Origin of the sequence: Natronomonas aquatica (assembly GCF_024449025.1) — an archaeon.
Classification (GTDB): domain Archaea; phylum Halobacteriota; class Halobacteria; order Halobacteriales; family Haloarculaceae; genus Natronomonas; species Natronomonas aquatica.
The window spans coordinates 1-57,221 of the sequence record NZ_JAHLKM010000011.1; the positions used below are offsets into that span (position 1 = coordinate 1).

Below are 57,221 nucleotides of genomic sequence, written 5' to 3' on the forward strand. Positions count from 1 at the left end.
CTACTCGCCTTCCACGGTCTAGTGGACAGACCGGGAGTTCACCGACAAACCTCGGCGTTCACGCCGAGGTAGGTGATATCCGTTCGGTATGGTACACTCCTCCAGTAATAAACCGAAAAATCGCTCAATCATTCAGGAGCCAACCGAACGGAATTTACCCCAGCGACGCTAACTCGTCCGATATGAGCGAGGAGACGCTGTACGATCGGCTCGGGGGCCAGGAGGGGATCCGCGCCGTCGTCGACGACTTCTACGATCGGCTGTTGGCGGACGACGAGCTGGGACCGCTGTTCGAGGACGCCGACATGGAGAAACTCCGGGAGACGCAGACGGATTTCCTCTGTGAGGCCGCCGGCGGCCCCGAAACGTACGACGCCGCACCGGTCAGGGGGGCGCACCTCCACGTCCCGTTCACGCCGGAACTCATCCAGCGGGCGATCGATCTCCTCTATGAGAGCCTCGAGGCGTTCGACGTGCCCGCGTCGGACGCCGACGCGGTCGTCGAGGCGATCGCGGCCTACGAGGCGGATCTGCTCGCGACCTCCGAGGAAGAGTAATCCGGCTGGCGGGGTCCTCTTCGAGGTGTTACAAAACACCGATCAGGACGGCTACCGCGTCGGGATCGGCATACCGGACGCCGATGTACCCGAACGCCGCCTGCGTCGCGTTGAACAGCCCGTGCATGACCGCGACGACGACGAGGTTGCCGGTGTACTCGTAGGCGATGGCGAGTACGAACCCGATCAGAAAGAGCACCGAGACGCCGAGGAGGCCGCCCACGAGACTCCCGTATCCGAAGACGTGGATCACGGCGAAAAGCGCCGTCGCAAGCGGGATGCCGGCGCCGACGCCGAACGCCTCCCGGATCCGGGTCTGGATGACACCCCGGAAGAGCAACTCCTCGGTGGGGCCCACGACGAGCAACGATAGGATCCCCAAAAGCGGGAAGATGAGGGGGTCCTGCTGGGCGAGTTCGAAGATCGCCTGCGGCTCCCGCTGGACGCCGAGACGCTGGCCGACGACGAAGACGGCGATCGAACCGACCAGCCAGAGGACGATCATGCTCACGAACCCCACACCGAGAGTGATCCACCCCTCCAGCGTCGGCTTCCGGACGCCGATGTCCGCGAGTGACAGCCCGCGATACCGGAGATACCACAGCGAGACGCCGGTAAAAAAGAGCAACTGGAGCGTGAGGACCGACAGCACGAAACTCCGCCGCGGCGTGAGTTCGACCCCCGCGGCGTCCAGAACGCGGGTGAGGACGAACGCGGCGACGTTGCCGCCGCCGTAGGCGAGCGCGGCGAGTCCGAAGGCGGTAGCGACCGCGAGAACGGGGGCCGGCATCCGTGTCCGGAGGGACATGCCGGCGCCTACGGCGGGGGGTCGAATAGGCCTGTTGTTCTTCGGTCCCCGTGGGAGTCGACGGCGGCGGCCGTCGCTATCGATCGCTCTCGTGGAGGCTCTCTAAGAGCTCCGGGTCGGTCCGGAACTTGAGGACGTTCGTCATCACCGAGTTCCGGAGGTTGTCGATGACTTCGCCGTGTGCTTTGTAGAACTCGTGGATCCACTTCGATTGGGCCTCCCGGGTCGGGAACATCATCACCGATTTCCACTGGTACTCGCCGTCCGAGAGGAAGTAAAAAAGCGTGTTCGAGGACCCGCGGATGGACTCCATGGCGGGGCGCCACCCCGACTCGAAGTGCTCGGGATCGAACTTGAACTCGAACAGCGAGAAATAAAAGTACTCCTCGTTGGGGATGATCGCCTCCCGGAAAACGCCCTCCTCTCGCATCCCGCGGATCGACTCCGAGACCGTGACGTGTGAGACGTCGATCCCGTATTTCTCCTCGAGGATGTCCGCCAGATCCCGCGAGGATAGCTGTGGGTCACGCGAGAGTTCCCGGAGCACCAGCACGTCCCGCTCTTTGAACTCCCACTCCGGGGGGGAGTTTGCGGCCACTACGCCTCCCCTCCTGCGCCGTCAGTTTCCGTGAGGAACGCCCGCAGCTCCTCCCGGTAGGCCTCGGGACGGTCCTCGAGCACCCAGTGGTAGGCATCCTCGAGTTCGACGACCCGTCCGTCGAGGTCCTCGGCCAGCCGCTCGCCGTACTCGACCGGCTGGAGAACGTCGTCGCTACCCCACAGACACAGCACCTCGGCGTCGATCGCGCCGTAGTCGATCTCGGTGGTGTGGTTCGTGTTCGTCGCCACCGCGGCGCGGGCGAGGGCGCGTTTGCCGTCCGCCCGGAGCCACGGGGCTTTCATCCCGGCGACGAATTCGGGGTCGGCCTCGCCGTAGGTTCCCTCGGCGAACGCGAAATCGAGTTTCCCCTCTAGCTCCCCGTCGCCGAGCGTCTCGGTCTCGGGGAGTCCGAGCCCCGAGACGAACTCGACGGGCCAGGAATCATAACAGACGGCGTTCGAGGCGACAAGCCGATCGACCCGATCGGGCGCACTCGCGGCGAAACGGAGCGCGGCGCCGCCGCCGATGTCGTGGGCGACGAGCGTAACCCGCCGTTCGCCCAGCCCGTCGAGCAACGCACCGAGCATCTCCTCTTGGGCGCGGATCGACCGATCGAAGCTATCGCGGCGATCGGAGTTCCCGTAGCCGAGCAAGTCGGGGACGATCACGCGGTACTTCTCTTCGAACGCGGGGGCGATCCGCCGCCAGAGAAAGGACCACGTCGGGACGCCGTGCAGGAAGACGAGCGTCTCGGCGTCCGTCGGTTCGCCGTCCGGCGATCCGCTGCCGGGACCGCCCTCGTAGTACGCCACCGACAGTTCGTGGCCATCGACGGAGACCGTCGTCTCCGATTGGGCCCCACTCCAGGCTTCGTGGTCGAACGACATGGCCCCCGGTTGTCGTTCCAGTGAAAAATAGATTCCCCACTGGCTCGAACAGCGTTAACCGACTCAGCGTCCCTCGAACTCGGGGGCACGGCCTTCTTTGAAGGCTCTCGCGCCCTCCTCGTGGTCGCGGCTGGCCAGCACCGACGCCTGGGCGGCCGCCTCGTTGGCGATCGCGTCCGGGAGGGTCGTATCGAAGCCCTGATCGATGAGCTGTTTCGAGGTCCGGAGCGCGACGGTCGGCCCGTTCGCGATCGGTTCGACGAACTCCGCCGCCCGCTCCTCGAAGTTCTCCTCGAAGACCTCGTTGAACAGCCCGAGGTCCTCGGCGGCCTCGGCGTCGAGGAGTTCGCCGGTCAGTACCAGCTCTTTTGCCCTACTCGTTCCGACCTGCCGGGGGAGAAGATAGGACGTGCCGGTGTCGACAGCGAGCCCGACCTGCCGGAAGCCGAAACTGATCTTCGCGTCGGCCGAAGCGAGCGTGATGTCTGTGGCGATCGCGAGGTTGGCGCCCGCCCCGTAGGCGACGCCGTCGACCTTCGCGATCGTCGGGAGATGAAACGCCGCGACCCGTTCGATCGCCCGACTCGTCTCCAGTCGGATCTCCTCGACGGTCTCGTGAAGCGGCGTCGATCCCTCGAGCCGTTCGGCCATCCCCTCGACATCCCCGCCGGCACAGAACGTCCCCTCCGTGCCGGTCACGACCAGACAGCGGACGTCGTCGGCCGCCTCGGCCTCGGCGACGGCGTCGGCGATCGCCCCCGACATCGTCGGGTTCAGGGCGTTTCGGTTCTCCGGGCTGTTCAGCGTCACCGTCGCGACGCCGTTTTCGATATCGAGTCGTACCGGATCGCTCATGACGGTTCGATATACGGAGCCGGGGTTATATCCGTTCGGTTGCCCCCGTCCCGTTTCTGTTTTACCCCTGTGTCCGTCCCGGATACCGGTCCGGCTCCGAGCCCCGAACCTTTTATCAATCGGGTCTCATAGACGAACCGAGAGTGTCCCGAATGCGAAGTCACCGAGGGAGGCCGGGTGTTCGATGTCGGCGTCGACGCGGGTAAAACACCAGGTGGCGGTGTACGGCGCCGTCGCCGGAGCTGTGCTCGTCGTCCTCGGGATCGCGGCGATCGCGGCGGGGGGATACGTGTACACGAACCCGCCGACCGAGGAGATCCCGCCCCAGGAGACCGACGTCCAGGAGTTCTCGGCGTCGATCGATCACAGCGCCGAGGTCGTCGAGACGACGCCGCTGTACGAATCCGGAACGACGGTCGAAAACCAGCCGGTCTATTTCACCAACGCGACGCCGGATCTCCGGATCGTAGCGACGGCGAACGTGCCGGACGACCGGCCGGTGAACGTCTCCCACGAGCTGACACTCTATCGGGAGATCACCTTCCAGGAGACCGTCTTCTGGGACGAACAGGAGATGCTGGCCGCCGACCGGACGGTCGTCGAGGACGGCCAACTGCGCATCGAGGCCGAACTCGACGTTCGCTCCGTCGCGGCCCGGAACGCCGAGATCGACGGCGTCCTCGCCGACGTCGGTTCGGTGACGACCGGCATCCGGCTGCGGACGACCTACGAGACCGAAAGCACCGACGGCGAACCCTACGAGGGTGAACTGACCACCGGCAGCCAGATTCAGATCACGGACCGGGCGTACTGGTTCCAGAGCGACTTCGGTGCCAGCGCGACCGAGAGCCAGACGACGGCGGGGTCGGTCCGCGAGCAGCCGCCGAACTTCACGCTCGTCGGCGCTCTCGGGGGACTCGGAATCCTGCTCGTACTCGGCGGGATCGGTCTCGCCTACTGGAGTTCCCGGACGGCGGACGTCCGGGACCTCGAAGAGCAGGTCTACCGCGCACGGTACGACGAGTGGATCTCGGAGGGCGATTTCCCGACCGACGCCGGCAAGCAATACGTCTACATCAACTCGCTGGAGGACCTCGTCGACATCGCGATCGACACCGGCAAGCGCGTGATACACGATCCGGAACTCGAGGTCTACGGCGTCGTCGACGAGGATATCGTCTACTACCACGCGAGCGATCCGACGACGGTCGACTCGTGGGTGAACTTCAGCCGCGGGGAGTCCTAATTTCCGGCTGACGGCAGGCGTCCGGTCACCGCAGCCAGCGTCGTAGTTTGACTCGCATCGGTATCGAACGGCGGTCCTGGCTGATCCGGATCGGGTCGAACCCGACCAGGAGGACCGCGATCAAAACGAACAGCGTCCCGATCACGAGGTTGATCGCGACGAGCGGGGCGACCGGGTGGACGGCATGGAGCGTGAGGATCGTCCCGGTCGGGAGGACCGCGAGATACCGGTACTCGTGGATCGTCCGCGTGTACGCGCCGGTCTCGGGCGGCGCTTCGATCGAGATCGTGACGTTCTCGGTCGTCCCGCCGGCGACGTACCGCTCTTGGGGTGTCACCGAGATTCCCGGGCTCGTCGGTTCGATGACCGTCACGACCGGGAGCGGCCCGTTGCTCGGGACCCGGTAGGTCACGTTCTCGGTCGTCCCCTGCTGGATGACGCTCGGGCCGGCCGCGTCCGATTGGGAACTCACGAACTGGAACTGCTGGGGCCCGGCCGGGACGAGCATGCTCGCGGTGAGCAACAGCACGAGCGCGACGCCCATGACGGCGATGACGGTGATCGGGCTCAGCATTTCGATCCGCCGGCTCCGCTTTCTGGACCGGTCCCGCCGGCCCGAGTTCTCGGCGACGCTCGCCAGCAGGTAGGTGACCGTCCCGAACCCAAGGAGGATGTACGCGAGCCCCTGGGTTCCGAGCAGGGCGCGCGTCCCGAGGATCCCGGCGAGCGTCTGCTGGAGCGATCCGACGGCCGCCCCGATCCCCATCACGACCACGCCGATCCCCGGGATGACGACGATGCTGTCGCCGATCTGGAGGGCCTTCGCCCTGATCTGGCCCTCCTGAACCGGCGGCTCGCTGCCGTCCTGGTCCGTGACGGGGTTGGCGTCGCCTTTGGTGATATACCCCGACTCGGTCTCCTCGACGACCCGGTGGGTGACGAGTCCACCGTCGTTGAGATTGACCGCATCGAAGACGACGACGTCGCCCGGCTCGACGGGGCCGGCGACGACCGGCGGGACCGCGACGAACCCGTCCCCCGGCTGTAGCTGTGGCTCCATGCTCCCGGTTTCGACGAAGCTGATCCCCATCGGGACGCCCAGCAGGCCGCCGACGATCGTCACCAAAAGAAAGAACCCCACGACGGCGGCGAACAGCCGCCACACAACCGAGAGGGGTGTCGGCGCCATCGCTATCGACCACCGGCCGGCCGGGAGCGTGAGTCGGGAGCGATCGGTACCATTGACGCATATCGGACGGTCTGTTCCGCCCGTCTCCGTTCGTATCGAAGGTGATACGGAGAAAAAAGGCTGTCCCCGTGCCGATCGACCCGGAGACGTGACCGGGGTAGAGACCGACAGCGGTGATTCTCTCGGTCGATTTTACCACAAGGTTTACTACTATACCACGAGTAGTTGTCACGAAAGTGGACTCGTGAGACTGTCCCAACATGACGAACGATACACCGACCGACGACCGGGCCGGCGTTGATTCGGCGTCCTTCGAGGAGTGGCTGGAGCAGGCCGCCGAATCCAAGGGTGTTCCCAAGCAGGAACTGATGAACCAGATGCTGTCGTCGTACTGGATCCTCGATGAACTGACCGGCCTCGTCGGGGAAGCCGAGCTCCAGTCCGGCATCGACCGCCAGTCGAAGGGCCCCGCCGACCCGCAGTCCGGGTCCGAAACCGGCGTACAGGCCCGCGATACCGGCGGAAACAACCAGAACATTCCGACCCAATCGCCCGACAGCGCTCCCACGGAGGGATCCGACGGTACCTCCACCGAAGAGAGCATCCACGAGATCCAGTCGGCCATTCAGCAACTCCTCGAGGCCCAGTCGGCGGAAGAAGAATCGCCGGGAACCGCCCCGACGCTCGACGGCGGCGTCGTCAGCGTCGTCTCCGAACTCCAGCGACAGGTCGGCAGTTTCGAATCGAAGATCGACGACATAGAGGACCGCCAGAGCTCGCAGTTCGACAGGCTCTCGAACGAATTCCAGTTGCTCATCGATCGCGTCGACGAACTCGAACGGCAGCGGGACCGGTTCGTCGAGCGGACGGAACTCGAACCCCTGTCCGACGACATCCGGGATCTGAACGACCGACTCGACGACCTCCGGGCGGAGAACGAAGACCTGCGGGCGGCCAACGAAGACCTCGAATCGCGCGTCGACCGGGAGTTCGACAACATCGAGGATCTCTTCCGCCGGCTCCTGAACGCCATCGACGACCTCGATGCGGAACTGGATACGGCGACCGAGTCCGTCCGGGACGACCTCGAGCCGATCGAAAGACGGGAGGCCGAGCGAAAGCAACTCGCGGACCTCAAGACCCAGGCGCTGAGCCGCGAGATCCGGCGCGGGTCCTGTGAGAGCTGTGGCCAGCGCATCGATCTGGCGCTGCTCGAATCCCCCGAGTGTCCGAACTGTACGGCCCGCTTCGTCGGGGTCCGTGACGGCGGCTGGAACCCGTTCCGGTCGCCGACGATCGAAGCGGAACGCCCGCCGATCGACGGCTCGTAACCGGACGTCCGTACTCAGGCCCTACAGACAGCATGCATCTCCAATTGCCTTCGACTGTATTGCCCCGATATCCCAGCCTCCCACACGTTCGATCTCGTCCCGTATGACCGGCACCGACGGCGATCCGGACGAAAACACGTCGGGAACCGACGGCGGAACGCGATCGGAACGATCCTCCGGGGACGCGTCCGGGTCCCGCTTTGGGGAGTTCTTGGATCGGCTCGAGGAGCGTGAAGCCGAACGAAAGCGTTCCGAGGCTGAATCGGACTCCGACGCGGCCGACAGTACGTCCGGAGTCGACTCGTCCGAGCCCCCCGGTGGATCCGCCGAAACGGAGCCCGAAACCGACCCCGACGGCTGGATGTGGGGATCCCCGAAGGGGAACTCCGAGGGGGATCCGGACGGGGACGCGGCCTCCGAAAGCGACGCCCCATCCGACAGGGCCGAACGCATAGAGCCCGAGGAAGCCCCAGCCGGGGGCTCGGACTCCGATACCGACCGGCTCTGGAACACCGATATCGATCCGATCGACGGGGACGAGGACGGAAACGAAGACGAGGATGGGGACGGAAACGAAGACCATGGCGATGACGGTGAGGAAAGTGAAATACGGGACGATCCTTCGGTCCGCCGATCCGACGCCGAGGACTTTACCCAGGAGCCACCGTCCTCGACGGAGACAGAGACGGAGACGGAGACGGAGACGGAACCGGAACCGGAGACGGAGACGGAACCAGAACCGGAGACGGAGACGGAGACGGAACCGGAACTTGAGCGTGAGCGTGAGGAGCCGAACGCGTCGGGGAGGAGAGATGGCGATGAGGACGCCGAACCGACGGATTCAGACCGGTGGTCAGAACTCGGTGCACGTCTCGGAACCGAGGACGTCGAATCCGATCAGGACAGGCGCTCCGGCACCGACGCGTCGGTCGGATCGGCGGACGCTACGGACTCCTCGCAGGACCGCCGGAGGACCGAGGGCAGCGAGTCGTGGGATGACCGAGACACGACGGTCGAGGTCCCCGGAGTCGATCGAACGTCCTCGGGCGGGACCGGAACGCCGACCGCGGCCGGGGTCCACGAGACGGAACTCGACCGCGTGACCTCGATCCCGAGTGTCCTCGTCCTCGGCCCGACCGGAACGTCCGTTTCGGACGCTATCTGCTCGCGGTTTCTGACCGGCGAGGAGGGGAGCCGGGACGTCCTCTTTGTGACCTTCGAGGAGCCGCCGGACGACCGGATAGACGTCTGTCACCGGGCCGACGAGTGGGCGGGCGGCGAGATCGGGATCATCGAAGTCGGCCGCGGGAGACGGAACGCCGCCACTTCCGAGATTACCGGCGGGGGAACCGTCGGATCGATCACCGTCAGACACGTCTCCAACCCCGGCGACCTCTCGAAACTCGGGATCGTGATCACCCAGTTACTCTCGAAGTTCGACGGGACGCCCCGGCAGACGGTGCTTTGTTTCCACACCCTTTCGGCGCTGCACAGCCAGATCGGGACCAAGACGCTGTTTCGGTTCCTGAACACCCTCCAGGGGCGGCTCCGGTCGTCGGACGCCCTCGGACACTACCATATGGATCCGGACCTCCACGACGAGATCGTCATCGAGACGCTGCGGCCGATCTTCGATTCGGTCGTCCGGTACTCAGAGGACGGCGAACTGGAACTCGAGTGACGAACAGCCCCGTCGGCTCCGGGGCCCCATTCCGGTCAGTCGGCGGTACTCTCGGCTCTGATCTCTGGCGGCGGCCCCTCGTCGCCGAGCCGCATCCGTCCCGCTTGAATCGTCTGCAGGACGGCCGAGATACCGAAAAGCAGCGTGATCACGCCGGCGATGGCAACTGTCGGGACGCTCTCGAGGACGCCGACCTCATAATAGGCCAACGCGACGAGCAGCCCGGAAACGATACTCAGGCCGAGATAGAAGTAACTCCAGGGGACGTTCCGGCCGGCGACGACCTCCAGATAGATCTCCGCGTTCGCGATCGGGTCGGTCAACTCGACGATCCCCCGGTCGTCGTCGTAGGCGACGAGTCCTCGCTTTTCGAGCGTCGGGAGGTGTGACTGATACAGCGAAATGTAGACCCGCTTTCGTTCCTGGGAGTCCAGCTCCTCGATCGGTTTGTCGTTCTCCCAGGCGGCGACCTGCTCGGCGATCGTCGAGACGTCGACCGGTTCGCCGGTCTGTTTCAGATAGTGGATCGCGTATCGCCGTCGGCGGTTCGAGAGCACCTCGTAGACGTCTTCGGTCGAGAGATCGGCCGACGGTTCCCTCTCCGATCGTGATTCCGCGGAGGGATCGGAAGCAGTCATTTATATATTTTTATCGTATCACTCCTTGAACCGACCAGTACTATAAAATGTCGTATTTATTTTTTCCTTCCACGCTGCCGGGCGACCGCTATCGGACGAACCATAGATCGGCGCCGGGTCGGAAACGCTCCATTCATTTCGAACGTTTCGTTCTACCCTGGACCGTCTCCGCCGTGTCGACCGCCCGGAGGGGTGGAAGCCGTGTGAGTCCCCGTCTCCGGAGCAGTTCACTCGATCGTGTAGTCTTCGCAGGCCATGCCATCGATCGTGGCGCCCGACGAACAGATCAACTGGACCGAAGCCGGATCGTCGGCTTGGGCCCCGCCTTTGATCTCTGAATTGGGCCCCATCTCGAGAGTTACGTCCTTGGTCAGGCTCACATCGCCGTCTACCTTGGCTTTCTCGCCCATCGTCAGCGAACCGCCGGTCGAGAGATCGCCCTTCACCTCGGCTTCCTTGCCGAGGTCGGTGTCGCCGCCGGTGGTAAGGCCACCCTCTATCTGGGCCTTCTCACCCAACGTCGCCGATCCGCCGGCGTCGGCGTCGCCTTTGATCTGGGCCTTCTCGGCCAGCGTCAGCGAGCCGCCGGCCGAGAGATCGCCTTTCACTTCGGCTTCCTTGCCGAGTCCGACGCTGCCGCCGGAGCCGGCGTCGGCGTCGCCTTCGATCTGAGCCTTCTCGCCGATGTCGATCCCACCGCTGGCGTCGGCGTCGCCTTTGATCTGAGCCTTCTCTCCCATCGTCAGCGAGCCGCCGGTCGAGAGATCGCCCTTCAGTTGAGCCTCGGCACCTAGATCGATGTCCCCACCAGCGTCGGCGTCGCCTTCGATCTGAGCTTTCTTTCCCATCTCGATCCCGCCGGCGGCGTTGGCGTCGCCTTTGATCTGGGCCTTCTCGCCGGCCTTGATCCGGCTGCCAGCGTCGGTGTCGCCTTTGATTTCGCTCTCGTCGCCCATGATGACACAGCCTTCGACGTCGACGTCGCCTTTGACCTGAACTTTCGAACCGAGTTCGACGTTCTTGTCCGAATCGACGTCCCCGTCGACGTTCTCGTTGATGACGCGCGTGTCACCGCCGCACTGCCCGATCCCCGCGACGTTCGCGGTGCGCGTGAGAGTAACGCTACTGGAGCCCGACGACGCTTCAAGCTGGAATTCGACGGTGTCAGGACGCTGTAGCGGATCGACGTCAACGCTGAAGGTTTCGCTTCCACCCGCGGGGATGGTCTTCTGTGACTCCCGGAGTGACACCCCGGTATCCGTGTTCGACGTCAGCGAAACCGAGACAGTCAGTGTCCCCTCGAAGTTGTTCGAGACGGTCACCAGCCGGGAGCCCGACGTCGGCGTCACGGGGTCGGCGATATCCAGCCCGACGAGGGCGTTCTGATCGGAGGCGACGCCGACGTTCGAGGCCCGGTCCGCGTCGATGGTAGTGAACGCGCCGACGCCGGTAAACGCGGCTATCGAACCGCCGACCAGCATGACCACGGCCAGGATCTTTATCACGTTCATCTTTGGACGGCAGGCGACGCCGGAAGTGTTTGCTTACCTAATCTACGTACTGTGGGCCTTTGTACCCCTCGGAACGTTTCATTCATTTCACCGGTAGAGTACCACGAGAAAGCCCCCTAACGCTGTTTCTCGGTCACATCATCGGCGCGATCCGCCGTCAAAACGGGTGAGGGAACGGCGACAGACAGCGATCGACCCGTTTCGGGGGATCCCGAACGCTCCCGCCGAAAGCCCCGATAGAACGAGGGTTAATCCTGCCTAACCCGGTCTTCACCCGAAATTAGGCGGCCGTACCACCCGGGTAGCCCATCCTAACGCTCCGGTAGGCCGGTCTTACAAAGAGGGTAGGGGTGTATGTACCAGGTAGAAGGTCGCCCGGTGCTCCGTTGGGGTGCCGGGTGACCGAGACACACGGTAATACACAATGAGACCCAAAGGAAAACTACTCGCACTGGTGGTAATGTTCGCCGCGGTCGGGCTGATCACAGCCACGGGCGCGTTTACGACTGTTGAAGCGGAACGGACGGCGACGGTTGACGTGGCCGGTGACTCCTCCGCGTTGCTTCAGATCGAGGCAGCAAACGATATCGACGAAGGAGCCGTTAGTAATGCAGGTAACGGAGCCGCGCAGATAGACCTGAATTCAGCCGGCCTTGGTGATGCTGCTGGACTTAATACCGAGGCAAACACAACATTGACACCGCTGGTCAACATCACGAACAATGGTCAAAACTCGGTCGAGGTTACTATTAGCGCCAGTACTGATGAAGGTAATGTGAATGATGTGATAGCAGTAGACGGCAGCTCGAACGGATTCACCCCGACATCAGTTGGTCCCGGAGATAGCGTTCAATTCGGATTGATCATGGATATCGGCGCCCTAAGTGATGGGGAAAACTTCGATATAACAATCGATATCACCGCTGAGGACGATTCATAGTATAATCAGTTATTGGCGGAGTTTGTTCCCCGTTAAAATAGGAGATAAACAACCCTAAATAAAACCCCGATAGCATGAACCTCCGCACAGCCCCCACAATTCTCACCGTCGCCGTCGTCTTCGTCCTTCTCGTCCCGACGGTCGCGATCTTCGGGACGATGGGGTCGCCGACGGACGGCCTCTTCGACGGCGAGCCGTCGGTGGAGATGCAGGCCCACGACGGCCCCAACGGTGAGTACGTGGCGGCTGCGGAGGACGGCCAGCTCGAGATCGACTTTTCCGATCCCGGCTTGAACAGCGAGGCCTTCACGGGCGTCGAGCGCGTGTTCGATTTAATCAACACCGACACGACGAACGTGACGGTGTGGGTGACCCACGACGGCGACGACCAGGTGACGCTGTACGAGGACGCCACCGGAGCGCCCTTGGAGAGCGAGGATTCGGGAGTCGTTCTCTCGCCGGGGGAGACTGTCACGGTGAGCATCGACGTCGACAGCACGGACGCGGTGGCGGGCGATCAGCTGCTCTCGACGGTGACGCTACACGCCAACTACGACGCCGCGGTACCCGATTTCGGCGTCGAAATCGACGACATCCCCGAGAGCGTTTCGGAGGGCGAGACGGTGACCGCCGAAACGACCGTCACGAACGACGGCGAGGCGGGCGGCGAGACGACCGTCGAGTTCCTCGTCGACGGCGAGGTGGTCGACAGCCGGACCCTCTCGCTCGAACCGGGCGAGAGTCAGGCGGTCGAATTCGAGTATACTGCCGGCGGCGATGACGCCACCGTTTCGATCCGGACTGGCGACAGTTCGATCGAACGCACGGTATCGGTTGTCACCTCCGGCGGTGGCTCCGGTGGTGGCGGTGGCGGGAGCGGGGGCGGAACAGATGCATCCGAAACGGGGGACGGGGAAGAGGAAACGGAAGGGGAAGGGGAAGGGGAAGACACCCAGGAAGACACGGCACCGGAAGAGACCGCCACGGACGAAGACGCGGGCGTCGAAGTCGAGTTCGAAGGAGACGAAACGGAGGAGACTGAAGGAGACACCTCCGAGGACGACAGCGGGGACGATCAGCCTTCGATGACCGTCCGCGAGATGGACGCTTCGGAACTCGACTCCGAAGATACCGACCGGCCGCCACAGGCGGTCATCAATTCCGAGACGGGGGGAACGAGTGAAGGAGCGGACGCCGAGGCGTTCGATACGATGACGCTCGTCGACGAGCCGACTGAACTCTCCAGCGAGCGCTCGACGATCGGCTCGGCGGAGGCGGTGACCTCCCGCGATCGGATCTCACGGATCGTCGACATTCAGGTCCCGTCGGACCGAGCAAACCGGCCCGGGACCGTCCGGATGCGCGTCGACCGCGACCGGCTCGGCGACGTCGACGGTGAGTCGACGATGATCGGCCATCGGACCGAGGATGGAGGCTGGGAGCTACTCGAGACCCGCGTCGTCGATCAGACCGAGGAGTCCATCGTCGTCGAAGCGCGCACACCTGGCTTCTCGCCGTTCGCGGTGTTCAGTCCGCCGAGCGTCACCTACGAGTGGACGCTACCGAATGGGACGGTACTGGAAGGCCAACGGATCGACCCCACGTTCGAGGAGCCCGGTTTCTACGACGTCCAGTTGACCGTCACTGATGCTCTCGGTCGCCAGAGCACGACGACTCACCGGATATTGGCAAACGACGTTCCAGAGGCGACCGTCGAGGTCGTCGACCGCGAGGGCGATGAGGTCACGCTCGCCGCGAACGTCACCGACGAGTTCGGCGAGACGGAGGTGACCTGGACGTTCCCCGACGGAACCGAAAAGACCGGCGAGGAAATCACCCACACGCTTGAGGAGGGCGAACACGAAATCAGCCTTCACGTCGTCGACGAGTACGGCGCCGAATCCGAAAGCGAACACACCGTCGCCGTCGGCCCACCCGGCGCAGCGGCACGGATGGAGACCGATGCGGTCGCTGACGCTCTGGGGATGGACCTGGGAGTGATCGTCCAGTTGGGACTCCTCTCAACGATCGGGCTGGCGCTGGCCGTCGGCTACCGGCGGTTCCCCTGGGGGATGTTCGCACCGAACCGTCGCCGTGGACCGGAGATCACGGTCGATGGATCCCCCGACGTCGACGCCGACGCCGGGCGGATCACGCTCGAGGAGTTCGCCGTCGAGAACGCGACCGAACTCGATACCGTCCGTATCGAGATCACCGACGACAGTGACCGGAACTTGATCCGAAAGCGGCTCGATCTATCGGGAATGACAAGCTACACCACCTCTCGGGAGACGGTCACCGTCCCACCCGGTATCGATATCGATCCCGAAGAAAGCTACACGATCCGCATCAAGGCGACCGACGCCGGGGGCCACAGCGCCGAACGGGACCTGTCGGGGATCGCCGCCGATGCGGACGACGGATCCGGTGCGAACTCGGTCGAATAAAAGCCGATATAAACAATCTTTATATATATTCGCAGTAACTCACCGTTCGATATCGCCCCCGGTTTTTATATACTATGACGAATATATCCCCTGAAGATGGGGGGTATGAGATGAGTGACTCTGGGAGGTATTACCGATGGGAGTGACAACCGACCCCGCCCGCGTCCTCTACGTCGACGACGACCCGTCCTTCACGGAGATGCTCTCGACGGTCCTCGAACGCGAGACGGACTGTCTCGTTATCGAAACCGCTCGCGACGCCGAAACCGGTCTCGAGACCGTCCGCGAGGAACCGATCGACTGTGTCGTCTCCGATTACTCGATGCCGGGAACCGACGGGCTAGAGTTCTTGCATTCGGTCCGCGAGGAGGACGACGAGCTCCCGTTTCTGCTTTTGACGGGACGCGGAAACGAGGAAATCGCGAGCGAGGCGATCTCTGCGGGCGTGACGGATTACATCCAGAAACAGGGCGGGACCGATCACTACTCGCTTCTCGCCAACCGGATCACGAACGCCGTCGAGCAGTACCGGGCGGGACAGAAACTCGAACGCCGAAACGAGGAGCTCGAACGGGTGAAAAACCGGTTCCAGTCCTTTCTCAAACACTCTCCGGACGTGATCACCGCGATCGACGGGGAGGGCCGGATCCAGTACCACAGCCCGGCGATCGAACGCGTCCTCGGGTACGACCAAGAGGAGCTGGTCGGGACGAAAGTGGTCGATCACGTCCATCCCGACGACAGAGAGCGCGTGTCCGAGGGGTTTTTCAGCCTCGTCGAGGAGGGCGAGGGAACGGTAACCCAAGAGTACAGAGTCGAGCACGCCGACGGCTCGTGGGTCTGGCTCGAGTCGGTCACCAGCGCCGACGAGGAGTTCCGCGACGGCGGGTACGTGATCAACTCCCGGGAGATCACCGAACGGAAGCGCCGGGAGCGCGAGCTCGAACAGAAGACCGAGCGACTCGAGGAGTTCGCTAGCATCGTCAGCCACGACCTCCAGACGCCGATCACGGTCGCCGACGCCAGACTCGAGATGGCGATGGCCGAGTGCGACAGCGAACACCTCCCGCCGATCGGCGACGCGTTGACCCGGATGGACGAGATCATCGACGCTACCCTGACGCTCGCCCGGGAGGGGCGGGTCGTCGACGAAACGGAGCCGGTCGATCTCGACGCCGTCGCCGATCACTGCTTCCGGACAGTGACGCCCGAGCAGGCGACGGTTCGTGCCACCACGGGGCTGTCGCTCGAGGCCGACCCCGAACGGCTCCGGCACGTCCTCGAGAACCTCTTTGCCAACGCCGTCGAGCACGCCGGCGAGGACGTGACCGTCCGGGTCGAGGATCTGCCGAACGGCTTCTATGTGGCCGACGACGGCCCCGGAATCCCCGAAGACGAGCGGGAGAAGGTGTTCGAACCGGGCTACTCGAAGACCGACTCCGGGACCGGCTTCGGGCTCGCGATCGTCGAGGAGATCGTCGAGGCCCACGGCTGGACGATCGATGCGACCGAAAGCGACGCCGGCGGTGCCCGCTTCGAGATCTCCGGCGTCGAGACAGTTTGAACGACCCGCGGACCTATACCGGCTCGAAGACGACGAGCCGATCGCCGCTTTCGCTTTCTCCGATGCCGATCTCGATCGTCTGGCCGATCTCGACGTCCTCGTTGTCGACGCCACGGACCTGTCCGGTGATCCGGACGGGCCCGAAGTCCGCGACCGCGACGACGAAGGGGGCGTCCGCCGCGAAGGACGGCCCGGCGACGTGTGTGACCGTCGAGGTCAGGATTTCGCCGGTCTCCGGCAACGGCTCCTCGGTGAACTCCCGCTCGCCGGTCTCGGGGTCGATCCGCCGGGGCGGCAGCCAGCCGTTCCCGCTCGGGCTCTCGAGATAGTACGGCTCGCTCTCGGCTAGGGCGTCGAGGAAGTCGTCGTAGCCGGCGTCCCGCGTTTCCTCGCTCATTGTGTCACCTCCAGCACCGTCACGACACAGCTTGCGACCGTCCCGCCGGCGTTGTGTGCGAGCGCCGTCTCGGCGTCCTCGACCGCGTCGCTGTTGACGTGATCGCCGCGCAACAGTTTCGTGAGTTCGGAGATCTGCCCGCAACCGGTCGCGCCGACCGGGTGGCCCTTCGCCTTCAGGCCGCCCGAGAGGTTGATCGGTAGCTCGCCGTCAATTGCCGTCTCACCCTCGGTAGCGGCGTCGATCCCCTCGCCGACCTCGTAGAAGCCGAGCGCCTCGATCGCCAGTACCTCCGCGATCGTAAAGCAGTCGTGGACCTCGGCGAAATCGACGTCGTCGGGGCCGATCCCGGCGTCGGCGTAGGCAGCACTCGCGGCCCGTTCGGCGGCCGGCGCCCGCGCCATCGAGGCGCGATCCTGCAGCGCCATCCGGTCGCCGCCCTGTCCCGTGCCGACGATCGCGACCTCGGGGTCGAGCCCCCGTTCCTCCGCGAAGGACTCGCTGACGAGCAACGCGGCGCTGCCCCCGTCGCTCATCGGCGAGCAATCGTAGAGCCCGAACGGCGAGCAGACGTCGGGCGCCGTCAGGACGTCCTTGACGTCGATCGACCGCCGGAACTGCGCGAGTTCGTTCTCGACGGCGTGATCGTGGTTCTTGACGGCGATGTGGGCCAGATCCTCCCGCGTCCCGCCGTACTCCTCGAAGTAGCGGTTGGCCATGAGCGAGTACGCCCCCGGGAACGTCATCCCGGCGTTGATCTCCCATAGCGCGTCGGCGGCGGCCGCGAGCCCCGCCGTCCCGTCGGCCGTCGAGAGGTTCGTCATCCGTTCGGCGCCGCCGACCAGGACGACGTCGACGTCGCCGTTTCTGATACGGTTTACCCCGTGGCGAACCGCCGCGCCGCTGGAGGCGCAGGCGCTCTCGATGCGCGTCGCCGGTGCCGTGACGCCGGCCGCCTCCGCGGCGAGCGGGCCCGAATGGCCCTGACCTTCGGCGAGTTCGCCCATGTAATTACCGTAGAAGACCTCCTCTACGTCCTCGGGAGCGAGCCCCGAATCGTCGTAGGCCTTGCTCGCGGCCTCGGCGAAGAGGTCCCGGGACGTCCGTTCGCCCTGGGCACCGAACGCCGTCATTCCGACGCCCGCGATCGGTACCCGTGTCATTGTACCCCGTCCCTGTCGTTCGTGTCGAGTGTTCCTTTCATGTCACTCCGGATGTCGTCGTTCCGTCGCTCGGATCCCACTGTTCCGTCTGTTGACAACGTTGGACATACTCGGTGACCGATACTGATGTGTCTGTCGAATGTCGTCAGGGCCGCTCGTGGGGCCCAGTACACGCCGGGAGCGATCGACCTCCCTGACTGTGGCGCACCGAGGGATCGCCGATTCCGGTAAGACCTCCGGGAGGTCTCTGTGACGATCCGGACGGGCGTTATACCGGCAAAAACCAGTTTAGCGATCGGTTAAACGGATCGTGAGACGCGTTAGCGTGGAAATAAATATATACTTCCCGTTTCATTGCTCGATACGGAAGCTGAAACAGCCGACTCCCAGCCCGATCACCGATGTCCACACAATCTGACACGATACAATCGAACGCCCGCCGATCCCGGTCCCTGTCGCGCGGTGAGTCGGAGACGCTCGGTGAGTGGAAACGCTACAACCGCTCCATCCGTTTTTATGGGGTTGTCCTGCTTGTCGGAACGAAACTCGCCGATGTCGCCACGACCGCGGTCGGCCTCCAGTACCTCCCGGGTATCACCGAGGCCAACCCCGTCGCCGATCACCTCTTCGTCGAGTGGGGGCTGTTCACCGGGCTGACGGTGCTTGGGACCGCGTCGGTGTTTTTCGCCGTCTGTGCGGCCGAACTGTTCGGACTCGAGGTCCGCCGACGGCTCGGGCTTCCGCGGACCGCGCTGTTCGCACAGGTGTCGATCTATCTGACGCTCTCGGCGCTGTTCGGGTTGGTCGCGATACGAAACGGCCTGTTGATCGCCGATCAGACGGTCTACGTTCTCGGCGAAACGATCGGACTCGGCGGCTAGCGCGGTTCGGGAGGATCCAATGACAGACTACAACACGGGGGACGAAACGGAGCCGAACGGAACGACTATTGTCTATCCGGGTTCGACCGGGAGCGAGGAAGACGAGGCCGTACTCTCGGATATCGATCCCGTCGAGACGATCGCCGACCGCGTCGATACCGACCGGATCGCCGACGAACTCCCCGCCGGCTGGACAGTCAAGCCCGACCTCGTCGTGACCGACGAGGAACCGCTCGCCGAGACACTGCTGTTCGAGGGGTCGCCCGCCGAGCCACGCCTCGTTCTTCGGCCCGCCGACCCGTCCCGGGCGGGTGAGGATATCGAGTTTTACGAGCGACACGACCCCCGGGCGACCAGCGAACGGACGATGACCGTCGATCGACTCCGGGAGGCGATCAGGGTCGCCGTCAACCGGGTTCACCAACTCGAAGGCGAGGGGTAGCCGGTCACCGTCCCGTGTCGTACTTGTAGGTCGCCTCGTCGGGATCGATCCCGAAGTCCTCCGGCGTCTCCTCCGGTCCCGTGTCGGGTTCCTCCTCGGCGGCCCGCTTGAAGCGCTCTCTGAGCCGGTCGGGCATCTCGAAGGCGTCGGTCTCGATGACCATCGGCACGGCCTCGGGATCGAGCGATTCGCGCTTCGCCTCGAGCCGCTCTCCGAGCGGTTCGGGGAGTTCCTCGGGGGCGACCCCCTCGAAACCGAACTGGACCAGATACTCGTGGGTCCCCGTTAGCGCGTACACCCGGTCGAAGCCCTCCGCCCGCGCCCCGTCGACGAGTCGCTCGACGACGTGGGCGCCGACACCCTGCTTTCGCCACCCGTCGAGGACGCCGATGCTCGTCAGTTCACAGACCTCCTCGTCGTCGACGGTGTGGAGCCGGATCCGGCCGAACCCGGCGCGGGCGTTCGATTCCTCGTCGACCGCGATGACGTAATCGCGGGACCGAAACGCCGTCTCGTCCAGGCCCATCGCCTCGATGTGATCCAGAAGCCAGGCCTCATCGCGGTTGCGTGCGTCCCGGACGTACATGGACCCTCCTAGACTCGGCAGGGGCAAAACCGTTGTCGTTGTCGCCCCGGCCTGGCGGTTTACTCGGCGACGGGGAGCGTCACCACGAAGACCGCGCCCGTGGGGTCGTTGTCTTCGACCCGGGTGTCCCCCCCGTAGCTGTCGACCAGCGACTGCACCAGGTACAGGCCGATCCCCGTACCGGCGCTGTCGAGTCCCTTTTCGCCTTTCCCGAAGATCTCCGCTTTCTGTCCGTCGGGGACCCCGGGACCGTTGTCGGCGACCCGCACCCTGACGGACCCGTCTTCGCGCCCGACGGCGACCGCCACTTCCGGCGTGTCCTTGTCGTTGTGCTGGATCGCGTTGTTCAACAGGTTCCGGAACACCGAACCGAGCATCGAGTCGGCGGTGACCGCCGTCTCCGGGAGCGGCTCCTCGAGGCGGATCTCCGCGTTGGGGTGTTCGGCGCGGAGTTCTCGGACCTGCTGTTGCAGCGTCGATCCGAGGTCGACGGTCGTGGTCTCGCTGTCCGACTGGAGCATCACGTCGGCCAGATCCCGCGCGCTACCCGTGAGATCGATCGCGTTCTCGACGGCCTCCCGGACGGTCTCGAGGTCCCCGTAGGCCTCCTCTGTCACGGACTCTTTCAGCATGTCGGCGTAGCCTTTCACCAACTGGAGGTCGTTGCGGATGTCGTGGCGGACGACCTGGTTTAGCAGTTCGAGATCGTCGCGCTGGCTTTCGAGTCGCTTCTCGTATCGCTTCCGGTCGGTGATGTCCTGGGCCACCGCGACGAACTTCTTGACCGCGCCGTCCTCGGTCACGACCGGCGAGATCGTCTGTTCGAGGACGACCCGCTCGCCCGCCTTGGTCTCGTCTACCATCTCGTGGTTCCACTTCTCGCCGGCCAAAAGCGTCTCCCAGAGTTCCTCGTAGAGCTCTCCGTCGCATTCGCCGGATTGGAGGACAGCGGGTGTCTCGCCGACGATCTCCTCCCGACTGTAGCCGGTAATTTCCTCGAAGGTGGGGTTGACGTACTCGATCGTGCCGTCGGTGTCGGTGATATAGATCGCGTGGCCGGAGGCGTCGGCGGCCTCCCGGAACTGTCTGAGTTCGTCCGTCCGGCGTTGTAACTCCAGGGACCGATCGCGGAGTCGAAGCAGCGTCCGGATGCGCCACTCGAGTTCGGCCTGTCGGGTCGGCAGCGAGACGATCTCGTCGACCGTCGACTCGAGTACCGCTCTCTCGATCCCGTCGTGGTCGTCACCGAGGAAATCCTCTCCCTGCCCCGAGTACAACAGGAGCACGGGCAGGAGGACGGGCTTTGCATCCGATCTGGCTTCGGCGATATCCGCTCTGTGTCGCCGCAGTCCCGGCTCGTCGACGATACAGAGATCGAACTCGGCGTCGGTGACCGGTCGCTCCCCCCGATAGACGGTGTAGGCCCCGTCGTCGAGCCAGTCCTCGAGGACCCGCTCGTTGCCGACGTTCGATACGAGCGGGTAGATGACTGCCGGTTCGTCCGTCTGTGTCGAATTATGATCCATCGGTCACCCGTGTCGCTTCCACGCCGAACCCGGCTCGGAGCGGCGCGCTCGCGCGTTCGTAAACCGTGGTCGCGGTCGTGGTCGTAGGCATGTTTACGCCTCCGTCTCCGTACACCGCGGCAGCGTCAGCGTGACGTCGGTTCCCCGCGGGTCCCGTTCGGTGACCTCGATCGATCCGTTCGATCGGCTGACGATCCAGTACACCAGCCACAGCCCGAGCCCGCTCCCGTGGTACAGATCGTCGATCGCCCGACCGGTCTCGAGTACGTCGCGGTCCATCTCCGGGATCCCGGGGCCGTCGTCGATGACGTGTATCCCGACCGTCTCGTCGTTCGTTCCGATGCTGATTTCGACCGATGGCGTCTCGCGATCGTTGTGGTTGATGGCGTTTCTGACGAGCTCTTCGATCGCTTCCCTGATCTTGAGCGTCGTCGAGACGAACGCCCGATCGGGGACGTCGATGTCCAGTTGAACGTCCGATCGGGACCCGTTGATCTCCTTTGCGATCGAGCGGACGGTGGCGGTGACGTCGAGCGGTTTCAGATCGGAATCCTCGCTGAGCAGGTCCGTGATCGCTCGCGATTTCTCGCCGGTTTGCATCAGATCGTCGGTGTGTGTTACGATACGTTCGGCCGTCTTTGCCGTCGTCCCGGTGGTCTGTCTGTGGATCTGTTCTGCCAGCCCCCGGATCACCGTCAGGTCGTTGCGGAGGTTGTGCCGGAGGATGTTGTCGATCACCTGCAGTTGCCGCGTTCGCTCCTCGAGGTCGGTCACGTCCCGACAGATCGCCAGCGTCCCCGCGAGGTCGTCGTCGTCGTCGTAATAGGGGTACCGCCTCGTGCTGAAGACCGCCTCCTCGTTCGAGCGTTCGAACGTCGGGGAAACCGCGTACTGAACCGGGGACTCGGTCTCGAATACCTCCGATTTCCTTCTTTCGATCAGATCGGCCGTCGCCTCGTCCATGAACTGGTGTTCGTCCCCACCGAGAAGCTCTGCTTCGGGACACCCAGCGAAGTCGACCAGCGCCTCGTTGACCAACTCGAACGCCCCCGTCTCGTCTTGGAGCATGATCGGGTCCTCCAGCCGCTGGACGATGTCCCGGTGGCGTTTGAGGCGGTCCCGCAGTTCCTTGCGCTCCGTGATGTCAGTCTGGACGGCGACGAACGCGCTCACCTCGCCGTCGTCGGTTATCGGGGCGATCGTCTGGTAGGCCGTGTAGAGTTCGCCGTCCTTCCGTCGGTCGACGATCTCGCCCTCCCAGACCGACCCCGAGGAGATAGTCTCCCATAGCTCTTCGTAGTACTCGACGGACATCTTCCCGGAGTTCAGGATGTCGGGCGTCTCCCCCATCACCTCCGCCCGGCTGTAGCCGGTGATCTCCTCGAAGGCGGTGTTGACGTACTCGATCGTGCCGTCGGCGTCAGTGATGAAGATGGCGTGGCCCGAAGCCTCGACAGCTTCCTGGAACCGGCGGAGCTGTCGCGTCTGTGTCTGTAGATCGAGCGACTGGTCACGGAGCCGGAGCAGCGCCCCGATGCGCCACTCGAGTTCGGCCTGTCGGATCGGCAGCGAGACGATCTCGTCGACCGTCGAGACGAGCACGTTATCGGCGATCTCCCCGCGATCGGTTTCGATGATGTCCGATTGATGCTCGGACAAGAGAAGCAAAACGGGCAGCAACGCGGGCTTGGCTGCCGATTTGACCTGTTTGAGGTCGTCTTTGTACTGCTGTAACCCGTCTTTGTCGACGACACAGACGTCGAACTCGGCGTCGACAATCGGGCGGTCGTCGTTCGCGAGCAGGTACGAGTCGTGGCCGGCGATCCACTCTTTGAGAACGCGGTCGTTGCCGCTTCCCGACACGAGTGGATAGATAACAGTCGGCTCTCCGGGCTGGATCGTGCCGCTTTCGTCCCTCGCTTTCGGACTACCCGTCATCGTCGTTCCAGTCCGGGGTGCCCGTCAGGATGCCGCGAAGTTCCGACAGCGGCTCGCCGACGATCAGCCCCTCGCCGGTGATCTCGAGCGTCCGAAGGCTCCGCTCGAAGTCACTCGTTCGCATCTTGAGAACGCCGATCACCTTGCAGAGTTCGCCCCGGTACTCGACGTGTCTGAGAACGACGATGCTGTCGGCGAGATGGCTCACGTTCCGCTCGGTCGCCCGGAACTCCCCCGTGATCTGGTGGACCTCGTTCGTGACCAGCCCGGTCACGTTCATGTTTCGGAGGTACCGGGCGATCTTGACGAGCTGGTGTTCCGGATCACTGCCGGAGTTTCGGAACGCCCGTTCGTATCCGGTGACGCCATCGAGCATGACGATCTCGGCCGATTCGTCTTCGACCTCCGTTCGGACGTGGTGGGTGAACTCGTCGACGGTGAGTTCGTCCGGGCCGATCTCCTCGACCGTGAGGGTGCCGGCGTCGATCATCTCCCGGACGGGGACGTCGACGGCTTCGGCCCGCTCGAGTATGGTCCGGCGCCCCTCTTCGAAGCTATACAGCACCGACCGGCGATCGCGGCTGGCAGCCTCCTTCAGAAAGTGAAGGCCGGTCGTCGTCTTGCCGACGCCGGTAGGGCCGCTCAGGAACGTGATCGTCCCCATCGTTATCCCGCCGTCGAGGAGCGAATCGAGCTCCGGAACGCCCGACGAGAGCCGCTCCATGGCGCCGTCCCGTCCGTGCTCGCTCGGGTCGAGTTGGGGCCAGACGGCCATCCCGTCGTCGTCGATCGTCACGGTGTGGGGGCCGCGCTTTGCCGACGAGCCGCGGAACTTCGAGATCTGTAGCGTCCGCCGGTTCCGTTCGACGTCCAGGTTGACGACCGCGTCGACGAGAAACTGGAGGTCGTCGTCGGGGATCGAGGGGGCGGCCTGGGAGGTCAAGAGCACGGTTGCCCCCGCCCCTTTCAGGAACTCGATCAGACTCAGTATCTGGGTCCGGAACTGGCGTTCGTCGGGCGTGAGGTGTCTGATCTCGGTAACGGGATCGATCACGACCCGGTCCGGATCGATCGCTTCGATCTCCTCTCTGATCGCATCGACCAGCGAGGGGTTCTCTACTTCCCCGGAGCGGAAGAGATCGTACGTGTTGTCGGTCCGAAACTGATCCCCGGACGGGGAGAGATCGAGAAACGCGATGGCGTCGGTATCGAACCCGAAGCCGTCGGCGGTCCGTTCGAGATACGCCGTGGGTTCGCCGAGATTGATATACAGGTTCGTGCCGTCCCGACCGTGTTCTGTCGTGAGAAAATGGAGTCCGAAGATGGTCTTGCCGGCACCGGGGGCACCCCTCACCAGCGTCGCCGACTCCGGCAGCAGCCCGCCCTCGAGTACCTCGTCGGCTCGCGGGATTCCCGTCGGGATACGATCTGCCGGTTCGTTCGCGTCCATGCCGTCGAGTACGGGCAAAAGATACATAACTGGAGCGATCCCCTCCGGCCCCGTTCCGGACCATTTTTTATACAGGCCGCCGACAGACGGCGTATGCGAATCGCGGTCGTCTTCAGGGATCCGCCGCCGCAGTCGGAGCGCTCCGGTGCCGTTCGGCTCCGGCGGCTCGCGGCGGCGCTCGACGACCGCGGCCACGAGGTGACGATCTACTGTCTCCCCTGGTGGGAGACGGCCGGCCGGCGGCTGGAGATCAACGGCCTCGAGCACGAGGGCGTCACCTTCGAGCATCCGGCGCTGTTTTACACGCGGCTCCCCGGTCTCTTGGCCCGCCACAGTCCCGACGTCATCCTGGCGTCGGCGTCGCCGGCCGGGGCAGTCGTTTCGGCGTGGCTCGGCGCCCGCCTCGCGCGCGTCCCGCTCGTCTGTGACTGGTACGGGGACGAACCGGCTGTTCCGGCCTCGCGGTGGACCGAACAGGCTGCGAGCCTCCCGACGCGGGTGACGACGCCCTCCGAGTTCCAGCGTACCCGGGTCCGGGAGTACGGGGCGACCGAGTCGAACACGACCGTCATCCCAGAGGGGATCGATATGTCGCTCGTTTCCTCGATCGATCCGGGCGAGCACCGCGATCTCTCCTACGCGTGTCGGCTCGACGACGACTCGAACCTCGAGGATCTCCTGCTCGCGCTCGCGGAACTCCGCGACCGGGGGGACTGGACGGCGACGATCGTCGGCGACGGCCCCGAGCGGTCGGCCTACGAGCGGCAGGCGCGGGACCTCCAGCTCGCCGGCCGCGTCGAGTTCGTCGGCGATCTCCCCCGCGAGGAGCGGATCGCCGTCTACCGGAGCAGCCATACGTTCGTCCAGACCGCTCGCCGGGCGACCTTCGCCGAGGAACTGCTGTGGGCGCTGGCCTGCGGGTGTGTCGGCGTCGTCGAGATTCAGGGCGAATCCAGCGCCCACGAACTCGTCGAGCGGCGCGAGCGGGGCCTCCGCGTGACCGACATGGACGAACTGGACGAGGCGATCGAGGAATCGTGGTCGATGGGCTCTCGCGACATCGACAAGGCGTTTCAGTCGTTCGATCACACCGCGATCACGGGCCAGTACGTCGAGCTCTTCAGGGAGTGCGGCGTCGACGCTCGGTGAAGGCTCGGAGCCCGGCGGGGACTCGAAACCGCGTCGGGAACCGGTGTCGCTCCCGAACGGGCGTGTCCTCTAGGTACGCGTCACTCCGGTTGGATCCCTTCGAGCCAATCGAGGATCTCGTCCACGAGCCGGAGCCGAAGGTCGAGCAGGTCCCGTCGGTAACCGTATCGCTCGTGGTCGTCGATCGCCTCGTCGTGGCTGTGCCGTACCGTCTCGATGTGATCGCGCGCTTCGAGTGCTTCCTCCCGCAACCGGTCGACAATCCGCCCCTGATCCCCCTCGGGTAGGTGGTGAAGCGATCCCAACTTCATCATCAGCATCGGTCGCTGCATCGGGTGGAAGAGATCCTCGACCGGCTCGAGAATCAGCGATTCGAGCCGTTCCCTCCCGGCGTCGGTGATCGCGAACGTCGGCGGCTCGTTGCCCGCCGCTTCGACGTCCGATTCGATCAGCCCCTCTTCGTTGAGGCGGTCGATGGCCGACCACACGACGCTGGTGCCGGCACCCCAGTATCGGCCGAAGTTGTGCCGCAGTCTCTCCTGGAGTTCGCTCTTCGTCAATCCGGGCTCTTCGTTGAGCATACAGAGAACGCCCATATCGGCCATTTTTGACTGTTTCATACCCTCTCTTCCCGGCTCGAAGGAAAAAAACCACGGGGTCGTGACGGATTCGGCGAGTTCCGCGGTCGGCCTCGAGGGACGTCGAGGGATCCGACCGCTCGGATCAATACGATCCCGGGAGGTCATCCGGATTCGGCTATCCCCGTTCGACCCGGTCCGGCTTTTGGGTCGCCGCCGCCGTCTTCACCGCGGCGACGTTTTCGGCTACGTCGTGGACGCGGACGATGTCGGCCCCGCGTTCGGCGGCCAGCGCGCTGGCGGCGACGGTCGCGGCGAGCCGTTCCTCCGATCGGTTCTGGTCGATCAGTCCGAACATCGACTTCCGGGAGTGGCCCACGAGGATCGGACACCCGATCGAGCGGAACTCCCCGAGTCGATCCAGCAACTCGAAGCTCTCTGTCGCGGACTTCCCGAACCCGATCCCGGGATCGACGACGATCTGTGAGCGATCCAGCCCGGCCTTCTCGGCGAGCAGCACCCGCTCGGAGAGGGCGTCGATCGTCTCGCGGACCACGTCGTCGTAGGCGATCTCGGCGTCGGGGTCGACCGGCGTGTTGATCGAGTGCATCACGACGACCGGGACGTCGTGTTCGGCCGCGACGAGTCGCATCTCGGGATCCTCCAGCCCCGAGACGTCGTTGAGAATGTCCGCGCCGGCATCCAGGGCCGCCCGGGCGACCGCCGCCTTGCGTGTGTCGACGGAGACGGCGACATCGGCGTCGATCCCATCGAGCGCCTCGATGACGGGGACGACGCGGTCGATCTCCTCGTCGACAGGAACGGGATCGGCTCCCGGACGCGTCGACTCGCCGCCGACGTCGACGATGTCGGCTCCGGCGTCGATCAGGCGTTCGGCCTGTTCGACGGCGTCCGCGGTCGTCTCGTACCGACCGCCGTCGTAAAACGAATCCGGCGTCACGTTGAGGATCCCCATCACTGCGGTGCCGTCGCTCCAGGGGTACGTCGGGTCGGAAGCGCCCGTCGTCTCCCGTCCGGTATCCTCCGCGACCGCGAGCCCACGCCGGAGTTCGGACACGAGGCCCGGAAGTCCGTTGTCAGCGTCATCGAGTGCCTCGAAGAGCGCCTCGAACTGTGCGTGCGTTCCCATCAGAACGGCCTCGACGAGTTCGCGCTCGCGGACGTCGACGCCGGAGACCGCACACTCGCCGCCGAGTGCCCGGAGTTCCCGCTCGAGTACGGCCGCCTGGTCGGGCCGAACGCGGGTGGTAACGACCCGATGGACGCCCCCCGACCGTGCCCGGTCGATCTCGGGGGCGGTCACGTCGGCCCGCCGGAGGGTGTCCGCCGCCGCCTCCAGATCATCGACCCGTGTCGTGACGTGCGGACGCGTCCACCGGCGTCGGGCCTCGGCGACGGCGAAAAGCGACCCGCAGACGACGACCGCATCCTCCGGGCCGGCGGCCGTCATCGCCCGCCTGACCGCGCCGGCGACGGTACCGACCGGCTCGACCGTGTCGGCCCGGCCGTCGGCCTCGAAGGCAGCCGCGAGCGCGTCGGCCGTCTCCGCACGCTCGAGGTCCGGACGGCAGGTGTAGACGGCGTCGGCCGGGGGCAGGGCCTCGATCATCCCCGCGTGGTCCTTGTCGGCCATCGCACCGAAGACGAGACGTAGATCCTCGTACTCGAAGCTTTCCAGCGTCGCGGCCGTGCCGGCACAGCTGCCGGGGTTGTGGGCCCCATCGAGGACGACGAGCGGTGTGCGGTCGACGATCTCGAACCGCCCCGGCCAGTGGGCGTTGCGGAGACCGCGCTCGATGTCGGCCGTCGAGACGTCCCCGATCTGTCTGGTCAACACCGCGGCGACGCCGGCGTTTCGGCCCTGGTGGGCGCCCAGGAGCGGAAGCGCGGTTTCGACCCGCCAGCCGGCGCCGTCGATCGTGACCGGCTGTTCGATCGCCGTCCGGGATCCGGAAGTAACGTTCACGTCCGCTCCGTCCGTTCCGCCGATCCGGACGACGTCGCTGGCGACCTCGCGGATCACGTCGAGGGCCTCCCCCTCCGCGCCGGTGACAAGCGGCGTACCTTCGGGCGCGATGGCGGCCTTATCGCGGGCGATCTCTGCGATCGTGTCCCCGAGGATGTCGGCGTGTTCGAGCGTGACGTTCGTGACCGCCGCGGCGGCCGGCGAGAGCGCGCTCGTCGCGTCGTGTTCGCCGCCGATCCCGACCTCGATCACCGCGACGTCGACGTCCTCCGAGGCGAACGTCTCGACCGCGAGCCCCGTCATCGCTTCGAAGAACGTCGGCGAAAGGCCCTCGGCCGCCCGCGAGCGGACGTACGGTTCGATCGTTTCGACGTACGAGCCGACGGCCGCCTTCGGGACCGGTCGTCCGTTGACCCGCACCCGCTCGCGGAGGTCGTCGAGATGGGGAGACGTGTACAGCCCGACGTCGTAGCCCGCCTCCCGGAGGACTGACTCGACCATCCGGGCGGTACTGCCCTTTCCGTTCGAGCCGCCGATCTGGACGACCCGGAGGGTTTCCTCGGGCGAGCCCAGATACTCGAGCAGCCGCCGCGTCGGGATCACGCCCGTCCGAGACGGATACCGGCGGAGGTCGAACAGGAAGTTCGCCGCCTCGTGATACTCCATATCCGTGGCAGGACGGCGAGCGGTTTATCCCTTTCCGGTTGTGCTCGCCGTAGCGATCACACGAATTATGCCGGTCCGCACCGATACGGTAGCCATGGCATCCACGGACGAACGGCGGCTCATCGAGGAAACGGTCGCGGATTTCGTCGAGGCGGAGATCCGCCCCGTCGCCGCCGAGGCCGACGAGACGCAGACGTTCCCCGAGGACGTCTGGGACGGGCTCGCCGAACTCGATCTGACCGGGCTGACCGTCTCCGAGGAGTACGGCGGGTTCGACGCCGATCAGTTGACGTACAGTGTCGTCAACGAGATCCTCGCCCGGGGGGACCTGTCGGTCGCGACGGCGCTTTCGGTGCACTGTCTCGCCACCGCCTGTATCGAGGAATTCGGTACGGACTCCCACAGAGAGGAGTGGCTCCCGGCGATGGCCGACGGGCGCCCGGTCGGAGCCTTCGCCCTTTCGGAACCCGGGGCGGGCTCGAACCCGGCGGAGATGACGACCGAAGCCCGAAAGGACGGCGACGAGTACGTCATCGACGGAAAAAAGCAGTGGATCACGAACGGCGAACGCGCCGGCGTCGTCATCCTCTTTGCGAAGACCGACCGGGACGAACCCGAGTCGGTGACGCAGTTTCTGGTTCCGAAGGACACCGAGGGGCTGGAGGTCGGCAAAAAGGAGGACAAACTCGGGCTCCGGGCCAGCGACACGACGACGCTTCTGTTCGACGGCGCGCGGATCCCCGAGGCGAACCGCCTCACCGAGGTCGGCGACGGGCTGAAGGCGGCCTTCTCGATTCTGACCGGCGGCCGGATCGCGATCGCGAGCCAGGCTGTCGGCGTCGCCCATGCGGCGCTCGAGGCGGCGATCGAGTACGCCGGAGAGCGCGAACAGTTCGACAAACCGATCGCCGACCACCAGGCGATCGCCCACAAACTCGCCGACATGGCAACGGACGTCCGAGCAGCACGGCTTTTGACCCGCGACGCCGCCGAGAAGAACGAAGATGGGGTCGACCCGATGGCGGCGAGCATGGCGAAGTACTTCGCCAGCGAGACGGCCGTCGACGTCGCCAGCGAGGCCGTGCAGGTCCACGGCGGCTACGGCTACACGAAGGACTTCGACGTCGAGCGGTACTACCGGGACGCGAAGATCACGACCATCTACGAGGGCACCTCCGAGATCCAAAAGGAGATCATCGCGAGACACCTCGGGGAGTAGGCGACCCGTCGGGACGCCCGGTCAATCGTACGTGTAAAAGCCCTCGCCGGTCTTCTTGCCGAGATCCCCTGCCTCGACCTTCCGTTTGAGGAGATACGCCGGCGTGTACCGATCGCCCAGCTCCTCGTGGAGCGTTTCGGTGGCGTGCAGACAGATATCGAGCCCGATGTGGTCGGCGAGCTCCAGCGGTCCCATCGGAACGTTCGTCCCGAGTTTCATCCCCCGGTCGATGTCCTCCTTGGTCGCAACGCCCTCGTCGAGGGCCCGGATCCCCTCGTTGACCCACGGCATCAGGATTCGATTCGAGACGAACCCGGGCTTGTCGTCGGATTCCCAGGTCTCCTTGCCGAGGTCCTCGGCGAACGCGTGGGCGAACTCGACGGTTTCGGGGGCGGTCTTCTCACCGGAGACGACCTCGACGCCCTCCATGATCGGCACCGGGTTCATGAAGTGAAGCCCGACGACTGACTCCGGGCGATCGGTCGCGGCCGCGATCGTCGTGATCGAAAGCGTCGAGGTGTTCGTCGCGAGCACCGCTCTATCGGAGGCGATCCCGTCGAGTTCACCGAATATCTCGCGTTTGACGTCGATGTCTTCGAGGGCGGCCTCGACGAGGACGTCGCAGTCGGCCAGATCCGCGAGGTCGGTCGTGCCCGTGATACGCTCCAGTGTGGCCCCGGCTTGGGCCTCCGTGAGCTGTCCCCGGTCGGTCAGCCGTCCGAGGCTGTCCTCGATCGTCTCGAACCCGCTTTCGACGTACTCGCGTTCGATATCGCGCATCGAGACGTCGTAGCCCGCGACGGCGGCGACCTGTGCGATGCCGCTACCCATCGTCCCGGCACCGACGACCCCGATCCGGGTGACAGAGGAGAGATCCGGTGTCATGGGCGGGCTCACGGCCAGGCCGCGATTAAACGTTCCGGACGCATGGTTGGACGTTCTCCGGCGGTCGGCGGGGCCCTACTGTCCGAAAAAGTATACTAACGGCAACCCTTTTGCGCCGGGACGCACTCTTTGGCCTCAATGTTCGACGAGGACGATCTGGAGACGATCCGGGAGAGCCGGACGGCCTGGGAGGCCGAGACGCTCGATCCGTTCATAGAGGGCGGCGAACGGAAGGACCGCTTTGCGACCGTCTCGAACCACGAGGTCGACCGACTCTATACCCCCGAAGACATCGCGGACGTCGACTTCGAGACGGACATCGGCTTCCCCGGTGAACCGCCCTACACGCGGGGCGCCTACCCGACGATGTACCGCGGCCGGACCTGGACGATGCGGCAGTTCGCGGGCTTCGGGACCGCCGAGGAGACCAACGAGCGGTTCCACTACCTCATCGACGAGGGCCAGACGGGCCTGTCGACGGCCTTCGACATGCCGAGCCTCATGGGGCTCGACTCCGATCACCCGATGAGCGAGGGGGAGGTCGGCAAGGAGGGCGTCGCCGTCGACACGCTCCGGGACATGGAGATCCTCTTCGACGGCATCGACATCGGCGAGGTCTCGACCTCCTTTACCATCAACCCCTCGGCGCCGGTCATCTACGCGATGTACATCGCGCTGGCCGACAAGCAGGGTCTCGACCGCGAGGAGATCCGCGGGACGCTCCAAAACGACATGCTCAAGGAGTTTATCGCCCAAAAAGAGTGGGTGATCCCGCCGGAGCCGTCGCTGGATGTCGTCACCGACACCATCGAGTTCGCCGTCGAGGAGACGCCGAAGTTCCACCCGGTCTCGATCTCGGGGTATCACATCCGGGAAGCCGGCTCCACCGCCGCCCAGGAGGCCGCCTTCACGCTCGCGGACGGGTTCGCCTACGCCGAGGACTGTCTGGACCGCGGGCTCGACATCGACGAGTTCGCGCCGCTGTTCTCGTTTTTCTTTAACTCCCACAACTCCATCTTCGAGGAGGTCGCGAAGTTCCGGGCCTGCCGGCGCGTCTACGCCCGCGTAATGAAGGAGTGGTACGGCGCTGAACGCGACGAATCCAAGCGACTGAAGTTTCACACACAGACGGCGGGCCAGTCGCTGACCGCCCAACAGCCGCTGAACAACATCGTCCGGACGACGATCCAGGCGCTTGCGGGGGTGCTGGGCGGCACCCAGTCGCTGCACACGAACAGCTACGACGAGGCGCTCGCGTTGCCGAGCGAGGAGGCCGTCCGGGTCGCCCTCCGAACCCAACAGATCATCGCCGAGGAGTCCGGGGCCGCCGACATCGTCGACCCGATGGGCGGCAGTTTCGCCATCGAGAAGCTTACGAACGAGATGGAAGCAGAGATCACGGACTATCTCGAGGAGATCAAGGAGATGGGCGACGGCTCGGTTCGGGACGGCGTCCTGAAGGGGATTCCGGACGGCTACTTCCACAGGGAAATCCAGGAGGCCGCCTACGAGTACCAGAAACGCGTCGATGCCGGCGAGGAGACCGTCGTCGGCGTGAACGCCTACGAAATCGAGGAGGAGACCGACCCCGACATCCTCAAAGTCGACCCCGCGACCCGGGACCGACAGCTCGAACGGCTCGAGGAAGTCAAAGCCGAACGGGACGACGCCGCCGTCGAGGACGCCCTCGATGCCGTCTCGGCGGCGATCGAGAACGACGACAACGTCATGCCATCGATCATCGAGGCCGTGAAGGCCTACGCGACGATGGGCGAGATCATGGCGGTGTTCGAAGAGCACTACGGCTCCTATCAGGAGACGCTCGTCACTGCTTGATCGGCGCCTCTGGTGACGCCTTTTGTTTCTACCGTCAGACGAAAACAGATTCAATATTATACATCCACCTGGCAAAAAATGTTCTGAAATCCACTCTTAAGGACTATAGACCACGTATATATTCGTATGAGAGAAAAAATACAAAACGATCGTATGATAATTTGTGCTTCCCCACGTGAATCGAGACGGCATTCGACGGTGAATCCGGAAACACCATGACGAAACGCCACGTCGACGTCCCACCGGAGACCCAAGCGACGATCGACGAAACGATCGAACACATCGATACCCGGCTTACGGAGGAGGACCTCGCTTCGACCGTCGCGGAGACACTCGCCGATCTGTTCGGTGACTGGGACGCATACAAACGGTATCAGAACGGCGAGTCGGTGCCGCCGATGACCCGGATCCGGCTCCGGAGCTACGACCCGCAAAACGCGCTCATCGAGACCGAACACTGGGCCGAGCAGGAGCTATCGGCACTACAGGAGACGAAGTGTTTACGGTATCTCTGGGAAGGGTTCGATCTGTCGCCGCTGTCGAACAACCTCGCTTTCGCGCTTCCGTTCCGGCAGATGCTCGCGAACCACCTGTTCGCCGAGGCCGGTGAGGGGCTCCGTCTGTTCGGCAACATCAAGATCCAGTGTGGACACAACATCCACATGGGCGATAACGTCGTCGTCCACAACGACGTACTCCTCGACGACCGCGGGAAGCTCTCGATCGGCGATCGGGTCTCTATCGCGGACCGGACGCATGTCCACACCCACGCCCACGACACCGTCGACCAGACGGACGTCACGACGTACGAGACGATCCTCGAAGACGACGTCCGACTCGGGTACGGGTCGATGATCAGCGCCGGCTGTCGTATCGAACGAAACGCGATGGTCGGCGCGGGGGCGACGACGCTGGGCGATGCGCCAGCCCACCACATCGTGACCGGGTCACCGGCAAAGAGCGTCAAAATCAAGCCGGGATGGGAATCGGTCGCCGAGGATCTCGGTCCGCTCCCGGATAACCGTGAAAGCAGACGGCTGCCGACGGAGTTCCCCGAGTCTTTCGACGAGTTCGACGAGTTCGGACGGGACCTATCGCCGCCGGGAGACGTCTCGGGGTAGCGCGTGAGTCGGCGGATCGAACAGAGCGGATCAGCCCGACGGTTCTTTTAACGACAGCGCCGTCCGCTCGAACGAACAGACCAGCGGTTCCTCCGGATCGTTCACTTTGAACACCTCGACGCGCATCGTGACGATGCCCCGTTCGCCGTCGCTGGTCTCCCGTTTGTCCGTCACCGTCGACTGGACCCGGATCGTATCGCCGTGAAAGACGGGGTTGGGGTGTTCGACGTTGTCATACGAGAGGTTGGCGACGATGGTCCCGTCTGTCGTCTTGGGGATCGTCAGCCCGACCGCGAGGCTCATCGTATAGAGACCGTTGACGAGCCGTTCGCCGAAGTCGGTGCCGGCGGCGAACTCGGCGTCGAGGTGCAGCGGCTGTTGGTTCATCGTCATATCGCAGAAGGCCTGGTTGTCGGCCTCCGAGATCGTGCGCCGTTTGTCGTGTTCGATGGTCTCGCCGACCTCGAACTCCTCGTAGTATTTTCCGGTCATGTGTCGTCTCCGTCCCTACAGGACGGTGCCGTGTTTCTTGTCCGGTAGCTCCTTTTCGATGCCTTCGTAGAACGCAAAGCGGTTCGAAAGCTCCTCCCGTAGCGTGCTCGGCGGGACGACCTCGTCTATGACGACCTCGCTTGCCATCCGGCGGGCGTCGATGTCCTCTCGGAACTGCTCGCGGAGCTCTTTTTCCGTCTGTTTCCGTTCCGCCTCGTTGTCGATCTCGGCCAGCTTGCGGGCGTAGACGGCGTTGATCGCCGCTTCTGGCCCCATGATCGCGATCTCGCCCGAGGGCAGCGCGAGCGTCGATTCGGGGTCGTACGCCGGCCCGGACATCGCGTAGATGCCGGCGCCGTAGGCCTTCCGGACGACGACACACTGTTTCGGCACCGTCGCCGAGGAGGTCGCGTAGATCATCTTCTTGCCCTGCTCTAAGATGCCCTCCTTTTCGACCCCCGAGCCGGCCATAAATCCCGGCGTGTCCGTGAGGTACAGAAGGGGGACGTTGTAGGCGTCACACGTCCAGATGAACTCCCCCGCCTTCTCGGCGGCGTCGGGGAAGATCGCGCCGGCCCGGTGGGCGGGCTGGTTGGCGACGATCCCGATCGGCCGGCCGTCGATGCGGGCAAATCCCGTGAGGATCTCCTTGCCGTACTCCGGTCTGAGTTCGAACCACGAGCCGGTGTCGACGACCCGGTCGATGAGATCGACCATGTCGTACCCCCGGTTCGGTGCCTCCGGAATGACGCCGTCGATTTCCTCCGGGGGAGATGCCGGCGGCTTCCCCCCGGTTCGGGGCGGCTTCTCGTCGCTGTTGTCCGGGAGGTAGCCGATCAACTGGGCGACGAGTTCGCGGGCGTGTTCCTCGTCCTCCGCCACGAGATCCGCGCTGCCGGAGTGTTTCGCGTGGACGTCGGGACCGCCCAGCTCCTTTAGGCTGATCTCCTCGCCGGTGACCATCTCGACCATCCGCGGGCTGGCGATCGCCATCGAGCTCATCCCCCGGACCATGACGGTGAAATCAGCGAAGACGGGGGTGTAGGCCGCCCCGGCGATACACGGGCCGTACAGCACACAGATCTGTGGCACCCGTCCCGAGAGCATCGAGTGGTTGTAGTAGTACTTCCCGATGCCCTCCCGGTTGGCAAAAAAGCCCGTCTGCTGGTCGATCCGGCCGCCCGAGGAGTCCATCAGGTACAACACCGGCCGCCCGGTCTTCAGCGCGCGCTGTTGCATCCGGAGGAACTTCTCGACGCCCTTGGCGGCCATGCTGCCCCGCTTGACCGTGTAGTCGTTGGCCATGAAGTGAAGATCGCGGCCCTCGAACGCCGCGCCGCCGGTGATGAGCCCGTCGGCCGGCAGCACGTCCTCGGCGTCGAACTCCGCGAACTTCCCGTCCTCGAAGAGAAAGCCCTCCTCCCCGAACCACAACTCCAGGCGGTCCCGGACGAACTTCTTGCCCTGTTCGGGGAGCTGGTCTTTGTACTTCTGTTTGCCGCCGGATTCGATCTCCCCGATCTCCTCCCACAGCCGTTCTTCACGTTCGGTCGGGCCGAGATCGGGTTCCGGTTCCGGTTCGGCTCCGCCCGCGGAGTCGCCGCGGTCGCCACCGTCGTAGCTCGCCGTCCCGAGTTCCTCGTCGTCGGCCGAGACGACCGTCACGTCCTCTTCGAACCGCGCAACGAGCGCTTCGGCGAGCGCCCGGGCCGTCTCCGCCGTCATCTCGCGTTTGACACTGACCTTCATCGCTCCCTCCCGCTTAGAGCGTCCGTCCCGAGCATGCTCAGTACGCTCTCGGGAAGCCGATCTCCTGGCTGATGTGGTTGTACGCCATCTGCTGGGTGACCGGCGCCAGCCGGGTCAGATTGATTTCGCGCCACCACCGTTCGACGTCGTACTCCGTGGCGTACCCCCAGCCACCGAAGGCCTGCATCGACTGTTTGACCGTCTCGATGCCGGCCTCGACGGCCGTCGCCTTCGCGACGTTCGTCTCGTAGCCGCAGGGCTCGCCCTGCTCGTAGAGGTGTTCGGCCTTTTTTCGCATCTGGACGGCCGCTTCCATGCGGGCGTAGGGTTTCGCGATCGGGAAGGAGACCGCCTGATGGGTCCCGATCGGCGCGCCGAAGACCTCCCGGTCGTTGGCGTACTCGATCGCGGCGTCGGCGGCCAGTTTGCCGATCCCCGTGCCGGCGGCCGCAAAGCCGATCCGCTCGGGGTTGAGCATCTCGACCAGCGCCCACCACCCCTCGTCGCGCTCGCCGAGGAGGTTCGATTCGGGGACGCGGACGTCCTCGAAGAACACCTCACAGGACTTCGAGTAGTTCATCGCGTGTTTTTCGATCGGCGAGACGTCGATTCCCGGCGAGTCCATGTCGACGATAAGGAGGCTGATCCCGTCCGTCCCGCGGTCGACCTCATCGCGCGGCGTCGTCCGCGTGACGAGTATCATGTTGTCGGCCCGGTCGGCGAAGGTGATCCAGGCCTTCTGGCCGTTGAGGACGTACTCGTCGCCGTCCTTCTCGGCGCGAGTGGCGACGTTGAGGGTGTTCGTCCCCGCCTCGGGTTCGGTGATCCCGATAGAGAAGTTCCGGTCGCCGGCCGCGATGTCGGTGAGATACGTCTCTTTCTGTTCGCCGGTGCCGCGCTCTTTCAGCCCGACCGTCGCCATGCCGGCGGTCAACACCAGATACCAGGTGCCGGCCATTCCACAGCCCTCCGCACAGAGCGTCTCCATCGCGAGGCCGAGTTCGCCCATTCCCATGCCGGCCCCGCCGTATTCTTCGGGGACGAGCAGCCCGTGGAAGCCGGCCTCGCCGAGTTCGTCCCAAAAGCCCGCCGCGAACTCCCCGTTCTCCTCTTTTTCTCGCCAGTACTCGGGACCGAACTCGGTCGCGATCTCCGTCGCCGTCGCGGAGATCATCGAGTGTTCGGTACTCGTCTCGGAGGTCATTAGTTTCGCTGGGTCGCCCACCGCATTAGTTGTTTGTGTCCCCCAGAATAACGCGTCTGTCGGCGGCAAACGGGCCGGAGACGGACGGGACGACTACCGTGCCTCTTCGATCCCCTCGAGCGCTTCGGGGTTCTCGATGCTGCTCATGTCACCGAGGTCCTCGCCGGTGTAGGTGGCCTCGATCGCCCGTCGGATGATCTTCCCGGATTGTGTTTTGGGGAACTCGTCGACGAACCGCACTTCCCGGGGTCGGAACGGTTTGCCCTGTTCTTCGCCGACCAGTTCGCGGATCTCCTCGCGGAGCCCCTCGGTCTCCTCGACGCCCTCCTCGACGACGATGTACAGCACGACCGCGGTCCCGGTCGTGTCGTCGGGAACGCCGACAGCGGCGGCCTGGTTGACGTCGTCGTGTTCCATCGCCGCCCCCTCGATCTCGGCGGGGCCGACCTTCCGGCCCGCGACGTTCAACGCGTCGTCGGCCCGCCCGTGGAGGAACCAGAAGCCGTCTTCGTCCTTCTGGGCCCAGTCGCCGTGGTTCCACATCGGCGGATCCTGGAACGCCGACCAGTACTCGTGGAGGTACCGCTCGTCGCCGCCCCACAGCGATTTGGTCATCGCGGGGTTCGAATCGCGGGCGACCAGATAGCCGCGTTCGTTGTCCTCCTTGATCGACTCGCCCGTCTCGTCGACGATGTCGATGTCCATCCCCAGTCCGGGCCCGCCGAGCGTGCAGGGCTTCAGCGGCTGGGTCGGCATCGGCATCAGGAAACAGCCGACGATCTCGGTGCCACCGGAGATGTTGACGATCGGCGTCTCGCCGCCGCCGACGTGTTCGTAGAACCACAGCCACGACTCGGGATCCCACGGCTCGCCGGTCGAACCCAGCAGTCGGAGACTGGAGAGGTCGTGGCCCTCGATCCACTCGTCGCCCTGCTTGCGGAGCGCCCGGATCGCCGTCGGCGAGATGCCGAACTGGGTGATTCCGTGCCGGTCGATCAGCTTCCAGAAGCGATCCGGCTGGGGGTGGTCCGGGGCACCCTCGTACATGACGACCGTGCCGCCGAAGGTGTGGGTGCCGATGAGCGACCACGGCCCCATCATCCAGCCGATATCCGAGACCCAGAAGAACCGGTCGGCGGGCTTGAGATCGAACCCGAAGTACACCTCCTTGGCCGGCTGGAGCAGGGCGCCGGCGTGGGTGTGGACGATCCCCTTCGGCTTGCCGGTCGTCCCCGAGGAGTACAGGAGCATCGACTCTTGGTCGCTGTCGAGGGATTTCGTCTCGTACTCGTCGGACTGCGTTTCGACGGCGTCGGCCCACCACGCGTCCCGATCGTCGTTCCAGGGAATCTCGATCCCGTCGTCGTCGCTCGCGCCGAGCCGGTCGTAGACGACGGTGTGTTCGACGTGGCCCACCTCGTCGATGGCCTCGTCGGCCGCGTCTTTGAGTGTGATCTCGTCTCCCCGGCGGTAGAAGCCGTCGCCGGTGAAAAGCACCGAACACGCCGAGGCGTCGATCCGGGTGGCGGTCGCGTCGACGCCGAACCCCGAGAAGATCGGGACGGCGATGGCGCCGGCCTTGAAACAGCCATAGAGGATCGAGATGACCTCCGGGACCATCGGCATGTAGAGTCCGACCGTGTCGCCGGTCTCGATCCCGACCGACTCGAGGTAGTTCGCGACCTGGTTGGACCCCCTGTGGAGTTCGTGGTACGTGAGCTCCCGGACTTCGCCGTCCTCGCCCTCCCAGATGCAGGCGATCCTGTTTCTGGTCTCGCTGTCGAGGGCGCCGTGGCGGTCGACGGTGTTGTGGGCGACGTTCAACTCGGCGCCGGGGTACCACTCGGAGAACTGCGGACCGTCGGTGTCGTCCCGGACGGTGTCGTAGGGTTCATAGAACTCGATGCCGAGATAGTCGGGGAGTTCGTCCCAGAACCACTCGATGTCGGTCGTCGTCCGCTCTATGAGTTCGTCGTAATCCGCGATGTCGTACTCCTCCATGAACGCCGTGACGTTCGCCGATTCGACGAACGCCTCGTCGGGTTCGTGGACGATCTCGTCGCGTAGCGCCTCGATATCTTTCGTCATTGTTCGTGATTGTGCGGCGGTTTTCCTCGCGCGTTCTTTACTCTAACGGTGGGTGGCTTCCGCTCGGGTGCCGACGGGGTTTCGCGGACAGGGGTCTCCCGTCACGATCGGTAGCCCCTGTATACCTGAAAGCCTCCCCCGATATGTCCTCGGTTCGCACCGACAAACGATCGCTACCGAGGGAGACTCCCGGTTTTTACTGGCGAGCGGCCCATCTGATACCCTTCGTCGTATTTTATGATTATTTATAGAAATTTTTATAACCATAGACTCTTGACATCTGTTCGTATGCCAGATGATAGCATGAGTTTCGACAGGCGAACGTTCCTTCGGACAGGGGTTACCGGTGTCGCCGGAGTCGGCCTAGCGGGCTGTTCCGGCAACGGAGGCAACGGCGGCAACGGTGGCAACGGTGGCAACGGTGGCAACGGTGGCAACGGTGGCAACGGCGGCGGAAACGGCGACGGCAACGGTGGCGGTGACGATGGCTCCGACGGCGGATCGGGTGGAAGCGACTACCCGTCACAGGACATCGAGATGATTGTCCCGTGGGCCTCCGGCGGCGGGACCGACCGGACGGGCCGCAAGCTGGCGGAGCTCGGGAGCGAGGAGATCGACCCCTCCGTTTTCGTCTCGAACGTGACCGGCGGCACCGGGAGCGTCGGCCACCGGGAGATGGCCAACGCCGACCCCGACGGGCACGTGATCGGCACGCTGGACATCACGATCACACAGATCGAACACATGGGCATCGCGGACATCAACCACGAGGAGTTCTCGCCCATCCTCCAGTACAACACCGACCCGGCGGCGATCACGGTCAGCGAGGACGCCGAATGGGACACGATCGGCGATCTCGTCGCGGCCGCCGAGGAGAACCCCGGGGAGATCTCCATCTCCAACGCCGGGACCGGCGGCGTCTGGCACATCGCGGCGGCCGGGTTCGCCCAGGAAGCCGGCGCGGAGTTCGAACACGTACCGTACGACGGCGGGAACCCGGCCGCACAGGCGGTCCTCGGTGGCGAGGTCGATGCCACCGCGGCAAGCGCCGTCGAAGTCCGGCCGCTGCTCGATGAGGGGCTGAAACTCCTGGCGGTCATGAGCGAGGAGCCGCTCGATTGGGCGGACGCCCCGACCCTCCAGGGGGAAGGTATCGACTGGTCCTTCGGTGCCTGGCGTGGTCTCGGAGCGCCGCTCGACGTCCCGCAGGAACGGCTCGATTTCCTCGAGGAGACGTTCACCGCCGTCTACGAGAGCGAGGAGTTCCAGAGCTTCATGGAGGAGCAGGGCTTCGGGACGGTGCACCGAACCTCCGACGAGTTCGCTGACTTCATGGACGAACAGTACGAGACCATGGGCACGCTGATCGAGAACCTCGGTCTCAACGAATAATCCCCATCAGGTATCCGCACAATTTTAATAGTTTTCCCTGAAGGGGAGTAACATATCATGGCAGTCGAAATTAAACATACGGAGAAGGTCGGCGCAGTACTGTTCTTGGCACTGTCGGTCGCCGTGTTCTACATATCCGGGCAGTTTCCGGAACCGCCGACGGAAACCGGCCCCGGGTCGTACCCCCGGGTGATCGTCACGCTCATTTCGATCTTCGCTCTGATACAGATCGGACGGAGCCTCTATAGGGGCGAGACGACGACCCACGAGGTCACGATCCCGGCGGCCAAGCGGGTGGCGACCGTCTCGGCGCTGATCGTAGCGTACGTTCTCACGATGTCGTATCTCGGGTTCCTGATCGGAACGGCGCTGTTTCTCGCGGCCACGATCCGCTACTCGGGCGGAACGAACCCTATCAGGATCACGGCCGTCTCGGCGCTGGTCCCGATCGTCCTCTATTATGCGTTCGGGGCGTTCCTCCGCGTTCGTCTCCCGGAAAACCCCTTCTTTTCGGTCGCCAGGCTGCTCCCCCCGCTACCGCTCGCTGTCGGGGTGATCGGCTGAATGACCCTCGGGTTCGTCAACGGGGTCATTCAGGGTGCAGCACTCGTCTTTCAGCCGTTCGCGTTCCTGCTCATCCTCATCGGCGTCACGCTCGGTATCATCATGGGATCGATCCCCGGGATGACGGCGACGATGACCGTCGCCGTGCTCGTCTCGTTCACCTTCGGGATGCAGCCCGCCGAGGGGATGATGCTCCTTTTGGGTATCTACGGGGGAGCCCTCTATGCCGGTTCCATCCCCGCGATACTCATCCGGACGCCGGGGACGCCGAGCGCCGCCGCGACGATCTTCGATGGCTTCCCGCTCTCACAGCAGGGCCGGGCCGGCTATGCGATCGGTATCGCGACCGTGGCTTCGTTCATCGGCGGCGCCACGAGCGTCGTCATCATCACCTTCCTCGCGCCGGAGATCGCGGAGATCGCCCTGAACTTCCAGTCGCCGGAGTTCTTCGCGCTCGCGTTCTTCGGACTGACCATCATCTCGTCGGTCAGCGGCGACTCTGTGGTGAAGGGGATGATCTCCGGGCTGTTGGGGATGTTGCTCGCGACGGTCGGTCTCGACCCCATGCAGGGGTTCCCCCGGTTCGCCTTCGGGTACACACAGCTCTCGGCCGGCTTCCAGTTCATCGCGATCATGATCGGGCTGTTCGGCATCGCCGAGGGGCTCTCCCGGTACGCCAAGACGCTCCGCGACACCGAGGTGAAACAGAACTTCACGAACATCTGGCCGAGCATCGGCGACCTCCAGAAGATCCGAAACGTCACGCTCGCCTCGAGTTTCGTGGGAACGTTCATTGGGGCGCTCCCGGGTGCGGGCGGTGACATCGCCTCGTTCGTCACGTACAACGAGGCGAAACGCTGGATATCGAACGCCAAACCGCCGTTCGGCGAGGGCAACATCAACGGTGTCGCCGCCGCCGAGTCCGGGAACAACGCCAGTACCGGCGGGGCGCTCGTTCCCACGCTCACTCTCGGTATCCCGGGCGACTCCGTCACGGCCATCCTCATCGGCGCGCTCATGGTCCACGGCTTGCGTCCCGGCCCCCGGCTGTTCCGGACGGAACCGCAACTGGTGTACGCCATCTTCGTCGGGTTCTTTACGGTATACGTCGTCATCCTGCTCGCCGGACTGCTCGGCGCGCGAGCGTGGGCGCGCATCATCAGCTTCCCACAGCAGTACCTCTGGCCGGTGATCTTCGTGCTGTGTGTCCTCGGGTCGATCGCGCTCCGCGGGAACCTCTTCGACGTGTGGGCGATGGTCGCGGCGGGTATACTGGGCTTTCTGCTGCGCGAGGACGGGTACCCCCTCGCGCCGATGGTGCTCGGTATGATCCTCGGACCGATCGCCGAGGAGAACCTCCGCCGCTCGCTGGAACTGTCGAGTGGGTCCTGGTCGATCTTCATCCAGGACCCGATCGCGGCGGCGATCCTCGGGCTGGCGGCGCTGTCGCTCCTGTCGCCGCTGTTCCTCGGTGGCGTCGGAGAATCCACCGAGAGCGGATCGGAAAGCGAAGGCGAAGACGACGGTGACGCTGAAGGCGAGGACTGACCTCACCACTCCCCGCCCTCGTCCCCCGATCCGGAAGCTACTGAAACGACGGGCCGACCCGGGCGTTCACACGACCCGGGGCGCGATCGGACCCCGTCCGGAACTCAATCGGATTCCTCGACGCGAACGGAGACGACCGGACAGTCGGCTTCGAGCAGTACCGCCTGCGTGACGCTGCCGAACAGGACCTTCCCGACCGGCGAGCGTCTTCGTCCTCCGATGACGAGGTATCGGGCGTCCTGTTCGTCGGCGTACTTGAGGATCTCCTGGGCGGGGTAGCCGACGCGTCCGACGGCGGTGAACTCTTCGAGGACGTCCGCACTGAGCTTTCTGGCCTGTTCGCGTGCGTACTGTTTTGGTGTATCGGCATCGATGCTCTCGCCCGGGTTAGACTGTGATTCCCGACGGATCTCTTCGGTGGATTCGTACTGTCCCTGTACGTGGATGACGTGTAACTCCTCGTCGAAGGCCTCTGCCAGCTCCCGACCCTGCTGGAGAATCCGATGCGTTCCGGGACCGTCCTCGACCGCAGCGACGATGGTCATACCGGGGTTATTACCGTGTAGCTATATTAAACCGGGGCTGCAGCGGCGGGCCCCAGTCGCAACAGGGGCGAAACCTATTTATTCGAAGACGTGGGCAATGCTATCATGTCTCAGGACACGGGAACCGTCGTGACCGTCGAGGGGCGGATCGACCCGTCGGATCTCGGTGTGACGCTCCCCCACGAGCATACCTTCATCGACCTCACGGACGCGTGGTTCGACCAGCCCACGTCGACGGTGGACCGTCGGCTCAGCCGCGAGCCGGTCACGCTGTCGAACCTCCATCGGATCCGGCGCGAACCGCTGAACAACAGGGCCAACGGGCGGCTCGATTCCGTCGAGGAGGCCGTCGACGAACTGACCCGGTTCCGGAACGCCGGCGGCGGCGCGGTCGTCGACGTGACGCCGAAAAACACCGGCGAGGACCCAAAGCGCGTACGGCAGGTCGCCCGGGCGACCGGACTCCACTTCGTCCATGGGACCGCCTTCTACACCCGGGGCGGCCATCCGGACCGCGTCTCGGAGGCGAGCGTGGACGATCTGGCCGACGAGTTCGTCTCCGACGTCCGAAACGGCATCGGCGAGACCGACGTCCGGGCGGGTCTCGTGGGGGAAATCGGCGTTAGTAACCGGGTCGAGCCCGACGAAGAGACGGTACTGCGGGCCGGCGCCCGCGCCGCCCTCCGGACCGGAGCGCCGTTGAACGTCCACCCGCCGGGTCGGCGTCCGACCGCCCACCAGGACTATACGTACCCCTCCTCGAAGTGGGCGCTCGACGTCCTCGATATCCTCGAAGACGAGGGGCTTTCCGCCGAGCGGGTCGTCATCAGCCACATGGACCGGACGCGGTTCGAGTTCGATCCCGACTCCCTGGAGTACCAGCGGGAGGTCGCCGATCGGGGGGCCTACCTGGAGTACGACCTCTGGGGGACGGACTTCCATCAGGAGAAGTTCGACAACGGATGGCCCTCCGATCCCGAGCGCATCGACGCGGTACTCGATCTCGTAGCGGACGGCTATCTCGATCACCTCCTGTTTTCTCACGACGTCTGTATGAAGATCCAGCGGACGGCGTACGGCGGGTTCGGGTACAGCCACCTGCTGGAGAACGTCCGCCCGATGCTCGAACACCACGGGCTGAGCCGCGAGGAGTTCGAGACGATAACGGAGACCAATCCCCGACGGATGCTCACCTTCGAACGGCCCGCCTGATGGTGTGTATACGCGAGACGGCGCCGAATTTCGGAGATAAAAGCGATACAGCTGCTCTCCGGTTCGGGACTCAAGCCCCGACGGGCAGGCCGAACGTTTCGGTTTCGTCGGCAGGACCGTCCGAAGGGGGACTGCCCGGAGACGTACGTCAGTAGTAGCTTCGCTCGACGTCCCGGACGGCTTCGATCCGCTTTTCGATCGGCGGGTGCGTCGCAAAGAGCCGCTGGAGCGCCGAGCGCTCGCCGCCGAAGATACACAGTGCGGCGACGTTGTCGTCTAGTTCGGCGTTCGAGCCCTCGCTGGCGGTCGAGATCTTCCCCAGCGCGCGGGCCATCGCGTCGCCGCCGACGTGTTCGGCGGCATCGGCGTCGGCCACGTACTCGCGGTACCGCGAGATCGCCAGCACGAACACCATCGCGACCATCTGGACGGCGATACTGGCCAGATAGCCGAGGACGATGTTCCCGATCCCCCCGTCCCGCGAGAAAGCGATCGCGAAGTACGCCGCCATCCCGAGCATCGAAGCGATCGATTGGCCCATCACCATCGTCACCACGTCACGGTTGTCGATGTGGGCGAGTTCGTGGGCGAGAACGCCCTCCAACTCCTCGCGGTCGAGCAGCCGGATCAGCTCCGAGGAGACGACGACGACGCCGGCGCCGCGGCGGCCGACCGCGAAGGCGTTGGGCATCCCCATATCCGCGACCATCAGCCGGGGCTTTTCGAGGTCCATGTCGTCGGCGAACCGCTCGACCGCGCGGTGGATCTCGGGGTAGCGATCCTCGGGCATGTCCTCGGCGCCGGCGCTCCACAGCGCGATCTTCTTGCCGATGACGTACTGAAATCCTCCGAAGGCGACGGTTCCAAGCAGAACGAGCGGGATCGAGACGCCGAACGCTTCGACGGCGACTATCGCCAAGAGGGCATAGAAGGCAAACAGGATGCTCCCGACGACGGCCATCCGTACTTTGAGTCCGGTGTGGTTCATGCGTTCGAACGGGTAGGGATCTGACGATAAAATGGTTTCTGACATATACGTTATCAAAGCACACGGAAAACTCACAACACATAAGTTGGTCGACGTTGCGGTTGTAGACATGCGAGGTCACGTGCTCGCCGGGTCGAAGACGAGCCCCCCGGAGCACGTCGGCTCTTCTCCGAAAAAGGCCAAACGTCCATAGGGCGGTCTCCGGCGGGTGTGGCGTCCCGTCGGAGGTCGGAACCGACGGACGTTCGGCTCGAAACTATCGACGATATCCACCCACCATAATGACACACAACACGTTCACCGGCGTCTTCCCCGCGATGACGACGCCGTTCGACGACGACGAGAGTATCGACCACGAAACGCTCCGCGCACACGCCCAGCGACTCGAGGCCGCCGGCGTTGACGGGCTCGTCCCCGTCGGCACCACCGGCGAATCGGCCACGATGACCCACGACGAACACATCGATGTCGTCGAGACTGTCATCGACGCGGTCGACGACGTCCCCGTCATCGCCGGTTCGGGGTCGAACAACACCCGCGAGGCGCTCGATCTCTCCGAGCGAGCCGCGAATGCCGGCGCCGATGGCCTGCTTTTGATCTCGCCGTACTACAACAGGCCCGAACCCGAGGGCATGGAGCACCACTTCCGGACGATCGCCGACGCGGTCGATCTCCCCCAGATCGTCTATAACGTTCCCAGCCGGACCGGCCGGAACGTCGCCGTCGAGACGGCGGTTTCGCTGGCCGGACACGAAAACATCGTCGGGTACAAGGCCGCAAGCGGCGATCTCGGCCGGATCGGCGAGGTCATCGAGCGCACCCGAGGGGAGAACTTCGAGGTGCTTTCGGGCGACGACGCCCTCACGCTGCCGACCGTCAGCCTGGGGGGATCGGGCTGTATCAGCGTCGCGGCGAACGTCGAGCCCGAACCCACCGTCGCACTCGTCGGATCGGCGCTGGCCGGCGACTTCGATCGCGCTCGACAGCTCCAGTACGAACTCGGCGACCTCTTCCGGACGCTCTTCGTCGAGACGAACCCGATCCCGATCAACGAGGCCATGGAGATGCGCGGGATCCACCCGGCGACGATGCGCTCGCCGCTGAGCCGGCTCCGCCCCGAGCACCGCGAGCAGCTGCGTGCCGTCCTCGAGGACCTCGAACGATGAGGCTCGTCGTCGTCGGTGCCACGGGTCGGACGGGCGGCGAGATCGTCGCCGAGGCCGGCGGCCGCGGTCACGACGTCGTCGGGGTGGCTACCTCCTCGGACTCGATCGAGGACGTCCGCGTCTATCCGAACGAAAAGCTCCCCGAACTGCTCGTCGAGGCCGACGCGGTCATCGACTTCACCGTCCCCGAGGCGAGCAGAGCCCACGCCGAGGCCGTCGCCGAGGCGGGCGTCCCCTACGTCGTCGGGACGACCGGATTCGAGGAGGCCGGCCTCGACGCCCTGTGGGACGCAAGCGAGACGATTCCGGTATTGAAGGCCTCGAACTTCGCCCGCGGCGTGCAGGCGCTTTTGGAGGTCGTCGCGGCCGGCGTCGAGGCGCTCCCGGAGTACGATATCGAACTCACCGAGACCCACCACAACGGCAAGCGTGACGCCCCGAGCGGCACCGCCAACGCGATCCTCGACGCCGTCGACGAGGCCCGCGAAACGGAACTGGACCGTACCCACGGCCGCGAGGGTGACCATCCCCGCGAGGACTCCGAGATCGGGGTCCACGTCCGGCGGGCCGGGAACGTCCGTGGCGAACACGAACTGCTCTTGGCGGGTAACGACGAGGTGCTGACGCTGACCCATCGCGCCGAATCCCGGCGCGTCTTCGCCGCCGGCGCCGTCGACGCAGCCGAGTGGCTCGTCGGCAAAGCGCCCGGCTGGTACGACTTCGGGGACGCCCTGTAGCGCGGCCGGGTTTCAAATATCGTCAACCTCGTAGGCGAGGCCGGCGTCCCGGAGCGCGTCTGTCACCCGTCCCGCCAGATCCGTCGTCGCGACGACGACGACGTCGAGCCCCCGCCCGGCGGCGGCGGCGGCGACAGCGCCGGCGGCGAAGGTCGTCTCGGGGTCGACGCCAGACTCTCTGAGGGTGGCGACGGCCTCGACGCCGGCGGCCGTCACGAGGTCGGCTTCGGCGGCGGCCTCTGCGAGTCCCTCCGATCCCTCCGGCGTCCCCGACCGGATCGGCGCGATCTGAAATACCGTCACATCGCCGGGATCGAGGTCGATAATGCCGGCGAAGCCGGTGACGCCGACGACCTCTCCCCCCGCCGCGTCCGTGGTCGCGACGCCGGTCGCCGGCCCCGCCTCGCCCGGCGTGGCGTGCAACAACCCGTCCTCGATAGAAAGCGAGACCGTCTCGCCGGTCTCGATCTCGTCGGTCGCGAAAGCGGCGTCCTCCTGCATGCTCCCGAGAACGTCCTCGGTGACGTGATCGGCAAAGCGGCGGACGTCGGAGGCCTGCTGGAAGAGCCAGTCGACGCCCCGCTTTGTCACCCGGTAGCGCGAGCGGGCTTCCTTCTCGACGAGTCCCTCATCGACGAGTTCCCGGATGTATTCCGAGACGGCCTGGCTCGTCACGCCGACGGCGTCGGCGATCTCGCCCTGGTTCACCGCCGGCTGCCGTTCGGCGATCTCGACGAGCACGCGGAACTTCGTCGCGGCCCGTTTGTTGTCGAGGACGTCGACCATACCGGTCTCTGGGGGCGATCGTTTATAAACCTCGGCGACTCGGACAGCCGTGTGTTCCCGCTACCGTCCCGTCAGCGCTTTCCCGGCCGGGGCCGACCCTTCGGTATGGAGTTTCGGCCCCACGATCGGGCGGTCTATATCCCGGAGTCGGGGACGCTCGTCTGTGCGGACCTCCACGTCGGGCGCGATGCCGCCTCGGATGTCGAACTCCGGCTCGGCGAACACGAGGATCTCACCTCGCGGTTCGCGGGGCTTCTCGAGCTCTACGAGCCGTCGACGACGATCGTCGCCGGGGACCTCCTGCACTCGTTCGATCGGATCCCGACGGGCGCGGCGGACACCGTCCGGACGCTTTCGGGGCTCGCCGCCGACGCCGGCTGTCGGATGGTCGTAACACCCGGCAACCACGACACCATGCTCGAGGAACTTTGGGAGGGAGCGATCACGTCGGAGTACCGACCCGACGATCAGGGCGTCGTCGTTACCCACGGGCACGTCCCGCCGGCGGCCGACGCCGAGTGGTACGTCGTCGGCCACGACCACCCGACGATCGAGATCGAGGGGCTCCGGCGGCCCTGCTATCTGTACGGGCCCGACCAGTACGAGGGGGCGGGCCTGTTGATGCTGCCGTCTTTCAGCCGGCTGCCGGCCGGCGTCCGTGTCAACGGAATGTCGGCGGCGGCGTTTCAGTCGCCGCTCGTTACCGACGTCGGCTCGCTCAGACCGATCGTCTACGACGACGAGAGCGGGGAGACCCATACCTTCCCGCCGCTGGACGAGTTTCGGCGGCACCTGTGAGCGATCGCGCCGGTCGGTGGTTATACGCTGAGCAGGCGCAATACCACGGCCTTCAGGCCGTGGATACGTGCCGTCACGCCCTCCAAAACCCCACTGTCGCCGATCGATTCAATTTTCAAACCCCCACGTTTAATTGACAGGCAACCATACAATAAATCAGGAATCTGCTGGGAACAGAGCGATTCCCACCGCTCCTACGATGGCGGCCTGTCCGCCCCAAGCAATGAGACAATCATCGGAACCAGTCCGGTGAACGGTCGGTTCCTACAATGAACCGATGCTGTGCCCGACTGCTTGCAACCAACACGAAAGTAACTCCAAGTTCGCTGACGCCTGCTGGCGTCCCCGTGGCAAAAACAACACTTGGACGCCATACACCGGTCGAGAATAGGAGTACCGGCGGCTTGGCACCGCCAGCAGTCCCACCCAACTCAGACCGCGAACAACCCGCCAGATTCGCACTGCCTGGTTGTTCGGTGGAACTGTTAAACCTGAAACTCCCAACGCTCGGGATTCCTCCGCGTTCACGCGGAGGAGGATGTCAAGCCTCCACGTCGTCGAGCAGCGCCCGCGCCGCGTTTCGGCCGCTCTCGAGGGCCCCCTGGATCGAGGACCACTCGGTGTAATCGCCCGCAAGAAAGACGGGGCCAGTCGGGGCGTCGACAGCGGGCAGCCCCTCGCGAAAGCCCGGCGGCTGGGCGAACTGAGCGAACTCGATCCGGTCGACACCGACGACCTCCAGGCCACCGAAGTGGTTCTCGGGGAACCACGAGGAAAGCGCCCCCCTGACCGTCGCTTCCAGTTCGTCGTCGTCCTCCGAAACGTCGAGAAACGTCGCACTCAAAAGCTGTCTGTCGTCGGGAGCGTACTCCGGGGCGGCGGCGCTCATCGGCGCGACCGTGTTCGGGCGGGCGTCGGCCGCGTTCAGCACGATTTTAGAGCCCGTATCCAGCGCCTGGTGAGCCGGCAGCGAACAGTGGACCGTCGTACAGGCTTTCGGTTCGGTCGGCGTCCCGACGCCGGTCAACTCGCCCGCAGCCACGGGATCCGTCGCGACGACGACGGCGTCCGGCGACCGATCGCCGCTGTCGGTTGCGACCGCCACGCCGCCGTCGTTCGTCACGAGATCAGTGACTTCGACGCCCGTCTCGACGGTCGCACCCGCCCCGAGGGCCCGATCGTGGAGCTGTTCGGGGATCGCGCCCATCCCCTCTGCCGGCACGACTGTCTCGCCCTCCGAGAGAGCCTTGAACGTGTACTCGAAAACCGAACTCGACGTTTCCAGCGACCGATCGAGCGTGATGCCGCCGTAGAACGGCTCGGCGAACCGCTCGACGAAGGCCGTCGAAAACCCGAGCGTGGCGAGGTACTCCCGCATCGTCGGCTCGGTTTCGCCTTCGGGTACGTTAGGGTTCGAGAGGATATCGTCCGTCCCGCGTTGCCGGAGCGCACGCTGGAGTCTGAACAGTCGGAGCAGATCGGCGATCCTGACGTCGTCGTTCAGAAGCGTCGGCAGCGCCTCCAGGGGGTCCGCGAGCGGGTCCGAAAGCGTCGAGCGGTGGTTCGGCCGGGCGATCGTCGCGCCGGATGCGAACGATCGGAGATCCAGGGCGTCGTAATCGAGCTCGCGCCTCGCGGCCGGATAGGTGGTGAAAAGCACCTGAAAGCCCCGATCGAGGGTGAACCCTTCTACGGTCCGGGTCCGGACGCGACCGCCGACCCGATCGCGGCGCTCGAGCAGTTCCACTTCGAGGCCGGCCTCGGCGAGATGCCGCGCGGCGACCAGCCCGGCGAGGCCGCCACCGACGACGACGGCGTACATACTCCCCCGTTCGGGCGGGATCGACAAACCGGTTTCCGTCGGTCGGCCGGTTCTGTCGCCGCTTGCACAGTAAATTAATATGTACCACCATGACAATAATACACACTATATAATTAATATATAAATAGGTGGAGACCGAACGGGTATTCATGCCTGAAGGGCACGACGTCGAGCACGACACGGCCGAGATATCCTCCGAATACGAATGTCTGCAGTGCGGAAAGATCGTCCGAGCCGAGACGCACCCGGGCGAGTGCCCGGAGTGCGGCGGCGATTTCCAGAACCGCGCGAAATCGCTCGAATAACGGCTTTCCCGGGATCGGCGAATCCGGTCCATCGACCGCAACGGACAGGGCTTTGCCCGCGGCGGTCCAACGACCGGTATGACGTGTTTCGAGGGGTTCCGCTGCACTGACTGTGGAACGACGGTTACTGACGAGGGTGCGACCCGCTGTCCCGACTGCGGCGGGACGCTCGACGCCGAGTACGACCTCCCGGCCGACCTTTCTCGGGAAACGTTCGAGGGGCGATCCGGCGGCTGGAGGCACCGAGAACTCCTGCCGTTCGTCCCCGAAGGGATCGGCGAGGGGGCGACGCCGCTGGTCGGAGCCCCGCGTCTGGCCGACGAACTCGACGTCGGCCGCGTCCTGATAAAAAACGAGGCACAGAACCCGACCGGGACGGTCACCGACCGCGGGCTGGCGCTGGTCGCCGAGGCCGCCGTCCGTGCCGACGCCGACACGCTGGCGCTGCCGACGACCGGCGACGGCGGCCAGTCGGCGGCCGCCTACGCCGCCCGCGCCGGCCTGCTCTCGCGGTCGTTCGTCCCGAGCCGGGCGACGTTCATCAACAAGGCGATGATCAACGTCCACGGCGGCGACATGCGCGTCGTCGAGGGGCGGTTCGACGACGCGAAGGCGGCCTACGAGGAGGAACGCGAGTCGATGCCGGCCGCCGACGAGGAGACGTGGTTCCCGGCCGCGCCCTTCGGATCCCCGTTCCGCCACGAGGGGACGAAGCCGATCTACTACGAGATCGCCGAGACGCTCGACTGGAGCGCCCCCGACGCCGTCCTCGCCCCTGTCGGCCACGGCGCGACGATCGCCGGGCTCTGGAAGGGGGCCCGGGAGTTCGACGACCTCGGACTCGTCGCCGGGACCCCGCGGCTCTATGCCGCCCAGCCGGACGGGTGTGCCCCCGTCGTCGAGGCACTCGAGGCCGGCGAGGATCCTGAACCCTGGGAGATCCCCGATACGGTCGTCGGGAGCCTCGAGATCCCGGATCCGGCCGGCGGGCTTCCGGCTGTCGAGGCCGTCCGGGCCAGCGGCGGGGCGGGCGTCGCCGTCGACGATCAGGACCTGATGGACAGCGCCGCGACCGTCGCTCAACACGAGGGACTGGAGGTGTCGGTCGCCTGCGGGACCGCCGCCGCCGGAGCCTGGGAGCTGGCCGACCGCGGCGCATTCGGCGCCGACGACACCGTCGTGATCCTCAATACCGCTACCGGGAACAAGGACGCCGATATCGTCCGTAGCCGGCTAATGAGCCAGGGCATCTGACGCCGCCGGATCGGACCGCTCGCGGCGCCGAACTGTCATCCGTGCCACGGGTTCTCACCACGCCAGCCTTTTGATCTCCCCGGCAAAACTGGGCGCCGATGACGATTCTCGCGACGTTCGCCGCGGGCGTGGTCTTCGGCCTCGCGCTCGCGGCCCCGCCCGGTCCGATGAACGCGATCATCGCCGAGGAGTCCGTCCTCCGGGGGTGGGTCGCCGGGTTCAAGGCTGGCCTCGGTGCGATGACCGCCGACGCCGTGTTCTTCCTTTTGGCGCTTGCCGGCGCCGTGGCGTTCGTCCGGCGGGTCCCCCGGGTACAGGACGCGATGTTTCTCGTCGGCGGCGTGTTGATGCTGTATTTCGCCTACGGTGCGGTCCGGGACGCCAGACGACAGTTCCGGGCCGTCTCGGTCCCGGAGAGCCGGGGCTTTTCGAAGGCGTTCGTCCTCTCGTTGAGCAACCCCTACCAGATCCTCTTTTGGCTCACCGTCGGCGTCGGGCTGTTGACGCCCGGCCGCGTCGACGTGCTTGCGTACGCGAGCGAGATGCTCGAGGGGCTGGTCGTCGTCGAGACCGGACACCCGGCGCTGCTCGTCGGGCTCTTCGGTGGGATCACGTGCTGGATCGTCGGCTTTCCGGCCGCGCTCACGGCCGCCGAGTCCCGGACCGAGCGGCTGGCGCCGGTCGTCGCCTACGGGAGCGCGGTCGTCCTGGCCGGCTTCGGGGCCTACTTCCTCCTCGACGTGCTCTTACGTTGAGCCGTCCTCCGGTCCGATCGGATCCATCCCGGTGATCTCGTCCTCGAGCCATTCTTTGAACCAGCGGACGCGTTTGAGCCGCTGGTGGGCGATGCTTTTTGCCGTCTCCGAGCGGACGCGTTCGACGGCGTCCTCGCCGCGTTCGAGGACGCGGCCGACCATCTCGTTTGCGTCCATATGCGTCCGGGACTCGTACCCCATCCGCAGGAGCATGAGCGTCGTCCCGTTGGCGCCGACCTTATCGAGGAGATCGGCCTCCATGAGACACCGTGTCTCCAGTGGGACGTCGGCGAGATCGCCCCCGTAGGAGTGATCGGCGACGGCCTCACAGACCTGCTCGACGAACGACTCGGGGTAGTCGGTGCGCGATTGCATGTACTCCCGGGCGATGCGGGCGCCCGCCTCCGCGTGGACGTCCTGGTCGGCCTCCAGTTTCGCGATGTCGTGAAAGAGGGCGGCGACGCGCGTCACGTCGACGTTCGCCCCTTCCCGTCTTGCGATCTCGGCGCCGAGTTCGGCGACGTTACGGATGTGGTTGTACCGGTACTCCGCCGAGTGCCAGGGGTACCACCGCATGCGGCCGCCCTCGGTTTCGCCCTCGACGCTGGCGGCCAGATAATCGTGGACGAACCGCTTCATCGCCTCGAACTCCTCCTCGGAGACGGGCGATTCCCTTATTTCGACACCCATGTATCCACCTCCGGAACGACAGAAACGTATCCCGTAGTCATCTTGCTGGTAAAAAGGTTGGTTTGACTCTTTAGGTTTACGACACCAGTCCCCACGGTCGCCGATCGGAACGATACCGGAAACCGATACCGACGGTCGAAACCATCACGAAAAACGATAATCTACATATGCGGGCCAGACCAACCCCGGCCATCGCATGATGCGCATCGACGACCTCCTCGAGACCAGGGTCCAGAAGACGCCCCAAAAGCCCTTCGTGACGTTTCCGGATGCGAGTTTTACCTACGAGGAAACTGCCGCGACGGCAAAGCGGTACGCCAACGCCCTCGAGCGGCTGGGCGTCGAGGCCGGCGACCGTGTCGGCCTCTTTTTGCCCAACAGCCCGCCGTTTCTCTTCTGCTTTTTCGCGAACGCGTATCTCGACAGCGTGACCGCCCCCTCGAACCCCGAGTACCAGCCCGCCGAACTCGAACACTCAATCGACCTCTCGACGCCGGAGATCCTCGTGACGACGCCGGCGCTTCTCGATACCGCGACCGAGGCCGCAGAGGGAACCAGCGTCGAGCGCATCCTGCTGACCGAGGATGCCGCGGGCCAGGAGTACGAATCGCTGCCGGCGCTTGCGGCCGACCAGCCGGCGGAGATCGACCCACACGACGGCGACGCGGGGACGGTCGGCCTGCACATGTACACCTCGGGGACGACCGGGCCGCCGAAGGCCGTCGAGTGTCAACACGAAAACTGGACGATAAGCGCCATCGACTTCCAGAAACGGATGGGCTTTACTCACGAGGACACGCTCTTTACCGCTCTGCCGCTGTTTCACGCCAACGCACAGATCTACTCGACGCTCGGGGCCGCCGCCGCCGGCGCCGAGGTCGTCATTTACGATCGTTTTTCCTCCTCGCGCTGGTGGGACTGGTGCCGCGAACACGGCGTCACCGAGTTCAACGCCATGGGGAGCATGCTGAAGATGCTCGATAACCTCCCCGAGTCGGAATCGGACGCCGACAACCCCGTCGAGTTCGTCTTCTCGGCGGGCACCCCCGCCGAACTCATCGAGCCCTTCGAGGAGCGGTTCGATCTGCGCGTCGTCGAGGGCTACTCGCTCACCGAGGACCCGCTTTTGATGCTCAACCCCACGGATCCGGAGAAACGGCGCATCGGAAGCATCGGCTTCCCGCCGGCCGAAAAGCGGATCGACGTCGTCGACGACGACGGCAACCCGGTGCCGACCGGCGAGAAAGGCGAGATAATCCAGCAGTGTCCCGCGCTGATGGCGGGGTATCACGGCCAGCCCGAAAAGACCGCCGAGGCGATGGAAGACGGGTGGTTCTACACCGGCGACTACGGCAAGGTCGACGAGGACGGGTTCGTCTACTTCCTCGACCGCAAGAAGGACATCGTCCGCCGGGGCGGGGAGAACATCTCCTCGTACGAGGTCGAGGGCGTCATCAAATCGCTCGATGCGGTCGAAGAGGTCGCGGTCATCCCCAGCCCCGACGAGTTCTACACCGAGGTGGTGAAAGCGCTCGTCCGGACGAAGCACGACCGCGAGATCGGTCCCGGGGACATCGTCGAGCACTGCCGGGGGCGGTTGGCCTCGTTCAAGATCCCCCGATACGTCGAGTTCGTCGAGGAGTTCCCCTACACGCCGACCGGGAAGATCCAGAAACAGAAACTCCGCGACCGGGAGCGATCGGAGGCGCCCGATCACTGGGACAGAGAGAGCGATAGCTGATCGGTCAGGCCGCGGTAGCCGACCCCCCAAGCGCCGCCGACAGCGACTCACACCACCCGAGCAGCCACTCGTCGGCGCCGAAACGGGCGGTACACTGTAGCCCGATCGGCAGCCCGTCGTCGGTCCTTGAGGCAGGCAGCGTCACCGTCGGCAGCCCGGCGTGTGTCCACGGGAGGTTCATCACCGGATCGCCGGTCGATTCGAGCCCCTCGGGGGCCGGCCCCGGCGCGCTCGGGCTGACGATCACGTCGACGGCCGCCCCCTCTATCGCCTCGTGGACGGCCTCCCGAAGCGACGACCGTCCGGCGCGGGCGTCGGCGAGCGAGCCGACATCGAGATCACGCCCGTCGACGATCAACTCGCGGGTCTGTTCGGCGTACCGGTCGCCGTACGCCGGGAACCACTCGTCGTGAGAGAGGGCCGTCTCCGCGGCGACGAGCCGGTTGTGCCGTCGGTTGATCGTCTCGATGTTCGGGAACAGATCGAGCCGCTCGACGTCGAATCCCGCCTCCCGGAGGCGTCGAACGTGATCCTCGAAGTGATCCCGGCCGGTCTCGGAGGCCTGCTCGAGGTACGGGCCGGTCACGGCGCCGATCGTCGGCCGCGTCTCCGGGTCGAACCCGGCGCGCCACTCGTCGTAGAGCACTCCCGCAGCGAGTTCGGCATCGTGGACGTCCCGCGTGAAGTAGCCGACGTGATCGACCGAGGGGGCGACCGGCATCACGCCGCCGATCGGGATCCGGCCGTAACTCGGCTTCACGCCGACGACGCCGCAGAAGGCGGCGGGTCGGTTGACCGATCCGATCGTCTGACTACCGAGCGCCAGCGGGCAGAGCCCCGCCGCGACGGCCGCGGCCGAACCGCTCGAAGAGCCGCCGGGCGTGTGGTCGGTGTCGTGGGGGTTTCGCGTCGGCCCGGGCTCGAAGTACGCGAACTCCGTCGTGACGGTTTTCCCGAGGACGAACGCGCCCGCCTCGTTCAACGCGGTCACCGCCGCCGATTCGAGGCCCGAAAGCGCTTCCGGCGGGACGTCCGATCCGGCTTCGGTCTCGAACCCGTCGACGTGGAAGATGTCTTTGACCCCGACCGGAACGCCGAACAGCGCCGGACGACGGTCCTCCCGGAACCGCGCTTCCCGCTCCGCCGCGACCGTTTCGAGCCGCCCCCAGCGGTCCGCCTCGTCGAGAAACGCCTCGATCTCGGGTTCGGTCGCTTCGAAGCGCTCTCTGAGCGTCCCGAGGTACCCGGCGGTCGTCTCCTCGCCCGTTTCGAGTCGCCGTCGGAGGTCCGCGAGCGTTTCGTAGTC

Annotated in this window: 50 protein-coding genes (1 of these 50 running past the window's edge); 24 read left to right on the top strand and 26 right to left on the bottom strand. The window is 65.2% G+C overall.

All coding sequences use genetic code 11. The features are described from left to right. The first annotated feature begins 182 nt into the window (after positions 1-182). A complete protein-coding gene (locus KM295_RS09425) occupies positions 183-557 on the top strand; it encodes a truncated hemoglobin (protein ID WP_256029697.1) in 375 nt (124 codons plus the stop codon). Positions 558-585: 28 nt separating this feature from the next. On the opposite strand, the gene KM295_RS09430 is transcribed toward KM295_RS09425, so the two are convergent. The 4 genes from KM295_RS09430 to KM295_RS09445 all read right to left on the bottom strand — a co-directional run bounded on the left by KM295_RS09430 (position 586) and on the right by KM295_RS09445 (position 3,708). Next, a complete protein-coding gene (locus KM295_RS09430; protein WP_256029698.1) occupies positions 586-1,365 on the bottom strand; it encodes a CPBP family glutamic-type intramembrane protease in 780 nt (259 codons plus the stop codon). Between the two features lie 76 nt (positions 1,366-1,441). Continuing rightward, positions 1,442-1,963 carry a winged helix-turn-helix domain-containing protein gene (locus KM295_RS09435; protein WP_256029699.1) on the bottom strand — a complete coding sequence of 174 codons (522 nt, stop codon included), beginning with the start codon at positions 1,961-1,963 and terminating at the stop codon, positions 1,442-1,444. Beyond that, a complete protein-coding gene (locus KM295_RS09440) occupies positions 1,963-2,853 on the bottom strand; it encodes an alpha/beta fold hydrolase (RefSeq protein ID WP_256029700.1) in 891 nt (296 codons plus the stop codon). Before KM295_RS09440 ends, KM295_RS09435 begins: the two co-directional genes overlap by 1 nt. Positions 2,854-2,916: 63 nt before the next feature. Further along, entirely contained in the window at positions 2,917-3,708 is a 792-nt protein-coding gene (locus KM295_RS09445) for an enoyl-CoA hydratase/isomerase family protein (RefSeq protein ID WP_256029701.1), read from the bottom strand. A 184-nt stretch (positions 3,709-3,892) separates the two neighbouring features. On the opposite strand from KM295_RS09445, the gene KM295_RS09450 reads away from it, so the two are divergent. Then, the gene (locus tag KM295_RS09450) at positions 3,893-4,954 is read left to right on the top strand and encodes a DUF5305 family protein (RefSeq protein ID WP_256029702.1); all 1,062 of its coding nucleotides are present in this window, start codon (positions 3,893-3,895) and stop codon (positions 4,952-4,954) included. A 25-nt stretch (positions 4,955-4,979) separates the two neighbouring features. On the opposite strand, the gene KM295_RS09455 is transcribed toward KM295_RS09450, so the two are convergent. Then, positions 4,980-6,143, bottom strand: coding sequence for a signal peptidase I (locus tag KM295_RS09455; RefSeq protein WP_256029703.1), 1,164 nt, complete (start codon positions 6,141-6,143; stop codon positions 4,980-4,982). A gap of 260 nt (positions 6,144-6,403) precedes the next feature. Between KM295_RS09455 and KM295_RS09460 the strand changes: the two genes are divergently transcribed. Both KM295_RS09460 and KM295_RS09465 read left to right on the top strand, forming a co-directional pair. Further along, positions 6,404-7,474: a hypothetical protein gene (locus KM295_RS09460; protein ID WP_256029704.1), complete on the top strand. Its 1,071-nt coding sequence runs from the start codon at positions 6,404-6,406 to the stop codon at positions 7,472-7,474. A 103-nt stretch (positions 7,475-7,577) separates the two neighbouring features. Next, positions 7,578-9,155, top strand: a complete 1,578-nt coding sequence (locus KM295_RS09465) for a DUF7504 family protein (protein ID WP_256029705.1) — start codon at positions 7,578-7,580, stop codon at positions 9,153-9,155. A gap of 35 nt (positions 9,156-9,190) precedes the next feature. On the opposite strand, the gene KM295_RS09470 is transcribed toward KM295_RS09465, so the two are convergent. After that, positions 9,191-9,793 (bottom strand): DUF7344 domain-containing protein, encoded by a 603-nt coding sequence (locus tag KM295_RS09470; protein WP_256029706.1) that lies wholly within the window; start codon positions 9,791-9,793, stop codon positions 9,191-9,193. Positions 9,794-10,020: 227 nt separating this feature from the next. Next, positions 10,021-11,304 (bottom strand): polymer-forming cytoskeletal protein, encoded by a 1,284-nt coding sequence (locus KM295_RS09475; protein ID WP_256029707.1) that lies wholly within the window; start codon positions 11,302-11,304, stop codon positions 10,021-10,023. Between the two features lie 424 nt (positions 11,305-11,728). Here KM295_RS09475 and KM295_RS09480 point away from each other — a divergent pair, with 424 nt between their 5' ends. The 3 genes from KM295_RS09480 (at position 11,729) to KM295_RS09490 (ending at position 16,255) form a co-directional block, all read left to right on the top strand. Next, positions 11,729-12,244: a hypothetical protein gene (locus tag KM295_RS09480; RefSeq protein ID WP_256029708.1), complete on the top strand. Its 516-nt coding sequence runs from the start codon at positions 11,729-11,731 to the stop codon at positions 12,242-12,244. A gap of 74 nt (positions 12,245-12,318) precedes the next feature. Then, positions 12,319-14,691: a PKD domain-containing protein gene (locus KM295_RS09485; protein ID WP_256029709.1), complete on the top strand. Its 2,373-nt coding sequence runs from the start codon at positions 12,319-12,321 to the stop codon at positions 14,689-14,691. Between the two features lie 136 nt (positions 14,692-14,827). Next, positions 14,828-16,255, top strand: coding sequence for a sensor histidine kinase (locus KM295_RS09490; RefSeq protein WP_256029710.1), 1,428 nt, complete (start codon positions 14,828-14,830; stop codon positions 16,253-16,255). 13 nt (positions 16,256-16,268) lie between these two features. Here KM295_RS09490 and KM295_RS09495 read toward each other — a convergent pair whose 3' ends face one another. Together KM295_RS09495 and KM295_RS09500 are read right to left on the bottom strand one after the other, a co-directional pair. After that, the gene (locus KM295_RS09495) at positions 16,269-16,652 is read right to left on the bottom strand and encodes a Zn-ribbon domain-containing OB-fold protein (protein WP_256029711.1); all 384 of its coding nucleotides are present in this window, start codon (positions 16,650-16,652) and stop codon (positions 16,269-16,271) included. Then, on the bottom strand, positions 16,649-17,815 hold the full coding sequence (locus KM295_RS09500) for a thiolase C-terminal domain-containing protein (protein WP_256029712.1): 1,167 nt from the start codon (positions 17,813-17,815) through the stop codon (positions 16,649-16,651). Before KM295_RS09500 ends, KM295_RS09495 begins: the two co-directional genes overlap by 4 nt. A gap of 401 nt (positions 17,816-18,216) precedes the next feature. Between KM295_RS09500 and KM295_RS09505 the strand changes: the two genes are divergently transcribed. Then, positions 18,217-18,696: a DUF5658 family protein gene (locus KM295_RS09505; RefSeq protein WP_256029713.1), complete on the top strand. Its 480-nt coding sequence runs from the start codon at positions 18,217-18,219 to the stop codon at positions 18,694-18,696. A 19-nt stretch (positions 18,697-18,715) separates the two neighbouring features. After that, entirely contained in the window at positions 18,716-19,138 is a 423-nt protein-coding gene (locus KM295_RS09510) for a hypothetical protein (RefSeq protein ID WP_256029714.1), read from the top strand. Positions 19,139-19,142: 4 nt separating this feature from the next. On the opposite strand, the gene KM295_RS09515 is transcribed toward KM295_RS09510, so the two are convergent. The 4 genes from KM295_RS09515 to KM295_RS09530 form a co-directional block, all read right to left on the bottom strand. Next, positions 19,143-19,724 (bottom strand): GNAT family N-acetyltransferase, encoded by a 582-nt coding sequence (locus KM295_RS09515; RefSeq protein WP_256029715.1) that lies wholly within the window; start codon positions 19,722-19,724, stop codon positions 19,143-19,145. A gap of 59 nt (positions 19,725-19,783) precedes the next feature. Further along, positions 19,784-21,250: a two-component system sensor histidine kinase NtrB gene (locus KM295_RS09520; RefSeq protein ID WP_256029716.1), complete on the bottom strand. Its 1,467-nt coding sequence runs from the start codon at positions 21,248-21,250 to the stop codon at positions 19,784-19,786. A gap of 93 nt (positions 21,251-21,343) precedes the next feature. Further along, entirely contained in the window at positions 21,344-23,188 is a 1,845-nt protein-coding gene (locus tag KM295_RS09525) for a PAS domain S-box protein (protein ID WP_256029717.1), read from the bottom strand. Then, positions 23,178-24,638 (bottom strand): DUF7125 family protein, encoded by a 1,461-nt coding sequence (locus tag KM295_RS09530; protein WP_256029718.1) that lies wholly within the window; start codon positions 24,636-24,638, stop codon positions 23,178-23,180. Before KM295_RS09530 ends, KM295_RS09525 begins: the two co-directional genes overlap by 11 nt. A 93-nt stretch (positions 24,639-24,731) precedes the next feature. Here KM295_RS09530 and KM295_RS09535 point away from each other — a divergent pair, with 93 nt between their 5' ends. After that, entirely contained in the window at positions 24,732-25,787 is a 1,056-nt protein-coding gene (locus KM295_RS09535; protein WP_256029719.1) for a glycosyltransferase family 4 protein, read from the top strand. 80 nt (positions 25,788-25,867) lie between these two features. Here KM295_RS09535 and KM295_RS09540 read toward each other — a convergent pair whose 3' ends face one another. Both KM295_RS09540 and folP read right to left on the bottom strand, forming a co-directional pair. Further along, positions 25,868-26,407: a PadR family transcriptional regulator gene (locus tag KM295_RS09540; RefSeq protein WP_256029720.1), complete on the bottom strand. Its 540-nt coding sequence runs from the start codon at positions 26,405-26,407 to the stop codon at positions 25,868-25,870. Positions 26,408-26,543: 136 nt separating this feature from the next. Continuing rightward, on the bottom strand, positions 26,544-29,018 hold the full coding sequence (folP, locus tag KM295_RS09545) for a dihydropteroate synthase (RefSeq protein ID WP_256029721.1): 2,475 nt from the start codon (positions 29,016-29,018) through the stop codon (positions 26,544-26,546). Positions 29,019-29,112: 94 nt separating this feature from the next. Between folP and KM295_RS09550 the strand changes: the two genes are divergently transcribed. Then, positions 29,113-30,237: an acyl-CoA dehydrogenase family protein gene (locus tag KM295_RS09550; RefSeq protein ID WP_256029722.1), complete on the top strand. Its 1,125-nt coding sequence runs from the start codon at positions 29,113-29,115 to the stop codon at positions 30,235-30,237. A 21-nt stretch (positions 30,238-30,258) separates the two neighbouring features. Here the strand turns inward: KM295_RS09550 and KM295_RS09555 are convergent, their stop codons facing one another. Next, the gene (locus KM295_RS09555) at positions 30,259-31,122 is read right to left on the bottom strand and encodes a 3-hydroxyacyl-CoA dehydrogenase family protein (protein WP_256029723.1); all 864 of its coding nucleotides are present in this window, start codon (positions 31,120-31,122) and stop codon (positions 30,259-30,261) included. A gap of 138 nt (positions 31,123-31,260) precedes the next feature. Here KM295_RS09555 and KM295_RS09560 point away from each other — a divergent pair, with 138 nt between their 5' ends. Next, positions 31,261-32,958 (top strand): acyl-CoA mutase large subunit family protein, encoded by a 1,698-nt coding sequence (locus KM295_RS09560; protein ID WP_256029724.1) that lies wholly within the window; start codon positions 31,261-31,263, stop codon positions 32,956-32,958. Positions 32,959-33,173: 215 nt separating this feature from the next. Further along, positions 33,174-34,079 (top strand): acyltransferase, encoded by a 906-nt coding sequence (locus KM295_RS09565; protein ID WP_256029725.1) that lies wholly within the window; start codon positions 33,174-33,176, stop codon positions 34,077-34,079. 30 nt (positions 34,080-34,109) lie between these two features. Here the strand turns inward: KM295_RS09565 and KM295_RS09570 are convergent, their stop codons facing one another. From KM295_RS09570 to KM295_RS09585, 4 genes are all read right to left on the bottom strand, one after another. Next, entirely contained in the window at positions 34,110-34,571 is a 462-nt protein-coding gene (locus KM295_RS09570) for a MaoC family dehydratase (protein WP_256029726.1), read from the bottom strand. 15 nt (positions 34,572-34,586) lie between these two features. Further along, positions 34,587-36,320, bottom strand: a complete 1,734-nt coding sequence (locus KM295_RS09575) for an acyl-CoA carboxylase subunit beta (protein WP_256029727.1) — start codon at positions 36,318-36,320, stop codon at positions 34,587-34,589. 37 nt (positions 36,321-36,357) lie between these two features. After that, positions 36,358-37,524 (bottom strand): acyl-CoA dehydrogenase family protein, encoded by a 1,167-nt coding sequence (locus KM295_RS09580; RefSeq protein ID WP_256029728.1) that lies wholly within the window; start codon positions 37,522-37,524, stop codon positions 36,358-36,360. 93 nt (positions 37,525-37,617) lie between these two features. Next, positions 37,618-39,612, bottom strand: a complete 1,995-nt coding sequence (locus tag KM295_RS09585; protein WP_256029729.1) for an AMP-binding protein — start codon at positions 39,610-39,612, stop codon at positions 37,618-37,620. Positions 39,613-39,900: 288 nt separating this feature from the next. Here KM295_RS09585 and KM295_RS09590 point away from each other — a divergent pair, with 288 nt between their 5' ends. The 3 genes from KM295_RS09590 to KM295_RS09600 are packed head-to-tail and all read left to right on the top strand — an operon-like array spanning position 39,901 to position 43,116. Then, complete coding sequence (locus tag KM295_RS09590; protein WP_256029730.1) at positions 39,901-41,004, top strand: tripartite tricarboxylate transporter substrate binding protein; 1,104 nt, start codon at positions 39,901-39,903, stop codon at positions 41,002-41,004. Between the two features lie 57 nt (positions 41,005-41,061). Then, positions 41,062-41,568 carry a tripartite tricarboxylate transporter TctB family protein gene (locus KM295_RS09595; RefSeq protein ID WP_256029731.1) on the top strand — a complete coding sequence of 169 codons (507 nt, stop codon included), beginning with the start codon at positions 41,062-41,064 and terminating at the stop codon, positions 41,566-41,568. After that, positions 41,569-43,116: a tripartite tricarboxylate transporter permease gene (locus KM295_RS09600; RefSeq protein ID WP_256029732.1), complete on the top strand. Its 1,548-nt coding sequence runs from the start codon at positions 41,569-41,571 to the stop codon at positions 43,114-43,116. It abuts the gene before it with no gap. 104 nt (positions 43,117-43,220) lie between these two features. Here KM295_RS09600 and KM295_RS09605 read toward each other — a convergent pair whose 3' ends face one another. Beyond that, entirely contained in the window at positions 43,221-43,661 is a 441-nt protein-coding gene (locus tag KM295_RS09605) for a universal stress protein (protein WP_256029733.1), read from the bottom strand. A gap of 105 nt (positions 43,662-43,766) precedes the next feature. On the opposite strand from KM295_RS09605, the gene KM295_RS09610 reads away from it, so the two are divergent. Beyond that, positions 43,767-44,873: a phosphotriesterase family protein gene (locus tag KM295_RS09610; RefSeq protein ID WP_256029734.1), complete on the top strand. Its 1,107-nt coding sequence runs from the start codon at positions 43,767-43,769 to the stop codon at positions 44,871-44,873. A 148-nt stretch (positions 44,874-45,021) separates the two neighbouring features. Here KM295_RS09610 and KM295_RS09615 read toward each other — a convergent pair whose 3' ends face one another. Further along, entirely contained in the window at positions 45,022-45,861 is an 840-nt protein-coding gene (locus KM295_RS09615; RefSeq protein ID WP_256029735.1) for a M48 family metalloprotease, read from the bottom strand. A gap of 281 nt (positions 45,862-46,142) precedes the next feature. On the opposite strand from KM295_RS09615, the gene dapA reads away from it, so the two are divergent. Both dapA and dapB read left to right on the top strand, forming a co-directional pair. After that, a complete protein-coding gene (gene dapA / locus KM295_RS09620) occupies positions 46,143-47,027 on the top strand; it encodes a 4-hydroxy-tetrahydrodipicolinate synthase (RefSeq protein WP_256029736.1) in 885 nt (294 codons plus the stop codon). Next, positions 47,024-47,764, top strand: a complete 741-nt coding sequence (dapB, locus tag KM295_RS09625) for a 4-hydroxy-tetrahydrodipicolinate reductase (protein WP_256029737.1) — start codon at positions 47,024-47,026, stop codon at positions 47,762-47,764. Before dapA ends, dapB begins: the two co-directional genes overlap by 4 nt. A 12-nt stretch (positions 47,765-47,776) precedes the next feature. On the opposite strand, the gene KM295_RS09630 is transcribed toward dapB, so the two are convergent. Further along, the gene (locus KM295_RS09630) at positions 47,777-48,550 is read right to left on the bottom strand and encodes a DUF7839 domain-containing protein (RefSeq protein WP_256029738.1); all 774 of its coding nucleotides are present in this window, start codon (positions 48,548-48,550) and stop codon (positions 47,777-47,779) included. Positions 48,551-48,655: 105 nt separating this feature from the next. On the opposite strand from KM295_RS09630, the gene KM295_RS09635 reads away from it, so the two are divergent. Continuing rightward, positions 48,656-49,348, top strand: coding sequence for a metallophosphoesterase (locus tag KM295_RS09635; protein WP_256029739.1), 693 nt, complete (start codon positions 48,656-48,658; stop codon positions 49,346-49,348). A gap of 541 nt (positions 49,349-49,889) precedes the next feature. Here the strand turns inward: KM295_RS09635 and KM295_RS09640 are convergent. Continuing rightward, complete coding sequence (locus KM295_RS09640; RefSeq protein WP_256029740.1) at positions 49,890-51,170, bottom strand: NAD(P)/FAD-dependent oxidoreductase; 1,281 nt, start codon at positions 51,168-51,170, stop codon at positions 49,890-49,892. A gap of 149 nt (positions 51,171-51,319) precedes the next feature. Between KM295_RS09640 and KM295_RS09645 the strand changes: the two genes are divergently transcribed. The 3 genes from KM295_RS09645 (at position 51,320) to KM295_RS09655 (ending at position 53,484) form a co-directional block, all read left to right on the top strand. After that, a complete protein-coding gene (locus tag KM295_RS09645) occupies positions 51,320-51,475 on the top strand; it encodes a rubrerythrin-like domain-containing protein (protein ID WP_256029741.1) in 156 nt (51 codons plus the stop codon). Between the two features lie 78 nt (positions 51,476-51,553). Further along, the gene (locus KM295_RS09650) at positions 51,554-52,729 is read left to right on the top strand and encodes a threonine synthase (RefSeq protein ID WP_256029742.1); all 1,176 of its coding nucleotides are present in this window, start codon (positions 51,554-51,556) and stop codon (positions 52,727-52,729) included. Between the two features lie 98 nt (positions 52,730-52,827). Continuing rightward, on the top strand, positions 52,828-53,484 hold the full coding sequence (locus tag KM295_RS09655) for a LysE family translocator (RefSeq protein WP_256029743.1): 657 nt from the start codon (positions 52,828-52,830) through the stop codon (positions 53,482-53,484). On the opposite strand, the gene KM295_RS09660 is transcribed toward KM295_RS09655, so the two are convergent. After that, entirely contained in the window at positions 53,476-54,174 is a 699-nt protein-coding gene (locus KM295_RS09660; RefSeq protein WP_256029744.1) for an HD domain-containing protein, read from the bottom strand. The genes KM295_RS09655 and KM295_RS09660 overlap by 9 nt on opposite strands. A 196-nt stretch (positions 54,175-54,370) precedes the next feature. Here KM295_RS09660 and KM295_RS09665 point away from each other — a divergent pair, with 196 nt between their 5' ends. Next, positions 54,371-55,915: a class I adenylate-forming enzyme family protein gene (locus KM295_RS09665; protein WP_256029745.1), complete on the top strand. Its 1,545-nt coding sequence runs from the start codon at positions 54,371-54,373 to the stop codon at positions 55,913-55,915. Between the two features lie 4 nt (positions 55,916-55,919). On the opposite strand, the gene KM295_RS09670 is transcribed toward KM295_RS09665, so the two are convergent. Further along, on the bottom strand, positions 55,920-57,221 hold the 3' portion of the coding sequence (locus KM295_RS09670) for an amidase (RefSeq protein ID WP_256029746.1). 6 nt of this gene lie beyond the right edge of the window; only the last 1,302 of its 1,308 coding nucleotides appear in the window; the start codon falls outside the window, past its right edge — the gene reads right to left on this strand; the stop codon is at positions 55,920-55,922.

Coding starts and splice junctions, on each gene's coding strand:
- KM295_RS09425 (WP_256029697.1), top strand. CDS start 183: ATGAGCGAGGAGACGCTGTACGATCGGCTCGGGGGCCAGGAGGGGATC.
- KM295_RS09430 (WP_256029698.1), bottom strand. CDS start 1,365: ATGTCCCTCCGGACACGGATGCCGGCCCCCGTTCTCGCGGTCGCTACC.
- KM295_RS09440 (WP_256029700.1), bottom strand. CDS start 2,853: ATGTCGTTCGACCACGAAGCCTGGAGTGGGGCCCAATCGGAGACGACG.
- KM295_RS09445 (WP_256029701.1), bottom strand. CDS start 3,708: ATGAGCGATCCGGTACGACTCGATATCGAAAACGGCGTCGCGACGGTG.
- KM295_RS09450 (WP_256029702.1), top strand. CDS start 3,893: ATGTCGGCGTCGACGCGGGTAAAACACCAGGTGGCGGTGTACGGCGCC.
- KM295_RS09455 (WP_256029703.1), bottom strand. CDS start 6,143: ATGGCGCCGACACCCCTCTCGGTTGTGTGGCGGCTGTTCGCCGCCGTC.
- KM295_RS09460 (WP_256029704.1), top strand. CDS start 6,404: ATGACGAACGATACACCGACCGACGACCGGGCCGGCGTTGATTCGGCG.
- KM295_RS09465 (WP_256029705.1), top strand. CDS start 7,578: ATGACCGGCACCGACGGCGATCCGGACGAAAACACGTCGGGAACCGAC.
- KM295_RS09470 (WP_256029706.1), bottom strand. CDS start 9,793: ATGACTGCTTCCGATCCCTCCGCGGAATCACGATCGGAGAGGGAACCG.
- KM295_RS09475 (WP_256029707.1), bottom strand. CDS start 11,304: ATGAACGTGATAAAGATCCTGGCCGTGGTCATGCTGGTCGGCGGTTCG.
- KM295_RS09480 (WP_256029708.1), top strand. CDS start 11,729: ATGAGACCCAAAGGAAAACTACTCGCACTGGTGGTAATGTTCGCCGCG.
- KM295_RS09485 (WP_256029709.1), top strand. CDS start 12,319: ATGAACCTCCGCACAGCCCCCACAATTCTCACCGTCGCCGTCGTCTTC.
- KM295_RS09490 (WP_256029710.1), top strand. CDS start 14,828: ATGGGAGTGACAACCGACCCCGCCCGCGTCCTCTACGTCGACGACGAC.
- KM295_RS09495 (WP_256029711.1), bottom strand. CDS start 16,652: ATGAGCGAGGAAACGCGGGACGCCGGCTACGACGACTTCCTCGACGCC.
- KM295_RS09500 (WP_256029712.1), bottom strand. CDS start 17,815: ATGACACGGGTACCGATCGCGGGCGTCGGAATGACGGCGTTCGGTGCC.
- KM295_RS09505 (WP_256029713.1), top strand. CDS start 18,217: ATGTCCACACAATCTGACACGATACAATCGAACGCCCGCCGATCCCGG.
- KM295_RS09510 (WP_256029714.1), top strand. CDS start 18,716: ATGACAGACTACAACACGGGGGACGAAACGGAGCCGAACGGAACGACT.
- KM295_RS09515 (WP_256029715.1), bottom strand. CDS start 19,724: ATGTACGTCCGGGACGCACGCAACCGCGATGAGGCCTGGCTTCTGGAT.
- KM295_RS09520 (WP_256029716.1), bottom strand. CDS start 21,250: ATGGATCATAATTCGACACAGACGGACGAACCGGCAGTCATCTACCCG.
- KM295_RS09525 (WP_256029717.1), bottom strand. CDS start 23,188: ATGACGGGTAGTCCGAAAGCGAGGGACGAAAGCGGCACGATCCAGCCC.
- KM295_RS09530 (WP_256029718.1), bottom strand. CDS start 24,638: ATGGACGCGAACGAACCGGCAGATCGTATCCCGACGGGAATCCCGCGA.
- KM295_RS09535 (WP_256029719.1), top strand. CDS start 24,732: ATGCGAATCGCGGTCGTCTTCAGGGATCCGCCGCCGCAGTCGGAGCGC.
- KM295_RS09540 (WP_256029720.1), bottom strand. CDS start 26,407: ATGAAACAGTCAAAAATGGCCGATATGGGCGTTCTCTGTATGCTCAAC.
- folP (WP_256029721.1), bottom strand. CDS start 29,018: ATGGAGTATCACGAGGCGGCGAACTTCCTGTTCGACCTCCGCCGGTAT.
- KM295_RS09550 (WP_256029722.1), top strand. CDS start 29,113: ATGGCATCCACGGACGAACGGCGGCTCATCGAGGAAACGGTCGCGGAT.
- KM295_RS09555 (WP_256029723.1), bottom strand. CDS start 31,122: ATGACACCGGATCTCTCCTCTGTCACCCGGATCGGGGTCGTCGGTGCC.
- KM295_RS09560 (WP_256029724.1), top strand. CDS start 31,261: ATGTTCGACGAGGACGATCTGGAGACGATCCGGGAGAGCCGGACGGCC.
- KM295_RS09565 (WP_256029725.1), top strand. CDS start 33,174: ATGACGAAACGCCACGTCGACGTCCCACCGGAGACCCAAGCGACGATC.
- KM295_RS09570 (WP_256029726.1), bottom strand. CDS start 34,571: ATGACCGGAAAATACTACGAGGAGTTCGAGGTCGGCGAGACCATCGAA.
- KM295_RS09575 (WP_256029727.1), bottom strand. CDS start 36,320: ATGAAGGTCAGTGTCAAACGCGAGATGACGGCGGAGACGGCCCGGGCG.
- KM295_RS09580 (WP_256029728.1), bottom strand. CDS start 37,524: ATGACCTCCGAGACGAGTACCGAACACTCGATGATCTCCGCGACGGCG.
- KM295_RS09585 (WP_256029729.1), bottom strand. CDS start 39,612: ATGACGAAAGATATCGAGGCGCTACGCGACGAGATCGTCCACGAACCC.
- KM295_RS09590 (WP_256029730.1), top strand. CDS start 39,901: ATGCCAGATGATAGCATGAGTTTCGACAGGCGAACGTTCCTTCGGACA.
- KM295_RS09595 (WP_256029731.1), top strand. CDS start 41,062: ATGGCAGTCGAAATTAAACATACGGAGAAGGTCGGCGCAGTACTGTTC.
- KM295_RS09600 (WP_256029732.1), top strand. CDS start 41,569: ATGACCCTCGGGTTCGTCAACGGGGTCATTCAGGGTGCAGCACTCGTC.
- KM295_RS09605 (WP_256029733.1), bottom strand. CDS start 43,661: ATGACCATCGTCGCTGCGGTCGAGGACGGTCCCGGAACGCATCGGATT.
- KM295_RS09610 (WP_256029734.1), top strand. CDS start 43,767: ATGTCTCAGGACACGGGAACCGTCGTGACCGTCGAGGGGCGGATCGAC.
- KM295_RS09615 (WP_256029735.1), bottom strand. CDS start 45,861: ATGAACCACACCGGACTCAAAGTACGGATGGCCGTCGTCGGGAGCATC.
- dapA (WP_256029736.1), top strand. CDS start 46,143: ATGACACACAACACGTTCACCGGCGTCTTCCCCGCGATGACGACGCCG.
- dapB (WP_256029737.1), top strand. CDS start 47,024: ATGAGGCTCGTCGTCGTCGGTGCCACGGGTCGGACGGGCGGCGAGATC.
- KM295_RS09630 (WP_256029738.1), bottom strand. CDS start 48,550: ATGGTCGACGTCCTCGACAACAAACGGGCCGCGACGAAGTTCCGCGTG.
- KM295_RS09635 (WP_256029739.1), top strand. CDS start 48,656: ATGGAGTTTCGGCCCCACGATCGGGCGGTCTATATCCCGGAGTCGGGG.
- KM295_RS09640 (WP_256029740.1), bottom strand. CDS start 51,170: ATGTACGCCGTCGTCGTCGGTGGCGGCCTCGCCGGGCTGGTCGCCGCG.
- KM295_RS09645 (WP_256029741.1), top strand. CDS start 51,320: ATGCCTGAAGGGCACGACGTCGAGCACGACACGGCCGAGATATCCTCC.
- KM295_RS09650 (WP_256029742.1), top strand. CDS start 51,554: ATGACGTGTTTCGAGGGGTTCCGCTGCACTGACTGTGGAACGACGGTT.
- KM295_RS09655 (WP_256029743.1), top strand. CDS start 52,828: ATGACGATTCTCGCGACGTTCGCCGCGGGCGTGGTCTTCGGCCTCGCG.
- KM295_RS09660 (WP_256029744.1), bottom strand. CDS start 54,174: ATGGGTGTCGAAATAAGGGAATCGCCCGTCTCCGAGGAGGAGTTCGAG.
- KM295_RS09665 (WP_256029745.1), top strand. CDS start 54,371: ATGATGCGCATCGACGACCTCCTCGAGACCAGGGTCCAGAAGACGCCC.